Below are 55,878 nucleotides of genomic sequence, written 5' to 3'. Positions count from 1 at the left end.
ACGGCCTCCACGGCCACGGGCTCATTCCGTTTCTTGGCCTCCTCGATCGCGGCACGCAGAGGTGCATCGGGGTCCTCAGGCCGAGGAAGGGTGGTCACCGCTGGGCTGGATATGGTACCGCTGCTGGTGGGCTCGGGCTCGGCCAGTGCTGGGTACGAAGCCTGCGACGAGCAGCGATGCTGCCACCGTGAGCACCGTCGCCATCGCGAGATGTCGGCGAGGCGGCCAATCCCGTCTCGCCGTGCTGACTAAATTGTTCACTAACACCCTCAATCTGCTGTGTTTGGAATGGCAAATTAGGTTTACATTGCGCAAGATTAATCAGCAAGGTGAGAAAAGTCACCACAATCTGCATACTAAAGGCCGTAACACTCGCCTTGCGGGAGCCGATATCTCTTCTCAAACAGGCTTGAAAGTGATAATTGGCATTCTCGAAATTGGCTGGTGGCGCGCCAAACTTGACTTCAGCGTGTGGAAGACCCTCCGGGCTGAACGCGCAAAGATTGTCAACTCCCAAGGCCTGGCATGGCCGTGTTGAGCTGCTGTGACCCCTGATCAGGTCCTAAGGACCTCCGTCGATACCAGACCGGCGGAGTGATCTCTGAAAAAGATGGGTCGGCCGGAGGGCTGCGGCCAGCGCGAGGAATCCTCGCGGCTCGTCTACGCGAGATCAGGGGCATGGCCGGGATAACCGGCCGTGACCTGGCACAACAAGCCGGATGGCACTTCAGCAAGGTCCCGAAGCTGGAGAACAACAAGCAACTTCCGACCGAGACTGATGTCCGGGAGTGGTGCCGGATTTGCGGTGCCGAGTCTCAGACGATGGATCTCGTCGCTAGCGTCCGGAACGTGAACGCCTTCTACACCGAGTGGCGACGGCTCGAAGAGACCGGCATCGGACAGGTACAGCGATCATTTCTACCGCTCTACGAGCGGACCAGCCACTTCCGGATCTTCCAGCACAGCGCGATCCCGGGACTCGTCCAGACCGAGGCGTACGCACGCGGGCAACTATCGAAGATCGTCGGCTTCCGGGTGATCCCGGACGACGTGGACACGGCCGTTGAGGCGCGCATGAAGCAGCATGAGGTCATGACGACGGGAGCGCGCCGGTTCGTTCCTGATCGGTGAGCAGGGGCTGCACACGCCATTCTGCGCGCCAGCCGACATGGCGGCGCAGATGGACAAGCTCACGGACCTGACGCGGCGCGCGAACGCCAGCCTCGGTGTGGTCACCTGGCGGCCGGACACCGGGATCTGGCCACCTGAGAACTTCTGGATCTACGACACCGAACAGGTTCGGGTGGACACCGTCCCCGGGCAGGTCCGGGTGAAGGCTCCCGGCGACGTCGCGCTTTACGAGAAGGCGTTTCAGGCTCTTTCCGAGTCGGCCGTCTATGGCGACGAAGCGCGGGTGCTCTTCGCGTCGGCGCGACAGTCGTGGGCCGGACAGAGCTGATCAAATGTAAACATTCATCAGAGTTCAAGATCATAAGGCGTAGGTGGTTGGTCCCCCATGGGATGATCTTCGTGTGCAGGCCGGGGATGGGCGTCCGTCGTATGACGAGCTTGCCGCCCTCGTTGTGGAGCAGGCGCGGGTTATCGGTGAGTTGCGGGCCGAGAACGACCGGCTGCGTGTGGAGAATGAGCGGCTCTCGGGACGGGTGGCCGAACTGGAGCGGCGACTGGGCCGCAACTCGGGGAACTCCTCGCTGCCGCCGTCGGCCGACACCTTCACCCGGCCAGAGAAGAAGCCGGGGGGACAGAGCGGTCGGCTTCGGGGTGGCCAGCCGGGTTCGGCGGGCGGCGGGCTGGCCATGGTCGATCGGCCCGACACGGTCGACGATCACTTGCCCGAGTCGTGTACGGGGTGCGGGGCCGGACCGGGGCTGGCCGACAGCACCGGATACGAGCGCCGCCAGGTGTGACATTCCCCTGGTCACCGTGACGGTGACCGAGCATCGGGCACACCGGTGCCGCTGCGCATGCGGGACGACGACTCGGCGGCGATGCCCGCCACGGTGGCCGGCTCGCCGACCTCCTATGGGCCGAATCTGCGCGCCCTGGCGGTCTACCTTCTAGTCTTCCAACACATCCCGGTCGAGCGGACCGCCCAACTGATCACGGACTTGACCGGCGCGAATGTCTCAACCGGCTGGGTGTCAGGGGTGCTCGGCCAGGCCGCCGAGGCGGTGGGCGACAGCCTGAAACTGATCCGTGCCCTGTTAACTCTCGGGCATGTGCTGCACGCCGATGAAACCACCACCCGGATCGGCAGCGGGCGGCGGTGGCTGCATGTGGCCTGCACCGAGCGGCTGACCCTGCTCGGGCTGGGGTCGCGTTCGCGTGAGGGCGCCAACGCGCTGGGCGTGCTGCCGGAGTTTCGCGGTGTGGTGGTCCACGACTCCCTCGCCTTGTACGACGGCTACCCCGATGCTCGGCACCAGTTGTGCGGGGCGCACTTGATCAGGGAGTTGACCGCCGCGGCCGAGGACCATCCCGATGAGCGCTGGCCGCTCCAGGTGCGCTGGGCGCTGGCGGAGTTGAACAAGCAGGCCAAGAAGGCCACCGAGCAGGGGCTGGCTGACATTGCGCCGGAACGGGCGCTGGTCTACCTGGAGCCGAGACCGGTGCCGCCGCCTGGCTGGCGGTCCGCTCCTACCTCGACTCGGCCCGCAAGCACGGCCTGAACGCCCTGGACGCGATCCGCCGCGCCTTCACCGGCCACCTCTGGATGCCCCCAATCGTCCGACCGACTGACCAGCGAGCATCACACAACGTCACCGAGTTGATGAATGTTTACCCTGGCGCTAACGTGATCACGATGTTCCGCCTGCCCGCCCCCTGCGCAGCCGTCCTGACTGTTGCGGGCCGCGTCGATGTTGAGCGTGCACACGTTGTTCGACGGCCCCGTGTCGAAGTACGCGAGCGACATCCTCCGCACCGTGCTGGTCTGCACGCTCACGGCACGGATCCTCGCCAGGGTGAGCTCCTGTGTGGCGGCGTGCCAGCGGCCGAGCCGAGCTGGGTGATCGGGTTCGCCCAGCTCGGGGAGATCCCGGCCGCGCTGCGGCCGTTGCCGGGCAGCACGTTCAACCCGCCTCACCCCTTCTGGTACGCGGCGGCCCGGGCCGAGCACCCGCGCTGGTTACGGAGAGTCGGATGACGGCGTGGCGGATCCTGCTGGTCACGGCGGCCGTCGCAGGCCTGGTGTGCCTGGCGACGTCGATCGGCCACCCGTGGGCATACTTCACGGTGCAGAGCAACGTCATGCTCGCGCTCTACTACGGCTGGCGGCTGGTCAACGACCGCAGGAAACCAGCCTCCGCCGACGTCAAAGGCGCGGTGACCTTGTACCTGCTGGTCACATGCCTGGTCAACTACGTCTCGCGGGACCTGGCCAACCCGCTGGCACTGCTGGCCGGCGGCGGGATACGCGGGCTGGGCAACTTCCTGCTGCATTACGTGACGCCCATCATGGCGCTGGTCGACTGGGCCGCTTTCGACCGGTCGCGCCGAGTCCGATGGGCGGCGCCGTTCGCCTGGCTGGGCTACCCGCTTCTGTACGGCGCCTTCGTGCTTCTTGCCAGCCCCAATCTGCCCCGTCGCTACGTCTACCCGTTCCTGAACGTGGAACGACTGGGCTGGCTGGCCGTCGCGTCGGCGTCGCTCGCAGCGCTGGCCGCCTTCGTGGTGCTCGGCTACGCCCTGCTCGGCATCCACCGGCTCACGGCCGAACCCGCGGACCCCTGAGCCCGCGCTGGATCCGTGCACAGCACACGCACCGTGGACGGGCGCACCCAGCCGGACTGCAGCACCGCCGGGGACGGGACGAAGGCAATCCTCACGACCTACTCGATCTTGAGCCCTGTTGAATGCTTACGATCAAATCGAGGTGTTGCGAGGCTCTGCGAGCAACATCACGCAACATCGTGGACCCTCGAAATCCGGCGTCCGCACCTTCCTGACATGGACGCCTTCACACCCTGGCAGCCGGTCGACAAGGTGGTCGTCGAGATCAACGGCATGTTGATCCACGTGCCGAAGAACACGACGAACGTGTATCTTGCCCAGGCGCACGTCAACCCGCCGAACCCTGATGAGGTCTCCGGCCAGATCCTCTCGACAGACCTCATGTTCGCGTGGACGTGGCTGATCGAGGCGCTTGCCGAGGGCGGTTGGGGGGAAGTGGTCGCGTTCGATGTGGCGATCAAGACGAACCCCCGGTGGTCCCGGAGTCTTGGCCTGATCGACGGGCCGACCAAGCATCCGAACAGGCTGCGGCACACGTCGGCCGATACCGTGCCGGAGCGGTCGGCATGACTGCCGTCTCTGACAGGGTCGGCTTGGAGTGGACCCCGTACGACTCCCGAGGGACACGCTCGCGGGTCATGACGCACACCGTGATCGGGGGCGTCGAGTATGAGCTGTGCTCTGAAGGCGGGCAGTGGGTGATCCGGCGGACGGAGTGGAGCGGCCGGAACGTCACGCGTATGGAGACGAGCCGGGGACGGCCGAGTGCGGTAGCGGAAGTATGGACGTGGCTCACTGGCGTAGGGATGTCGGGCCACGGCTGAGGGCCGTGATCGAAATTTCACAGGAGCGATGAGCGCCGTGTGCATGGTGTCGTCCGAGCATCAGCGGGGCTTGCGGGCCACCGCCCCCACGAACGTGTGGTACGTGATCCCGGGCTCGGCCCGGTCGTCGGCCTGCGGCCGCCACTGAGGCAGCGGCACCAGCCCCGGCTCCACCAGCTCCAGCCCGTCGAAGTACGCCAGGATCTCCTCGCGCGTCCGCCACCGCCCCGTCCCCAGCGACTCGTTGAAGATCTTCTCGGCCGAGTACGCCTGCTGGGACACCTCGGGCAGCGCCTCTCCCGGATTGTGGAAGTGGGACACGGCCAGGTAGCTGCCCGGGGCCAGGCGGCCCATGATGCGCGCGGTGAGCCCGCCCGGGTCCTCATGGTCGGCCAGGTGGTGCAGGATGGCGAACATCAGCAGCGCCACCGGCTCGTCGAAGTCGATCAGCCGTGTCACGCCGGGATGGCCGAGGATCGCCTCCGGCTCCCTGAGGTCGGCCTCCACCACCGTGGTGGTGTCGTTCACGGCCAGCAGCGCGCGGCCGTGCACCAGCACGATCGGGTCGTGGTCCACGTAGACGACGCGCGCGCCGGGCGCGACCGACCCGGCGATCTCATGCACGTTGCCCTGTGTCGGCAGGCCGGAGCCGAGGTCCAGGAACTGGCGGATCCCCGCCTCGCCCGCCAGATGGCGGACCACGCGGGCGAGGAACTCCCGGTTGGCCCTGGCCGCCTCGGTCGCGTCCGGGGCCACCTTCAGCGCCCGGCGCGCCACCTGGCGGTCGATCTCGAAGTTGTCCTTGCCGCCGAGTATGAAGTCGTACACGCGGGCCACGCTGGGCTTGGTCGTGTCGATTCCCTGCGGTGCGCGCTCGTGCTCGCGGTCGCCCACGGTCGGCTCCTCATGCGTCAATGTGGATTTGCGTGATCTTACATTGCCATTCCCGAAAAATTGTCGTTTTCAGGAATGCGTCACACGGGCCCCATCAAAGTCAGGCCGATTCTCGGACCACTAGTTCCGTCGGCAGTATCACGGGGTCGACGTGTTTCGCTCCGTCCAGCAGTGCGAACAGCAACCGGATGGTCTCCTGCGCCATTTCCGCCAGCGGTTGCCTGATCGTGGTCAGCGGCGGATGTGTCGAGAGCGCCACCGACGAGTCGTCGAAACCGCCCACCGCCACGTCGTCCGGCACGCGCCGCCCCGCCGCCCGCAGCGTGGCCAGCGCTCCGGCCGCCATCAGGTCCGAGGCCACGAAGACCGCGTCGATGTCGGGCGCCCTGTCCAGGAGCTCCGCCATCGCCCGCTCGCCGCTGGCCTGCGTCCAGTCGCCGTGCGCGATCAGCTTCGTGGTCGCCTTGCGGCCGAGCACCTCGGCGAAGCCCTCGAGACGCTGGATGCCGCCGGGGGTGTCCATCGGGCCGGTGATCATGGCGATGCGTTTGCGGCCCTGGCTGACGAAATACTCCGTCATCTGGCGGGCGCCGAGCCGCTCGTCGGCGGCCGCGTACGGGATGACGTTCTCGTGGCCGATGACGGCGCCACAGGAGACGGCGGGCGGGCCGGACCCGAGCGCCTCCACCAGGGGGTCGCCCGCGTGCGTGGAGACCAGCAGCACGCCGTCGGCGTGGCCGCCGCGCACGTAGCGGACCACCCGCTCACGGTCGCCCTCGTCGCCGGCCAGCATCATCACCAGCGACATGTCGCGCTCGGCCAGCATCCTGATGGCGACGCGGATCAGCGTGCTGTAGTTGGGGTCCTCGAAGAGCTTCTGGTGTGGCTCCGACAACACCATCGCCACCGACCCGGTCCGCTGCGTGACCAGGCTGCGAGCAGCCCGGTTGACGACGTAGCCGGTCTCCGAGATGGCCCGCTCGACGGCCACGCGCGCCGCCGGGCTGACATATTTGTCCCCGTTGAGGAGACGGGACACCGTGCCGCGGGACACGCCCGCAGCGGCGGCGACGTCGTGGATCGTAGGGCGCTTCATCAGATGTCTGGGGCTGGAAATCCTGGGCTTCAGGCCGAGGAGGATGCCCTTCCCTCCTTCTGCTTGGTGTAGGCGTAGCCGTCCGCTCGCTGAAGGAGACGGAAGTGACGATGGTGGACGCCTTGGACAGTTCCGTGGACGGTCATGACGTTGAAGTAGCCGTTGGTGCGGGCGGCGACGCGCCCGATATGGGTCCCTTGCTTCTTGCCGGTGGGCACGATGGCTCGGGCGAAATCTCCGGTCTGGAAGCCGAAGTACAGTTTCCGGCGAGGCATGCGGAGGCGGGGGAAGCCATATTTGTCGGGTCGAGTGCGGGCGCGGGTTCCGCGGCCGGCGCATCCGGCGACCAGCACGATGGACACAGTTTCGGTAATGGTGTCGAGCTTGCCCACGGCTAGGGCGTCCAGCGTGTGGGTTTTCGGCAGGTGGTTGCGGGTGCGGTTCCACTTCGTGCGACCTCCCGAGGCCACGTGTGCGGGAAAGCGGTCGTCGAGTGCGCGCCACAGCGCCCAGCGGGTGGACTGCACGGCTGCCGCGTCACGAAGCGGGGCCTTGGCCTGCGCGAGGATCTTCGCCAGCAGTTCCGGCTTGCAGGCGAGGAAGTCTTCGACCGGCTGATTGCCTTTGTCCTGGTTGCAGGACACACAGGCCAGGGTGAGGTTGGAGAGGCGGTCGGATCCTCCCCTGCTGCGAGGGTGAATGTGGTCGATGTTCAGCGGCACCCCGCTGGCGCCGCAATAGGCGCAGGCCCGCCGCCACTTGGCGAGCAGATATTCGCGGACCTCGGTGCCGTGCAGGGTGCCGAGCTGATACTCGACGCCTTCCAGAGGCTTGCCTGCGGCGAGGGCGTGGGTGTCAAACGCGACCCGCTCCACATGTACCGCCTGCACCGGTGCCCAGCGAGCTATCCGGTCGATCCACGAGACGGTAGTGGCCACTCGATGTAGCAGCGATGGCGGGAGCCATCCTGACGGCCGGGTGCGATTGAAGAAGCGAGGCTTGCGGTAGCGCAGGTTTTGGGTACGGCGGCGGCGCCGGTAGGCGGCCCGCTGCTGCAGCACTTTCCGAATCGTGGCACCGCGGTGGTCGAGCCGGATCGCGAACCTGGCGCGGCGCTCGCCTGCCTGAGCAGTGAACATCGCGATGCCGGTGTGCTGTGAGCCGGGATCGACGCCCACCTCTACTCCATCGACTTCTGAGGTGTCTATGGAACGGTCCTTGAGACGGATGACGAATGGAGTGTGCCGGTGAACAACGGCGCGTCCTTTCGTTAGCAGTTTGCGCGCCCTGGCGGGGGTGCAGGGTTGGAGTGGGTACCCGTGCTTGTCGAGCACGAACACGTAGGGGTGGGACTCACGTCCCTTCTCCCGGACTGGATGGTCCGGGGTGACGCCCTCGGCGGCAGGTGAACTGCCGGAGGTCTCACCTCGCACAGGTCCCGCGCCCGGTGCCATACGGCCTTCGAGCCCCGTTTCGTCCCTGATCCCGGGGTTGTCTGCTGACTCGAATTCGAGAGCGCGCTGCTGGTGAAGCACAGCGCGGTCGGTCTTCTGTCGTACGCGGAACGTAGCCAACGTCGGTCACCTCCTCAATGGTTGTCGGCTGGTGCTGGTAACACATGGGCTTCCAGCCCATTTGAGCTGAAAGCCCCCGCTTTCCAGCGGGGGATCCGGTTACTTCACAGCTCCGGAGGACAGGTCGGTCCTCCAGTATCGCTGCATCGTGAGGAAGAGCGCGATCAAGGGCACCAGCGACAGGAACGCCCCGGTCAGGATGAGGTTGTACAGCGACGGCTGGTTCGCCCCCGACTGCAGCAACGTGAACAGCCCGACCGTGAGTGGGAACTTGCCGTCGTCGCCCAGCATGATGAACGGCAGCAGGAAGTTGTTCCAGATCGCCACGAACTGGAACAGGAAGATCGTCACCATGCCGGGCACCATGAGCGGCATCGCCACCCGCGACATCAGGCGCCACTCGGTGGCCCCGTCGATGCGCCCCGCCTCCAGCAGCGAGTCGGGGATGGCCGCGGCGGCGTAGATGCGGGCCAGGTAGATGCTGTACGGATGCAGGATCTGCGGCAGCAGGACGGCCCAGTAGCTGTCGGCCAGGCCGATCTTGGAGAACAGCAGATACTGCGGGATCGCCAGCACCACGGCCGGCACCAGGATGCCGCCGATGAGCAGGTTGAAGATCAGGTTCCTGCCGGGGAAACGGTACTTGGCCAGGGCATACCCCGAGACCGCCGAGACCGCGGTGGACAGCAGCGCGCCGCCGCCCGCGTAGATCAGCGTGTTGGCCGCCCACAACCAGAACACCCCGTCGCGGTAGGCGAACAGCTGTGTCACGTTGTCGAGGAAGCCGGTGCCGAAGGACAACGTTGAGGTGCTGAACAGCTCGGCCGGCGACTTGGTCGCCGCGATCAGCACCCAGAACACCGGGAACAGGCAGTAGATCGCGCCGAGCAGCAGCAGCGCCGTCGGCGCCAGGCCGCCGAACGCCTCCTTGCCGCGCGGCCTGCGATGCGAGACGACGGTCATCAGCCCTCCCCGAAGGCGCGGTTGCGCACCACGCGCAGGAACCCGAACGACAGGACGAGCGAGATCGCCGCGATCACGATCGACGTGGCGGCGGCCGAGTACAGGTCGCCGGTGACGAACGCGTCGCGGTAGACCTTCATGAGCGGGCTCCACGTGGAGCTGATCGTGTTGGTCAGCGGCCGCAGGGTCGTCGGCTCGGTGAACACCTGGATCGTGGCGATGATCGAGAACACGGTGGTCAGGATGATCGCCGGAGTCAGGATCGGGATCTTGACCCGGAGCGCGATCTGGAACTCGGACGCGCCGTCGAGCCGCGCGGCCTCGTACAGGTCGCGCGGGATCGCCCGGAGCGTGGTGTAGAGCACGAGCATGTTGAAGCCGACCCCGCCCCACACCGCCACGTTCGCCATGGAGTACGTGACGGTGGTGGCGCCCAGGAAGTCGATGTCCAGGATCTCCCTGATCGGGCTGAGCGAGGGCAGGTAGAGGAACCCCCAGAGCAGGGTGGCCGCCACCCCCGGCACGGCGTACGGCAGGAAGATCGCGATCCGGGAGAACCGCGCCAGCCGCACCCGCGCCGAGTCAAGCATCAGCGCGAACAGCAGCGCCAGGCCGAGCATGACGACCAGCACCAGGGAGCCGTAGCCGAGCACCCGCAGCCAGCCGTTCCAGAGCTCCGCGTCGGCCAGGGCGGCGGCGAAGTTGTCGAACCCGACGAACACCTCGCGCCGCGAGCCCTTCCCCAGGCCGAGCCCCGACACCTTGGTCCTGAGCATCGCCAGGTAGACGGTGTAGCCGATGGGCACGGCCAGGAAGAGCGTGAACAGGACGATCGCCGGGGTCAGGAACAGGTAGGGAGCCGAACGCTTCATGACGCGATCTGGAAGCCGGACTTACGCATGTCGGCGACGGTGGTGTCCTGCATGGTCTGAATGGCGTCGGAGAACGGCGACTTGTTCTGCAGCGCCTTGTCGAAGGCGTCCTTGAAGGCGTTGTACGTCACGCCGACGTTCGGCCCGAAGGTGAACCCGCGCGCCCCGGTGGACACGGCGGCGGCCTGCTGCCAGAAGTCGGGCTGGTTGGAGAAGTACTCCGGCGCCTCGCCGAGCGCCGACTGGGCCTTGGTCGAGGCCGGGTAGATCGCGGCCTCCTTGACCAGCAGCTCCAGAGCGGCCGGATCGGTGTTGAGCCACGTGGCGAACTGCGCGGCGGCCGCCTTGTTCGGCGTCTTGGCAGACACGGCCACGGACGAGCCGCCCCAGAAGCCACTGAAGCTCTCGCCGGCGTTCCACTGCGGCAGCGGCGCGACCGCCCACTTGCCCTTGGCCTTGGGCGCGTTGGTCGACAACACGCCCGGCGCCCACACCGCCGACGGCCAGCTCAGCAGCTTGCCGTCGTTGAGCGCCTTGTTCCACTCGGGGGTGAAGAACGGCATGTCGTCGATGGCGCCCTCCTTGACCAGGCCGTCCCAGTAGTCGGCGACCTTCTTGGTGGGCTCGTCGGCGATGTTGACCTTCCACGACTCACCGCTGATCGACCACCACTGCGCGCCGGCCTGCTGGGCGAGCCCTGTGAACGCTCCCGGGTCCTTGCTGGAGAACGTGCCGAGGTACGCCTTGGGGTCCTTCTTGCGCACCGTGCGGGCCGCGTCGGCGTACTCCTGCCAGGTCTTCGGCACCTCGATGCCGTACTTGTCGAACAGGTCCTGGCGGTAGAAGAGCATCATCGGGCCGCTGTCCTGCGGCACGCCGTACACGCCCTCGGTGCCGAGCGTGACCAGGTTCCACAGGCCGTCGGAGAACTCGCCCTTGATCGAGGCGGTCTCGGCCTTGAGGTCGGCCACCGCGTCGGCGGCGATGAACGAAGGAAGGTGCTGGTACTCGGCCTGCACCAGGTCCGGCGGGTTGCCGGCCTTGCTCGCGGTGAGGTACTTGGCGGCCGCGTCGTCGCCGCCGGCCTGCTTGCTGACCGTCACCTGGATGTCGGGGTGGGCGTTGTTCCAGACATCGACGATCTTGTCCATGTTGGGGGCCCAGGTCCAGTAGACGAGCTTGACCGGTCCCTGTGCTGCGGCCGTGGGGCTCTGCGCCGCCTCGGTGCTTTGAGCGGGCTCGCCCGACCCGCAGCTCGCGAGGGTGGCCGTGAGGGCGACGACCAGGGCTGCTCCAAGGCGGTTGGCGCGCATTGCGTACCTCCGTAGGGGGTTCTGTGAACGTGCACAGAGTGGAACAGTCCGGAAATGCCCGTCAAGGGGTCGTTACGGTCTCGTTAACCTGGAGGGCGAGCAGGAAAATTCTGGGTCACTGTTCCCTCAAGGGCAGGTCCGGCATTACTGTGCACGTTCACAGAGCTTCTCGAGGGGGATGGATGTATCCGGAGCGTCCTGCTGGCATCGCCTACGGCGGGGACTACAACCCAGAGCAGTGGCCGCGCGAGGTCCTCGAAGAGGACGTGGCCCTGATGCGCGAGGCCGGGGTCAACCTGGTCAGCCTGGGCATTCACTCGTGGGCGCTGATGGAGCCGATCGAGGGACGCTACGAGTTCGGGTGGCTGGACGAGATCATCGACCGGCTGCACGCCGCCGGGGTCGCGGTCGACCTGGCCACGCCGACGGCCGCCCCGCCCGCCTGGTTCATCGCCGCGCACCCCGACGTGCTGCCGGTGACCAGGGAGGGCACGCGGATCGGGTTCGGCGGACGGCAGAGCGCCTGCTCCAGCGCCCCGGCCTTCCGCGAGGCGACCGCGCGCCTGGTGCGTGCGCTGGGCGAGCACTACCGCGGCCACCCCGCCGTGGTCATGTGGCATGTCCACAACGAGTACGGCGCGCCGCTCGGTGAGTGTTACTGCGAGCACAGCGTGGCGGCCTGGCGCGACTGGCTGCAAGCCACCTACCGCGACGTTTCAGCGTTGAACGACGCCTGGGGCGCCACCTTCTGGGGCCAGACCTACACCGACTGGTCGCAGATCGACGCCCCCCGCTTCAACCACACGGTCGTCAACCCGGCCCAGCGCATCGACTACGCCCGCTTCAGCGACGGCCAGCACCGCGAGCACTACGCGCTCCAGCGCGACATCCTGCGCGAGCTCACCCCCGGCATCCCGGTCACCACCAACTTCGCCGGCACCGTCAACTGCAAGTCCGCCGACCTCTGGCAGTGGGCCCGCGAGCTCGACGTGATCGCCAACGACCATTACCTCGCGGCCGAGCGGCCCGACAACCACATCGACCTGGCCATGTCCGCCGACCTGGCCCGCTCGGTGGCGGGCGGCGAGCCCTGGATGCTGATGGAGCACTCGACGGGTGCGGTCAACTGGCAGCCGCGCAACATCGCCAAGCGGCCGGGGGAGATGCGCCGCAACAGCCTGGCGCACGTGGCCCGCGGCTCGGACAGCGTGCTGTTCTTCCAGTTCAGGGCCTCGCGGTTCGGGGCCGAGAAGTTCCACTCCGGCCTCGTCCCGCACGCCGGCACCGACTCCGAGCAGTGGCGCGAGGTGGTGCGGCTCGGCGGCGACCTGCGCAAGCTCGCCGATCTGCAGGGGAGCCGGGTACGGGCCGACGTGGCGATCGTCTGGGACTGGGAGTCGTACTGGGCGCTGGAGCTGGACTGGCGGCCGTCGGTGGACCTGACGTTCAGGGATCGGGTGGACGCCTTTTACGAGGCGTTGTGGCGGGAGCACGTCACGGTGGACTTCGTCCACCCTTCCGCCGATATTTCGGGATATCGGGCGGTGGTGGCGCCCAGCTCGTACCTGCTCACCGAGGCCTCCGCGAAGAACCTCCACCGGTACGTCGAGGCAGGCGGCAACCTGCTCGTGTCGTACTTCTCCGGCATCGTCGACGAGCACGACACCATCCACCCGGGCGCCCACCCCGGTGCGTTGCGCGAGCTGCTCGGCCTGTTCGTCGAGGAGTTCCACCCGCTGCGCGAGCACGAGACCGTGGCGATCACCGGCGGTGACACCGCCCGCATCTGGTCGGAGCGGGTCCGCCCGGCAGGCGCCGTGTCCGTGCGGGACTTCGCCGCGGGACCCGACGCGGGCCACCCCGCCTTCACCCGCCACGACCTGGGCGCCGGCACCGCCTGGTACCTGGCCACCGCCCCCGTCACCGGCCTGCGCGACCTGCTCGCCCAGGTGCTCGACCACGCGGGCGTCTCCCGCCCGAGCGGCCTGCCCGACACCCTCGAACTGGTCCGCAGGGGCCACCACGTCTTCCTGATCAACCACGGCGACGAGCCCGTGACGGTCGAGGGGGTGACCGGCACGAGCGTGTTCGACGGCGTACGCCACGACGGGCCGGTCACCGTCGCGCCCGGCGCGGTCACGGTCGTCGTGGAATCCCCCTAACCCCAGGGAGAACCCCGATGAAACGCATCCTGACCGCACTGCTGTTAACCGCCGCCCTCGTCGTCGTGGCGCAACCGGCACAGGCCGGGGCCCGCCTGCAGATCCGGGGCGCCGACATCTCCAGCCTCGCCAAGTCCGAGGCCTTCGGCGGCGTCTACCGCGACGCCCGCGGCCGCCAGGGCGACGCCCTGCGCATCCTGTCCCAGGCCGGGCTCAACTTCATCAGGCTCAAGGTCTGGGTGAACCCGGCCGACGGCTACAACACCAAGACCCAGGTCCTCGCGATCGCCAAGCGCGCCAAGGCCCAGGGTATGAAGCTGCTGGTGGACTTCCACTACTCCGACACCTGGGCGGACCCGGGCAAGCAGTTCAAGCCCGCCGCGTGGGAGGCGCTCCCGTTCGACCAGCTCAAGCAGGCCCTGTACGACCACACGTACGACGTGCTCGACGCGCTGCGCCGCCAGGGCACCACGGCCGACATGGTCCAGGTCGGCAACGAGATCAACGGCGGCCTGCTCTGGCCGGACGGCTCCAACTCCAACTGGGCCAACACGGCCGCCCTGCTGAACGCCGGCTACGACGCGGTCAAGGCGGTCTCCAGCTCGACGGAGGTCGTGCTGCACCTGGCCAACGGCGGCGACAACGGGCTGTACCGGTGGTGGTTCGACAACGCCAACGCGAACGGCATCCGGTACGACGTGATCGGGTTGTCGTACTACGCGTACTGGCACGGCACGCTGGAGGCCTTCCAGGCCAACATCAACGACGTCGCCAGCCGGTACGGCAAGCCAGTCGTCGTGGTCGAGACCGCCTACCCGTTCACCACGGCCGACGACGACGGCTGGGAGAACATCATCCTGTCGCCGGAGCCGTACCCCGGCTACCAGGCCACCCCGCAAGGTCAGGCCGCGATGCTGGCGAAGGTCGCCGACATCGTCCGCCAGGTGCCGAACGGCCTGGGCCTCGGCCTGTTCACCTGGGAGGCCACCTGGACCGGCGTCAAGGGCAACGGCTGGGACCCGGCCGACCCGTCGTCCGGCAACGGCTGGGAGAACCAGGCCCTGTTCGACTACGCCGACCGGGCCCTGCCGGCCATGCGGGTCCTCGGCCACAGCTGATCCCCGGTCCTTTGTCCCGTCCCGTCGTCGAGGCTCACGGCGGGACGGGCCCGCCCTCGCAACTGTCCACCTCGGCCTGACGCGTTAACATAATGATTGCGTCATGCTATTATGGCGTCATGCTATTCCCGACTCCCGTGCTCGCCGACTCCGATCGGAGAGTTCTCGAAGAGATCGAGGTGGCTCGCCAGAAACTCCGCCACCAAGTGCAGGCCACGCCGAGCAAGTGGACCGAAGGGCTACGCAAGTTCCTCACGGCCGACGCCGTCGCCGCCTCAAACTCGATCGAGGGCTTCAAGGTGTCCACGATCGATGTGGAAGATCTGCTCGAGGGCGAGCGAGACGTGGACGTCTCCGATGAGAACCGCGAGGAAACCCTCGCCTACCAGCGGATGATGACATACATCCAGACCCTCCATGATGTGGAGGACTTCTGCTACAGCACGGGGTTCCTGAACGCTCTGCATTGGATGCTCCAGGGGCACAGGCACACGCCGCGCAAACCTGCGGGACAGTGGCGCCGAGGGCCTGTCTACGTCACCGACGCGCGTGACCCCAGCATTGCGGCCTACACGGCCCCGGACGCGGAGGCCGTCCCCGCGCTGATGCGGGAATTGTCCGACTGGCTCAATACCAACGACGGCTCCCACTTGCTGATCAGGGCCGCTATGGCCCACCTCCATCTGGTCTCCATCCATCCATGGGCAGACGGCAACGGGCGTATGTCTCGCTCTCTCCAAACACTGGTGATCGCCAGGAACGGAGTGCTCGCACCCGAGTTCTCCTCCATCGAGGCGTGGCTCGGGCGGCCGGGCAACACCTGGGAGTACTACGCCGCGCTCGCCCGGCGCGGCTCCACGTACCGGCCCGACCAAGATGTCTCGGATTGGATCCGCTTCAACCTCACCGCCTACCATCAGCAGGCGCAGACCGTGAAGAACCGTCTTGACCGCTCCACCCGTGTGTGGACGCTGCTCGGCGACATCGCGGAGGGGCGGGGCATGGACGAGCGAATCGTCACCGCTCTGCACGATGTGGCCATGTCTGGCCGCGTCCGCCGCAGCCGATATGAACGAGCCGAGGGGCTCAGCCTCCAGCAAGCTCAGCGGGACTTGCGCGACCTCGTCACAGCCGAGATCCTGACCCCGATCGGTCGCACCCGTGCCCGGTTCTACACGGCTGGACCCAACTTCCCCCAAGCCGCCTTGGATGCTGCCCGCACCCCCTTGCCCCTGACAGACCCCTACAATTCCTGATCGAGTTGTGCAGGCGCACGCCTGGCCCGACCAGCCGGGCGGCGATTCAGCCGACTCGCAATGCGGGGACGCCGTGGGGCTGCTCCTCGGGCGGAGATGCGGACCAAATGGAGAACAGGAACCGAACTGACTGACTGCACCTCGCGTACGAGATTGACTGCTCCCCCGGCTGAAGCTGCAGCTGGGGGATTCCTGGCTCACGCTGCCTGGCGCCCCGGCGGGACGTCGGGTCTTCCGCGATCAACACCAGCCGGGTTCAGACCAGCCCGGACGAGCATGACACGTGCGGAGTTCTTGTCACGGGGGGAGCCGGATCCGCACGCGGTGCAGGTGTAGGTGCGCTCACCCAGCGGCAATGCGTGCTTGGCTCTCGCTCCGCAGTGCGCGCAGTCCATCGTGGTGTGCGCGGGGTGGACCAGGTGCACGGCACGTGCGTGCTTGCGGCCCATCTCGATCAGGGCCGCCTTGGTGGCGCCGATGGCGGCGTCGGCGGCTTTGCGGGCCATGGTGCTCTTGGCGAGGAACTTCGGCTTGAAGTCCTCCACCGCCAGCGCATCGTGGTCGCGGGCAACCTTCTTGGCCCACTTGCGGCCTGTGTCCTGACGTTGCCGGGCGACCTTCTTGTATAGCTTGGCCCGCAGCCTTTTGGCCTCCCGGTAGCCTTTCGAGCCGGCCTGACCCTTCTTCGGCTTGCGCCGGGCCATCATCCGGTCGTACCGGTTCAGCTTCGCGGCCGCCCTCTTCCCGTGCTCGGCATGTGGGAGGTCGTGGGCTTCGCTTGTGGTGGTCGCGGTTTCCTTCACGCCCCAATCGATGCCGATCGCCCGGCCGGTTTTCGGCAGCGGTTCGGCCTGGGCGGGGACGACGAATGAGGCGTACCAGTGGCCGAGGTTGTCCTGGTACACGCGCACGCTGGATGGGTCGGCGGGGAGTGGGCGCGACCACACCACCGTCAGCGTGATTCCGCCCGCGAGGTGCAGGCAGCCGTCCTGCAACCGGAAGCCGCGCTTGGTGTAGTTGAGTGTCGGCAGCGCCTCGCGCTTCGTCTTCCAGCCGGGCATCCCGGCCCGTCGTGCCATGGGCAGCCGGTCCGTGATGTCCTTCAACGCCTTGGCGCGGGACTTGCCGAAGTCACGGATGATCTGCTGTTGCGGAACGCTGCTCCCTTCGCGCAGCCATGGCGTCATCCGGCGGGCTTCGGTCAACATCTTGTCCAGCTGCGCCGGTCCGCAGGTCTGCTTGGGCTCACCGTTGGGCCGGCTCTGGTTGTAGTCGTGGATCTGCTTCGACTTGGCCACGCACTCGTTCCAGATCCAGCGCCAACGATCCCACTCTGCGAGTAGTGCCGTGCGGGCGGTGGACGACAGGCGAAGCCCGAAGGCACCGGGCGCGCCCGGTGCCTTCGGTAATCGCTGATGTCGTCATGACATCATAATAGCATCATGATCCGTTTCGCATTGCGTCTTCCCGAAGATCTCCACGCAAGGGTGGCCGCTCGGGCGGCTGTTGACCGGCGGTCCATCAACTCTGAGATCCTGTACCTACTGGAGGTCGCTCTCAGCACTCTTGCGACAAACACCGAATCGCCCGGCGGCGATTCGGCTTCTCCTGCCCCGCGCCACGGAAATCCGGATTCCTCCCAGCCTTGAAGACCGGGGCATCCTCCGGTTTGTTGGTGAGATCGCCGAGTGCTCGATCGCTGGTGAATGGAGGGCCCGTGAAATCTCTGCCGCTGCTGCCGACGTCGCTGGTCGGAAGCTACGCCCAGCCCGAGTGGCTGATCGACCGCACCAAACTGGCCGGCCGGTTCCCGCCGCGGACGCGGGCCAGGGAGCTGTGGCGCCTCCCGCCCGAGCATCTCGGCCAGGCCCAGGACGACGCCACCGAGCTGGCCGTCAGGGCTCAGGAACGCGCAGGTCTGGACATCATCACCGACGGGGAGATCCGCCGCGAGAGCTACTCCAATCACTTCGCCACCGCCCTGGAGGGCATCGACCTGGACAATCCAGGCACGGCGCTGGACCGCAGCGGCCACCCCAACCCCGTCCCGCGCATCGTCGGGCCCATCCGCCGCCCGCGCCCGGTCGAGGTGGACGACCTGCGGTTCCTGCGCGCCCACACCGCCCACCCGGTCAAGATGACGGTGCCGGGCCCGTTCACGATGAGTCAGCAGGCGCAGAACGACCACTACCCGGACGCCGAGGCGGCCGCGATGGACTACGCGGCGGCGGTCAACGCCGAGATCCGCGACCTGTTCGCGGCCGGGGCCGACATCGTGCAGATCGACGAGCCGTACATGCAGGCCAGGCCGGAGGCGGCGCGGGCGTACGGGCTGGCCGCGCTCAACGCGGCACTGGATGGCGTGGTCGGCACGACGGCGGTGCACATCTGCTTCGGGTACGCGGCGATCATCCACGAGCGCCCGGAGGCGTACTCGTTCCTGCCGGAGCTGGCCGGCTGTCCGGTCCAGCAGGTGTCGATCGAGACCGCGCAGTCCGGGCTGGATCTCGGCGTGCTGTCCGACCTGAAGGACAAGACGATCATCCTTGGGGTGATCGACCTGTCGACACCCGACGTGGAGCCGCTCGAGCTGGTGGCGGATCGGGTGCGCAGGGCGTTCGATCGGGTACCGCCCGAGCGGATCGTCATCGCGACCGACTGCGGGATGAAGTATCTGCCGCGGGCGTCGGCCGCGGGCAAGATGCGCGCCATGTCCGGCGCCGCGCGGCTGCTGCGCGGCGAGCTCGGCGGCTAAGATCATCCGTGTAGCCCCGACACCGTCGCAAGGAGCCGGCAGTGCCCGAGAGCGAGCAGGAAACCGCGCCCCCAGGGATCGACACCACCAAGCCGAGTGTCTCGCGTGTGTACGACTACATGCTCGGTGGCAAGGACAACTACGCGATCGACCGCCGCGTGGCCGAGATGGCGTTGAAGATCGCGCCGGATGCCCCCGAGGCGGCCAAGGCCAACCGGGAGTTCCTCCGGCGCACCGTCCGCCACCTGGCCGGCGAGGCCGGGATCCAGCAGTTCCTGGACATCGGCTCAGGCCTGCCGACGCAGGGCAACGTGCACGAGATCGCCCAGTCCGTCGCCCCCGGCACGCGGGTCGTCTACGTGGACCACGACCCGATCGTGCTCGTCCACGGCCAGGCGCTGCTGGCCGCGGACGCCACCACCACGGTCATCGAGGCAGACGCCCGGGAGCCCGAGAAGATCCTCGGCGACCCGCAGGCGCGCGCCCTGATCGACTTCAGCCGGCCCGTCGGGCTGCTGTTGTTCGCGCTCCTGCACCACCTGTCCGACGACGAGGACCCCGGCGGCATCCTGCGCAGGCTCATGGCCCCGCTCGCCCCGGGCAGCCACCTGGTGATCTCCCACTTCCACAACCCGGGCGAGGCCCACCCCGAGGTGTCGAAGCAGGCCTACGCCGCGGAGAAGGTCTTCAACGAGAACCTCGGCACCGGCCGGTGGCGTACCCGCGACGAGCTGCTCGCCTACTTCGACGGACTCGAGCTGGTGGACCCCGGCCTGGTGCCGCTCCCGGAGTGGCGCCCCGACGACGGAGACACAGCCACTCCGGGCATCACCTACCACACCTTCGTCGGGGCCGTGGCCAGGAAGCCCTAGCCGGGCAGCTTGCCGGCGGAGACTACGTCCCGGTACCAGTGGGCGCTGTCCTTCCAGGTGCGCTTCATCGTGTCGCGATCCACGTGGACGATGCCGAACCGCTTGGCGTAGCCGTGCGCCCACTCGAAGTTGTCCATCAGCGACCACACGAAGTAGCCGCGCACGTCCGCACCGGCCTTGATCGCCTCCGCCACGGCCGTCAGGTGCCGGTGCAGGTAATCGACGCGGTCCGCGTCGTGCACGCGGCCGTCGGCGGCCACCGGGTCGGGGAACGCGGCGCCGTTCTCGGTGATCATCGTGGGCATGGCCGGATAATCGCGGTGCAGGCGCAGCAGCAGCTCGGTCAGGCCGGTCTCGTCGATGTTCCAGCCCATCTCGGTGTACGGGCCGGGCTGCCGCACGAACTCGACGTCCTCGCACGCGATCCACGGGGACGCGGCGCCGTCCTGGTGCCCGTCGGCCGTCTCCCGCGCGCTCGCCCCGTCCCACTGGCGCACCAGCGTGGGGTTGTAGTAGTTGACCCCGAGCACGTCCAGTGGCTGGCAGGCGGCGGCCTCGTCGCCGTCGCGCACGAACGACCAGTCGGTCACCGCGGCGGTGTCGTCGATGAGGTCGCGCGGGTAGGCGCCCTCCAGCATCGGGCCGAGGAAGGCCCGGTTGGCCAGCCCGTCCGCCTTGCGCACCACGTCGGCGTCGGCGTCGGACACACCGCGCACGTGGTGCAGGTTGAGCGTGACCGACATCTGCGCCGACGGCGCCGCCACCGAGCGCAGCGCCTGAACGGCCAGGCCGTGGCCGAGGTTGAGGTGGTGCACGGCGGCCAGCGCCGCGGCCGGCTCGGTCCTGGCCGGGGCGTGCACGCCGGAGGCGTAGCCGAGGTAGGCCGAGCACCACGGCTCGTTCAGCGTGATCCAGGCGTGCACGCGGTCGCCGTACGCCTCGCCCATGAGGCGGGCGTACTCGGCGAAGCGCAGCGCGGTGTCGCGGTGCGGCCAGCCGCCCGCGTCCTCAAGCTCCTGTGGCAGGTCCCAGTGGTAGAGGGTGGCCACGGGGGCGATGCCGCGCGTGAGCAGCCCGTCGATCAGCCGGTTGTAGAAGTCGACGCCGGGCTGGTTGAGCGGCCCCCGCCCGCCCGGCTGCACGCGCGGCCAGGAGAGGGAGAACCTGTACGCGCCGACGCCCAGCTCGGCGAGGATGTCCAGATCCTCCTCCAGCCGGTGGTAGTGGTCGCAGGCCACGTCACCGGTGTCGCCATTGGTGACCAGGCCGGGCGTGTGGGAGAAGGTGTCCCAGATCGACGGGCCGCGCCCGTCCTCGTTCCAAGCGCCCTCCACCTGGTAGGCGGCGGTGGCGGTGCCCCACAGGAAGTTCTCGGGGAAAGTGGTCATGCTGCTCCTCAAAGAATGATCTCGATCTCGTCGGTGCCGGGCTCGGCGGCCACCCGCACGCCGCCGGGCGTCGTCTCCAGCCGGGGGTGCCGGGCCTCGCGTACCCCGGCGAGCAGCAGGCTCCAGCGCGCGGGCGTGCCCTGCAGGCGGCGGGCGCGGATCCGGCCGTCGGTGCGGGTCACCGCGAACACGGCGCCTGCGCCGCCGTCCACGGCCGGTACGGTCACCGTGCGGGAGGAGTCGTCGGCGAGCCGGTACACCTGCAGGGTGACGCCGTCGGCGTAGTCGTAGTCGGGCCGGTCCTCGCGGGCCCCCACGGGCAGCACCGCGCCGGGCCGCACCAGCAGCGGCAGGCTGTCGAAGCCGTGCCGCTCGCGCCGCCACCCGGGGCCGGTGACGGTCTCGCCGTCCAGCAGCCGGGTCCACACGCCTTCAGGGACGTAGTACGAAATGTCGCCCTCTGTCGACAACACCGGCGCCACCAGCAGGTCCGGCCCCAGCATGTACTGGGCGTCCAGGTAGTCGCAGCCCCGGTCCCCGGGGAACTCCAGCTGCATGGCCCGCATCACCGGCAGGCCGTCCGTCGTGGCCTGCACCGCGGCGCCGTACAGGTAGGGCATCAGCCGGGCCTTGAGCCGCGTGAACGATCGCAGCACGTCCACCGACTCCTCGTCGAACAGCCACGGCACCCGGTACGAGCCGCTCCCGTGCAGCCGGCTGTGCGACGACAGCAGCCCGAACGCGACCCACCGCTTGAACACGGCCGGATCGGGCCGCCCCTCGAACCCGCCGATGTCGTGGCTCCAGAACCCGAAACCGGCCATCCCCAGCGACAGCCCGCCGCGCAGCGACTCGGCCATGGCCTCGTAGGTCGACTCGCAGTCGCCGCCCCAGTGCACCGGCAACCGCTGCCCGCCGACCGTGGCCGAGCGGGCGAACAACACGGCCGCGCCCCGCTCGGCCAGCACGTCGTGCACGGTTTGGTTGTAGAGCAGGGTGTAGTAGTTGTGCATGCGCTCAGGATCGGAGCCGTCGGCGTAGCCGACGTCGGTCGGGATGCGCTCGCCGAAGTCGGTCTTGAACGCGTCCACCCCCATGTCGAGCAGGCCGCGCAGCTTGCCCGCGTACCACTCGCGGGCAGCCGGCGAGGTGAAGTCCACCAGCGCTCGCCCGGCCTGCCAGTGGTCATCCTGCCACACGCTCCCGTCCGGGCGGCGCAGCAGGTGACCGAGCGCCATGCCCTCGTCGAACAAGCTCGACGCCTGCCCGATGTACGGGTTGATCCACACGCACACCCGCAGGCCGCGCTCCTTCAGCCGGCGCAGCATGCCCTCCGGGTCGGGGAACACCTCCTGGTCCCATTCGAAGTCGCACCACCGGTACTGCCGCATCCAGAAGCAGTCGAAGTGGAACACGCTCAGCGGCAGGTCCCGCTCGGCCATCCCGTCCACGAACGACGTCACGGTGGCCTCGTCGTAGTCGGTGGTGAACGACGTGGACAACCACAACCCGAACGACCAGGCAGGCGGCAGCGCGGGCCGGCCGGTCAGCGCCGTGTAGCGACGCAGGATGTCGGCCGGCGTCGGCCCGTGGATGATGAGGTACTCCAGGTCGTGGCCCTCGACGCTGAACTGCACCTGCGACACCGTCTCCGAGCCCACCTCGAACGACACCCGCCCCGGGTGGTTCACGAACACCCCGTAGCCGCGGTTGGTGAGGTAGAAGGGGATGTTCTTGTAGGCCAGCTCGCTGGCGGTGCCGCCGTCGTCGTTCCAGATGTCGACCGTCTGGCCGTTGCGCACCAGCGGGCCGAACCGCTCGCCCAGCCCGTACACCAGCTCCCCGGCGCTGAGCCGCAGCTGTTCCACCATGAAGTGCCGGTCGTCGGGGTCGTGCACGATGCCGAGGCTCTTGCCGTCGCTGCGGGTGAGCTCCCGGCCGTCGGCGCTGAACGTCATCTCCCACGGCGTGTCCCTGCGCAGCCGCACGGTGAGCGCGCCGCTGGTCAGGCTCGCCACCTCGCTGTCGAGGGCGATCTTGACCTCCGGAGCGTCGTCGCGTACCTCGAAGGCGGGGGAGTCCGGCACCGACCCGGCGAAGTGCACCGTGCGGACGCGGATCACGTCCGGCATCGGCGACGACACGTCCACCCGCAGCACCGGGCCGTCGAGGGTGTTGCCGCGGCGGGTGATCGGCCGGGTCGGCGCGAGGACCCGCAGCGAGGCGGCGTCCGCGGTCACGTCGTGTGCCGCGGTGGCGTACGCGCCCCGCACACCGGGACGCATCCGCCAGTAGCCGTCTTTGAACTTCATGCCAAGTCCTTCTCGAGGTGGGCTTGATCAATCGTGGGGGCGCAGGGCGACGACCGCGCGGGGCGCCAGCGTGACCATCCCGTCGGCGACGACTCCGGTCAGCAGGTCTTCTGCCGGGTGCGGAATGGGCACAGTCGCCGGCTCGGAGCCGTGGTTGAGCAGGAACAACACCTCGCCGCGGCGGACCGCTTCCACGCCCGGCGGCTGCCGAGCTCCGTCGGACAGGACCCCGAGTACGCCGGCGTCGGCCAGTGCCCGCGCGATGATCTCGCCGAGCGCGGCGGGCTCGGGCATGGTGGCGACGTACCAGGCGACGCCGTCGCCGGGGCGGTGCCGGAGCACCGCGGGCTGTCCGGTTTCGGCGAACACGGCCACCGCATCGGCGCCTTCCGTGGCCATCACCTCGGTCCAGGTGTGCGCGGTGAACTCGGGACCGCCGGTCCATCGGCAGCGCACCTCGCCTGCGACGGGCTGCCACTCCTCGCCGGACGCGCCCAGCACCGCGCGTAGCGGCCCGGGGAATCTCCCGGTACGGATGTGCGCGTTCGGATCCACGACGCCGGAGAACGGCCCGACCACCAGCACCCCGCCGCCGCGCGCGTAGTCGGTCAGCGCGGCGGCGTCCCGGTCGCTCACCAGGAAGAGGTTCGGCACGATGACCAGCGCGTAGCCGCCGAGGTCGGCGGAGGGCGGCACGAGGTCCACGCTCACGCCGCGCTCCCAGAGCGGCACGTAGTAGGCGAGCAGTTGGTCGGCGGCGTTCAGCCGGTCGCTGGGGCGGCCGCGCTCCTCCAGCGCCCACCAGCTCGTCCAGTCGAACACCATCGCCACCCGCGCCGGCACCGGCTGCCCCGCCACGGAGGCGAGCTTGCGCAGCTCCTGGCCGTGCGCGCGGACCTCGGCGTGCAGCCGCGTGTCCGGGCCCGCGTGCGGCACCATCGCGGCGTGGAAACGCTCGGCGCCGAACCGGGAAGCCCGCCACTGGAAGTAGCACAGCCCGTCCGCGCCGCGGGCGAGCGCCTGCAGCGACTCCAGCCGGAGCCGGCCGGGTGGCTTGGGCAGGTTGTGGGGGCGCCAGTTGACGGCGCTGGTGGACTGCTCCATCAGCAGCCACGGCCGCCCCCCGCCGAGGCCGCGCATCAGGTCGTGGCTGAGCGCGGTGCGGGCGGGGGAGAGCGGGTCCTCGGGGTCGGGGTAGCAGTCGTTGGAGACGATGTCTTCCTCGCCGGCCCACGCCCAGGAGTCCACGGGCTTGAACAGGCCCATGAAGTTCGTGGTGATCGGCACGTCCGGAGTGCGCCGGCGGAGGACATCGCGCTCGGCGCGGTAGCAGGCGAGCAACGCGTCGGAGCAGAAGCGCTGCCAGTCGAGCTGCTGCGTCGGATTGATCATGTACGGGGCGCGGCGGGGCGTGACGATCTCGGCCCACTCGCTGTAACGCTGGCTCCAGAACGTGGTGCCCCACGCCTCATTCAGCGTGCCGAGGTCGCCATAGCGCTGCTGGAGCCAGGCACGGAACGCGGCTGCGGACTCGTCGCAGTGGCAGAACTGGCCGTACTCGTTGCCCACGTGCCAGAGCGCCAGGGCGGGATGGCCCGCGTACCGGTCCGCCAGGTCGGTCACGATCGCCAGCGCCCGCTCCCGGTAGACCGGCGACGACGGGCAGAACTGGTTGCGCGAGCCGTACCAGAGCCGGTGCCCGGACTCGTCGACCGGGAGCGTCTGCGGCCAGCGGTGGCCCAGCCACGGCGGCGGCGAGGCGGTCGGCGTGGCCAGGTCCACCGCGATCCCGGCCCCGTCCATCAGGTCCAGCACCCGGTCCAGCCAGCCGAAGTCACGTGCGCCCGGCTCCGGCTCGAGCCGCGCCCAGCTGAACACGCCGACCGTGACCAGGTTGACCCCGGCGGCCTTCATGAGCTCGGCGTCCTCGGCCCACACCTCCTCCGGCCACTGCTCGGGGTTGTAGTCCCCGCCGAACAGCAGCCCGCGATCGCGGGTGAGCGTGTGCATCCCCGGCCGCGCCGTCATGACAGGCTCCGGGGCGGGGCGGAGCTGTCGCCGACCACCAGGCGGCAGGGCACCAGATGCTGCTGGGGCGACCCGTCGACCTGCAGCCGGTCGATCAGCATCTGGGCGCCGAGCCTGCCCAGCTCGGTGCTGGGCGGCTCCAGCGTCGTCAGCCTCGGGTTGAACATCTCGGCCACCCTCGCCGACGACAACACCAGCATCAGCGTCAGGTCCTCGGGGATGCGCCAGCCGCGTGCCGCCACCGCCGCGATCACTCCGACGGCCGCGTGGTCGTCCATCACCGCCAGCGCCGTCACCTCCGGGTGCGTCTCCAGCAGCCGCTCGAACGCCTCCCGGCCCTCCTCGGCCGACCCCGGCCGGTAGCCGTCCACGTAACCGATCCCCGCCGCGCTGGCCGCCGCCGCGAACTCCTCGCCGGCCCGGGTCGCGGGGCCGTAGCCGTCGGCGTACAGGTCGGTCGAGAGGTTGAAGAACGCCAGCGTGCGATGCCCCAGCCCGGCCACGTGCGCCACCGCGCCGCGGGCGGTCACCGCGAAGTCGATGTCGGCGTAGTCGATCGAGCCGGGCTCGCGGGTGCGCCCTATCATGCTGAACGGCACCCCGGCCGCCGACAGGAACTCGGTGCGCTCGTCGTCGAGGCGCACCTCCATCAGCAACACGCCGTCCACCAGCCCCAGGCCGGTGATGTGGCGCAGCTCTTCGATCGGGTCGGCGCTCTCCGGGGACAGCAGCAGGTGGTAGCCCAGCTCGCCGGCCGCCTCGGCGGCGCCGGTCGCGAACTGCATCTCGGTGAGGCCGAAGCCGCTGCGCGGGGCGGGGAAGAGCAGCGCCAGGATCCGGGTGCGCTTGCTCTGCAATCCACGCGCCAGCAGGTTGGGGCGATAGCCGAGCTCGGCGGCGGCCTGCTCGATGCGCAGCTTGGTCGCCGCGGCCACCGGCCGGGTGCCGTTGAGCGCGGCGGAGACGGTGCTGACCGCCACCTGGGCCCGCTCGGCCACGTCACGGAGCGAAGGCATGCCCCTCCCGCGATACAGTAGTCGAAACGTTTCGCATACCGTAGGGTCGGTTTTGCGGAGATGTCAATGGCCTTAAATCGGACGACCGGAAACGCCGCTACGATCAGGCGGGTGCTGAGAGTCTCCGTGCCAGGACCACCAGAGCCGCCGATCACCGGTCATCTCGCCATGGGGGAGGAGCCGGGCCGGCCGGACGCGATCACCGTCGACTCGCGCACCCTGCGGCGCGGCGGGCGCCCGTGGTTCCCGGTCATGGGCGAGTTCCACTTCGCCCGCTACCCGGCCGCCGAGTGGCGGGAAGAGCTGCTCAAGGTGCGGGCCGGCGGGGTGACGGCCGTGGCCACGTACGTCTTCTGGAATCTGCACGAGGAGCGGCGCGGCCGCTACGACTGGAACGGCGACCGTGACCTGCGCCGCTGGGTGACCACCTGCGCCGAGGCCGGGCTCGACGTGGTGGTGCGGGTCGGCCCGTGGGGGCACGGCGAGTCCCGCAACGGCGGCTTCCCTGACTGGCTGCTGGCCGAGGACTGTGTGTCGCGTACCGACGACCCGCGCTACCTGGCCCTGGTGCGGCCGTTCTTCGCGCAGATCGGCCTTCAGCTGCGTGGGCTGACCAGGCGCGACGGCGGGCCCATCGTCGGCGTCCAGCTGGAGAACGAGCTGTACGACCAGCCCGGCCACCTGCTCACACTCAAGCGCCTGGCCAAGGAGTCGGGCATCGACGCGCCGCTGTGGACGGCCACCGGCTGGGGGCACGCTCAGCTGCCGCCCGGCGAGGTGATCCCGCTGTTCGGCGGGTACGCCGAGGCCGCCTGGGACACCCCGCACGACGGGTGGCCGCAGCAGAGCCGCGCGCACTACTTCTTCGGGCCCGGCAGGGACGACGACTCGATCGGCGCCGACCTGCGGACCAGCGGCCCGTCCGGCGCCGACGAGAGCCACCTGGCGCGGTACCCGTTCGCCACCTGCGAGCTGGGCGGCGGCATGTACACCTCCTACCACCGGCGGCCGATCGTCACCGCGGCGGACGTGGCCGCGTTGTCGCTGGTGAAGCTGGGCAGCGGGTCGGTCTGGCAGGGGTACTACATGTACCACGGCGGCTCGCAGAAGATCGGCGAGCTCAGCACGCTGCAGGAGTCGCACGCCACCGGCTACCCCAACGACTGCCCGGTGATCAACTATGACTTCCAGGCGCCGCTGGGGGAGTCGGGGCAGGTCCGGGAGTCCTATTTCCGCCTGCGTCTGCAGCACCTCTGGCTGGCCTCGGACGGGACAGACCTGGCGCCGATGACGCTCACCATGCCGCCGGACGCGCCTGCCGGCACCGCCGACCGCACGAGCTCCGGTGCCCTGCGCTGGTCGGTGCGCTCGGACGGCCGCTCGGGATTCCTGTTCGTCAACAACCACCAGCCCGTCGAGACGCTGCCTGCGCATGAGGGCGTGCAGTTCGCGGTCTCCCTCGGGGGCAGGGACCTGGTGGTGCCGCGCCGTCCCGTCACGGTGTCGTCCGGCGCGTACTTCGTCTGGCCGCTCGCCCGCCCGGTCGGCGCAGCCACCCTCCTGACCGCGTCCGCCCAGCCCGTCTGCACGCTCGACGGCCCCGTGGTGGTGCTCGCGCAGGTCGCGGGCATCCCGGTCGAGCTGGCCTTCGACGCCGCCACCGTCACCGCGATCGACGGCCCCGGGCTCGACGGCCCTGCGATCGATGGCTCCGGGCTCGACGACCACGGTGGCGCGCCGACGGACGGTGGCGAGCCGGTGACCGTGGCGAGGGACGGCGCCGACCTGGTCGTTCGCGGCCTGCGCCCCGGCCCTGGCTGCCTGCTGCGCGTCACCGCCGCCGACGGATCCGTGGCGCACGTGCTGATCCTGGACGAGGAGAGCGCACTCACCGCCACCCGCGCCCGGGTCCGGGGCGCCGACCGGCTGCTCCTCAGCCGTCGCCCCGCCGTCATCGACGGCGACCACCTGGTGCTGTACGGCGATGGCACGCACCCGGCCCCGCGCGACGGCGGGCCTGCGCCTGAAGGCGGTGGCGATGGCGAGCCTGTGCCTGAAGGCGGTGGCGATGGCGGCGGCCACGCCGGCGACCTGCTGCGGGTCTTCCCGGCCCTGACGGCGGCCGATGACTCGCCGCATGCCGCGACCGACGGCGTCTTCAGCGTCATCGACCTGCCCGCTCCAGAAGCGGGGCCGATCGCGGCCGTGATCGAGCGGGTGGCGGCGGCCGGGCCGCCCAGGCGGACGGTCATCGACGCGAAGTCCGGCCGGGCGTCCGCGCCGGCCGACGCGGACTTCGACGCGGCCGCCGTCTACCGCGTCACCGTGCCCGCCGGCCTCCTCGACGGCGACGACGAGGTGCTGCTGCGCCTCGACTGGTCCGGCGACGTGGGCCGCGCCTCCATCGGTGGCCGCCTGGTCGCCGACCAGTACTGGCACGGCCCGCCCTGGGAGATCGGCCTGCGCCGCTTCCGCCGCGAGCTCCTCGACCACGGGGCCGTCGAGCTGCGCCTGCTGCCCTTCCCCGAGGACGCGCCGGTCTATGTCTCCCCGCAGGTCCGCTCCAGAAAGGAACGCCTGGAACTGCGCAAGGCGACGTTCGTCCCCGTGCAGCGCACCACGCTCACGATCTAGACGTCGGCGGCGCGCTGCCCTGCCTCATCGACCCCGAGCCGCTGACCTCAGCCGGCGGGTACGCCGCCGCACCACCCGCCTCGGCCTCGAGATCGACGAGGCCGAGGTGGAGCGGCTCGGGCATCGGTGGCGCAACCCGGTGTGGTGGCACGCCGATGGCTCCTTGGCCTAATGGTGACCCGTCAGCAGGTGGAGTTGGTCTGTGTGAGCAGCGCCAGCTTCCACGGCAACGAGTTGTAATCGCCGCTCGCGTTCGGATCCATCCCCTGGTAGAGGTAGCGCATCTGGCACGGGCTGATCGTCAGCGTCTGGTCGTTGCTGTCGCGGATCATCTCGCCGTGGCTGATGTCCCTCGTCCAGGCCGTGCCGTTGAAGCTGACGTTGTTCGAGCGGGCGAACGAGTTGCTCTCGGTGTCGGCCAGCGGCGTCCACGTGCCGCCGATGCTGGTCGAGGTCCAGGAACGGAAGTACCGCCTGCCGTCGGAGCCGATGGCCTCCACCAGCAGCAGGTACTGGTCCGTGCCCTTGACCTTGTAGATGTTGCTGGCCTCCCACAGCCGGTACTTGTTGGAGTCCTGCAGGACGATCTGCGTGTTGGTGAAGCCGTTGGGGAAGTTCGCCACCGTCGTCTCCGAGCGGTAGAGGTGACCGTTGTCATCGGAGGAGAACAGGTAGCACTTGGCGGTGTCGCAGATCACCCACATGTCGACCCAGTAACCGGAGCCGATGTTCTGCCGGATGATGTCCGGCATGCTCGAGTAGAAGTGTTGCGGCGCGCTCCAGGACCGCGGGTTGGAGATGTCGGTCGTGGTCGAGTACGACGCGTTGCCCGTCTGGTAGACCAGGTACCACCTGTTCTGCGGCGCGAAGTAGAACACCTGCGGCGCGGCCCGATAACCGGTGCCGATCGCGCTCTGGTCCAGGTAGTGGTGCTGCGCGGCGCCGGCCTGGGCCCAGTCGGTGAAGTTCATGTAGACCATGTTGTAGCCGGCGCTGCTGGCGGTGCTGGCGAAGACGTGCCAGCGGCCGTTGTGGTAGACGACCGACGGGTCCTTGACCGCCGCGATGTTGCTGTGGGAGGCGTCGGGCTTGGGGCTGATCAACGGGCCGGTGGAGCTCCAGCGGAAGCTGCTCGGCAGCGTGCCGGTGCCGCCCGTGGGAGTGACCGTCGGGGTCGCGGTCGGCGTGCTGCCGCCGGTGCAGGCGGTGCCGTTGAGTGCGAAGTCCGCCGGCACCGGGTTGGCGGAGCCGTTCCATGTGCCGTTGAAGCCGAACGACGTGCTCGCCCCGGTGGCGAGCGAGCCGTTGTAGTCGACGTTGGTGACGGCGACCTGGGCGCCGGACTGCGAGACGGTGCCGTTCCACAGCTGCGTGATCGTCTGCCCGGCGGTGAACGACCAGGTCAGACGCCAGCTGGTGAGCGGATCACCGAGGTTGGTAACGCTAACATTCGCGCCGAAACCATTCGACCATTGGTTGGTCACCGTGTACTCCACGCGGCAGCCGGGCGCGGCCTGCGCGGTGGGGGCGGTGAGTAACGCAAGGGCGACCATCGCGGCGGCGGCCGCCGCGACGATCCAGGACCGAGGGCGGTTGAGGTGCACTGCGTCCTCCGTGTCGTAGCCGGTGGTGGACGAGCGTCTCAGGAACGATTCAGGCTAATCAATCAGAAACTTTCGGCCCAGATCGCTCCTCCCGTCAGCCTGGGACATCGTGGTAGTCGCACCGCCCGCGAAGTGAAACTTTCAATACCGGGTATGATCCCTTGCCGTCCGCTTGGAAATGTTCGACACTCAGCGGAAATGTTTCGAGGAGCGAGGCGGCCATGAGCAGAGGGTTAAGGCTGATGATCGTCGCGGCTCTCGGGGCCGGGGTGCTGACGGCGTCGCCCGCGATCGGCGACGGAAACGCGCCGAACGGGCACTGGGTGGACACCTGGACCGCCATGCCGCAGCTCACCGAGCCGCACAACATGCCGCCACCACCGTACACGGCAGGCGGCCTCGTCATGGCCGACAGCACCCTGCGGCAGACCGTACGGGTGTCGGCCGGCGGGCAGCGGATACGGTTGCGCTTCTCCAACGCCTTCGGCGGCGTGCCGCTGCCCATCACCCGGGTCACCGTGGCATTCCCGGCAGGCGGCAGGGCGGGCGTCAGCGCGATCCAGCCGGGCACCGCCCTGCCGGTGACGTTCCACGGCCGCCCGTCCACGACCGTCCCCACCGGCGCCCTGGTGGTGTCCGACCCGCTGGACCTCGTGCTCACGGCAGGCTCCGTGCTGGCCGTGACCGTCTACCTCGCCGAGGGACAGGCCTCCAGCGCCATCACCTCGCATCCGGGCTCCCGCACCACCTCCTACCTGGCGAAAGGCAACCAGGCCGACGCCGAGGACCTCGCCGGGGCGACCCCCGTCGACCACTGGTACTTCCTCAGCGCCATCGAGGTCTGGTCCAAGCGCTCCACCGCGGCGCTCGTCCTGCTGGGCGACTCCCTGACCGACGGCAGGGGCTCCACCACGAACCTGAACAACCGCTGGCCCGACCAGCTCTTCGACCGCCTGGGCCGCTCCGCGCCGGCCATCGCCAACCAGGCGGCCGGCGGCAACCGGGTGCTGAACGACGGCCTCGGACCGGCCGCCATGGCCCGGCTGGACCGCGACGTGCTCGCCCGCAGCGGTGCCGCATGGATGATCGTCTTCGAGGGCGTCAACGACATCGGCACCGCCCCCGCCACGCAGGACGCCCAGAAGAAGGTCGCCGACGAGCTGATCGCGGCCTACGACCAGATCATCGTCCGGGCGCAGGCACGGGACCTGGCCGTCTACGGGGCGACGCTCACCCCCTTCGGCGGCCACTCCTACGACGACCCCCAAGGGCTCAGGGAAGCGACCCGGCAGGCGGTCAACGACTGGATCCGCACGAGCGGCCGGTTCGACGCCGTGATCGACTTCGACCGGGCGGTCCGCGATCCCGCCGACCCCCGGCGGTTGGCGGTGTCGTACGACGTGGGCGACGGCCTGCATTTGAGCCCCGCCGGCTACCGGGCACTCGCGGACGCCGTTCCGGCCCGCCTGTTCCACCGGTGACCGGCCGCGCTCACATCGTGAGCTGCTGCCGGTGCTCGCTGCGCCACTCGACCGTCATCACGGTCGCGTCGTCCTGCAGCCGGCCGGTCTGGTGCCGCAGGATGGCCTGGATCAGCCTGCGCAGCGTCTCGGGGGCCGACACGCCGTCGGCCTCCTGGCGGATGACGAAGTCGACGAAGCGTTTCAGCCCGAAGGTCTCCCCGTCCGGGCTCTGCGCCTCGATGATGCCGTCGGTGTAGAACAGCAGCCGATCGCCGCGCTGCAACTGGTAACAGAGCAGACCCGTGGAGATCCCCAGACCGAACCCCATCGGCGGGTCCGGCATGGGCACGCTGTCCAGCGTGGCCACGCACTGGCCGTCGCGGATCACCAGCGGCGGATGGTGGCCGCGATTGACCCAGCTCAGCTGCCCCGTGCGCAGGTCCAGGCAGGCCAGAATGCCGGTGGCGAACCGGCCGGTGAACTGCTCTTTGATCGCCGTGTCCACGGCCTCGCTGATCGCGGGCAGGTCCATTCCCAGGCGACGGTTGTGGCGGCACGACCCCATGGCGACGGTGGCGGTCAACCCGGCCGACGTGTCGTGCCCCATCGCGTCGAACAGCGCCAGGTGCAGGAGGGAGCCGTCGATCGCGTAATCGTAGGCGTCGCCGCCCATCTCGTAGGCGGGCTCGAGCGCGGCGCTGACCACCACGTCGTCGTTGGCGAACGTGCCCGGCGGCAGCAGGTTCCACATCACCTCGGCCGACAGGGTCATCGGCCGGGCGCGGACCAGCCGGGCGAACGAGTCGCTGTGCGGCCGCTTGCTGATCACCAGCACCGCCACCAGGGCCGCCAGCTGCTTGACCCGCCATTCGACCAGCTCGTCGTACGCGGACACGGTCGCTCCCAGCACCCCGACCCGCTCGGTCCCGTCCAGCAGCGGCACCCACAACCGCCGCCCCTCATCCGCAGGCATGGTCTTGGACTGGACGATCTCCACGACGCGGAACGCGCGGCCCGCCATCGTGGTGTCGATCTTGATGGGCTCGAGCGGCGCGCCGGACTTGTCCCGCTGCCCCGGCAGCGGCACCAGGAGCTGCTGCTGCAGATCGGTCACGTAGATCACGGTGTCGGAGCAGCCGATCAGCCGCGCATGCGCGCACACGAGGGCCGGCAGGTCCTCCATCGCCGCCAGGTGCGTGGCCTCGAGCAGACCGCCCAGCGTACGCTCACCGTCACTTTGCACCGGCCCCTCCTTCCCCCGTGCATGGACCCATACCCCTGCCCACCGCCCGTCACCCAGCGCGACCAGGGCGGCAGCGGTGGGGTCAACGCCAGCCGAGCTCGTCGTAGAAGGCGTCACGCGCTCGCGCGAACGCCTCCCGGTCCAGCACGGCGCCCTTGTGCGGTCCTTCGGCGACCGGCTCGTCGTGCATCCGCGCAGGCAGGTCGTCGCGCCCGCCCATGCCCTCGCGGGCGGCGTACGCCCGCATCTCGTCGAGCCGCCGCTGCCCGGCCGCCAGCAGGTCCTCCAGCGTGAAGTCCTGCCCGAGCACGGCGGTGACGAGCGAGGTCAGGCGATCGATGGTCAGCGGCCTGGTGGGGGAGGAGGCGAACACGCACAGGTTGAGCGCGTCCAGCCCGCTCCACAACCGCAGCAGGCGGGCGCTGCGCCGCCCCCGCTCGGCGTCAAGCTCGCCGGCGGGCGCCGGCAGGGCGCCGATCCTGGCGGCCTCGGGGAAGCTGTAGGCGAGGCCCGCGACGGGATCGAAGTCGAGATCGTGCTCCAAGGCGTCGTAGCGGGGCCCGTTGGGCGCGAGGGCGTACCCCAGCCCGATCCCCGGCTGAATGCGCGGATCGAAGCAGGGCAGCTCGGCGCCCTTGACCGTCATCGCGTAGGGCGCGGTCCGCGGCCCGAGCCGCCCGGCCGCCCGCGACGCCCCCTCGGCCAGCAGGTCGCCGAGGTCGCCCGCGCGCCGCGCGACATCGCCGATCAGCACGGGCAGCGCCGCGGCGTCGCCGAACGCGGGCCCGCCCGGCAGCAGCCCGCGCTCGGCGCACTCCATCGCGAAGGACAGCGTCCCGCCCAGGGAGACCTGGTCGAGCCCGAGATCGTTGCAGAGCGCGTTGGCGTCCAGCACGGTGTCGAGATCGTCGATCCCGAGATTCCAGCCCAGCGACAGGAACGCCTCCTGCCCGAGGCCGCCCGACCGGCGCTCGTCCGCGGACGGGGAGGCGTACACCTTGAGGCAGTCGTTAGGGCACCCGGGACAGGCGCCCCTGAGCGCCACCGCCCGGCCGTCGTAGTCGCGCACGCCGGGAACACGCAGTCCCCCCGGTAGCGTGAAGTTCCGGACGGAGGCGTACCCGGAGACCGGCGGCTCCCCGGTCCAGCCGGCGAATCCCGGCTCGCCGGCCTGGAGGGCGGCCAGCGGGTTGCCGGCGATCGCGTCACGGTAGTAGCGGTCGATCGCCGCGACCGCCGCCGGATCGGCGACCTCGGCCGGCGCGTCGCCCACGCACACGATCGCCTTGAGGTTCTTGGCGCCGAACACCGCGCCCACCCCGTACCGGCCGGCGGCGTAGGCGTAGTCGGTGACCACGCTCGCGTACCGGACGAGGTTCTCCCCGGCCGGCCCGATCGCCGCGACGTGCGCGCCCTGCCCGTGCCGCGCCCGGAGCGCGTCGGTGGTGGCGGCGGTGCCCAGCCCGCGCAACTCCTCGGCCTCGTGACACGAGACCTCGCCATCGCGGACCAGCAGGTAGGAAAGCCGCTCGGCACGCCCCATCACCGCCAGCGCCTCGACCCCGGCGCCCCTCATGCCCGCCGCGAACGGCCCCAGCGCATGCGCCTCCCCGGCCACCCCGGTCAACGGCGATTTGGCCAGGAAGACGCCCTTGGCCAGCCCGGGCGCCCGCGTCCCGCCGAGCATCCCCGCCGCCACGTACACCAACGCCCGCGGGTCGTAGGGGTCGAGCCCAGCGGGAGTGCGCTCGGACAACAACCGCAGCCCGAGTATGGACCCGCCGTAATGTCCCGGCTCGCCCGAGCGGTGCTCACGCTCGACGGTCCCGCTGGTCAGATCGACGATCAACGGCACGACACGACCTCCCTTAGACGCTGCGGCGGCACACCATCACACAACAGGCGTGCGTCGCAAGCCCCGCCGTGGGCAGGGGGCACGCATGAAACGTTTCTTCAAGGCCATGCTGCTGCGCCGGCTGGCACGTACGCCGATCGGGGTGGTGTTCCTCGCGGTGGGCTGGGTGCTGGGACGGCGGCGCCGCCGCCGCGCGCAGCGGCGCGGCAGACGGTGACCCGTAGACACGCCGCGGAGAGCCGCGCGACGATGACCGCGGGGCGAACGAGGGAGGGACGTCCAGATGACAGGCACCGTCGCCGTCGTGACCGGGGCCGCGCGTGGCGTGGGCCGCGGCATCGCGCTCGTCCTCGGCGAGACCGGGGCGACCGTCTACGTCACCGACCGCGAGAGCCGTGATCAGCGTCACTCCGATCTGCCGGGCACGGTCGAGGACACCGCCGAGCAGGTGGACGAGCGCGGCGGGCGCGGCGTTCCGGTCCACGTCGACCACGCCGACGACCAGGCCGTCGAGGCGCTCTTCCGGCGCGTACGCGCCGCGCACGGCGGCCTCGACCTGCTGGTCGCGAACGCGTTCGACGGCAACGCCCTGCCGTTCCGCGGCGGGCCGTTCTGGACGCTCACGCTCGACCACTGGCGCAACATGATGCACCTCGGGGTACGCAGCCACCTCGTGTCCGTCTGGCACGCCGCCCCGCTGCTGATCGAGCGGCGCGGCCTGGTCGTGCTCACCGGGTACGCCGACCCGTCCGCCGCGGTGATCGCCGGTCACGTCTTCTACGACCTGGCCATGACGAGCGTCGCCCGCCTGGCCCGCACCCTCGCCCACGACCTGCGCCCGCACGACGTCACCGCCCTCGCCCTGTCACCTGGGCTCACCCGCACGGAGGCCATCGTCGCGGTGCTCGGCGACGACCTGCCGGGCAGCGACTCGGCGGAGTTCCCCGGCCGCGCCGTGCGCGCCCTCCTGGAGGATGCCGGCGTGGCCCGGCACTCGGGCCGCACGCTCACCGTCGCCGATCTCGCGAAGGAGTACGGGTTCACCGACACCTGAGCGTCAGCCTTCACCCAGGCTCCAGACGCGGATGGACCGGTTTTCGCCCGCGCCCACTATGACCGGCCGCCCGGCGAACCGGGCCAGCGCCAGCGTGCGGAGCGCCGCGCCCTCCCCAGGCCCCAGCACGCCGATGGTCTCGCCGTTGTCGAGGTTCCAGACACGGACGATTACCTCGCCGCCCAACGGGGCGTGGGCGACGGCCGCGATGGGCACATCGCCGAGCCGCCCCGCGACGAGCGCCGCCGCGCCCCGGTCGTCAGGGCTCTGGTCGCTGAAGGTCCACTTCTTCCTGCGCTTGCCGGTGGCCAGGTCGTACACGCGCAGGGTCGCGTCCAGGTGGGTCGACACGACCACGGGCCGGCCCTTCAGCTCTCCGCAGGCCAGGAGTTCGATGCCGCCGATCTCGCCGGTCTCGAACGAATGCGTGACCACGCCCGTGGACAGGCGCCGCACCCGGATGCGCTCCCCGCCGTCCCCCGTCACCAGCACGTCGTGCTCGCCGAGCCGGCCGAACGCCAGCCCTCTGATGCCCTGGAAGTGCTCGGTGCTCGAAGGGCCGATCTGCTTGCCGGTGGCGATGTCCCACAGCCGTACGGTGCCGCGCAGGTCCCGCATGCCGTCGTACTTCTGCGACACCGCGATCGCCCGCCCGCCCACGACCGTCACGGCGACGATCGGGTCGGTGGCCCGGTGTGAGGCGAGGCTCTCCCCGGACGGGCTCCACAGCCGCATCCTGCCGTCGGAGTGCCCGGAGGCCACCACGAGGGCGCCGCCACGCTCGCCGTACGCCACGGATACCGCATTGCCCCCGCCGTCGCCGAGCTTGGCGACCGCGGCCGTGCTCAGATCCCAGGCGAGCACCGTGCCGTTCGCCGTGCCGCACGCCACGCCGGTCCCGCTCGCGGCCAGGGCCGCGGGCATGCCGGACCCGGCCGGCAACGACACCGGCTCCTTGACCTGCGTCCCGAACGGCTCGGCGGAGGGGACCGGGGTCTGCTGCGCGGACGGTGAGCCGGCGTGGGTGACGGGCGAGCTCGCATCCGCGGAGGCCGAGGCCGCATCTCCGCCTGCCGACGACGACGGATCACCGTCCGGCCGCACCGACCCGCCTCCCGGCCGGAGCACAACGAAGGCGGAAACGGCCGCCGTGGCGGTGGCCGCCGCGGCTGCACTGATCACCGCCCGCCGGCTGACCCGCTTCCAGCCGCCCGGCGTCGCCTCCACGTCCGCCACCGGACGCGCTTGTTCCGGCGGCGAAGCGGCTGCCCCTGCTTGAGGCCGCGAGGACAACTGATCCGCCGCCCCGGCTCGGGGTCCGGAGGAAAGGCGGCCCGCCGCCCCGGCTGGGGGCGCCGACGGCCGTTGGCCCAGTGCCCCGGAGGGCCAGCCCGCCAACCGCGAACCCGCTGAGGCGGATGGGACGATGGCGGGCGGCAGGCTTCCCGGCCCCGGCTGAGGGCCCGAAGACGGTGTGGCCGGCGGCAGCGGCTGGAGGGCGCGGCCGGTCCGTCTGATGAGGCGCTGCATCATGTCGGCGGACGCCGGCCGGGCAGCGGGGTCCTTGGCCAGGCACTCCCGGATCGGGCCCAGCAGGTGTGGCGGCACGCCCGACAGTTCAGGGGTGCCGGTCAGGATGGCGTTCATGATGGCCGGGACCGTTTCCCCAGCGAAGGGCAGGCGTCCGGTGGCGGCGAACACCATCGTCCCGGCCCAGCTGAACATGTCCGCCGCCGGCCCGATCCGCCTGCCCTCGAACTGCTCAGGCGACATGTACGCCGGCGTCCCCACCGGCTCGGACACGAGCGTGGTGGCGTCCAGCGCCTTGGCGATCCCGAAGTCGATGACGATCGGCCCCTCGGGGCCCATCAGCACGTTCCCCGGCTTGAAGTCCCGATGCACGATCCCGGCCTGATGAATCGCGGCCAGCGCGGTCAACGTCGAGATCGCCAGCCGGTCCAGCGCCCCTCCAGAACGCGGCCCGGCCGACCGGACGAGCTGCTGCAACGTGTCGCCCGCCACGTACTCGCTGACGATGTACGGCCGCACGTCCAGCGTGCCGACGTCCAGCACGGCCGCCGTGCAGAACGCCGCCACTCGCCGTGCCGCCTCCACCTCGCGCAGGAAGCCCTTCGTGATGTCGTCGTCCCCGCTCAGGTGGCTGTGCAGCAGCTTGATGGCGACCTCACGCCCACCGTCGCCGATCGCCTTGTAGACCGTCCCCTGCCCGCCGGAGCCGAGTACGCCGACGAGCCGGTAACCGCCGATCCACTCCGGATCGCCGGACCGGAGCGGGCGGACATCCGGCATCCCGCTCCTTTCCCTGACCTTCCTGGGCGATCCACACGATAAGGCATGGGTTCGCTGCCTTACCATGAAGCCGCAGAAAGCCCTCGGCCTTCAGGGCGAGGTGCAGGTCAAGAAAGCTTCTCGAAGAAGAACTCGTGCTTCAGGAACGACGTGTCGTATTCGCTCCCGGGATACGGCGGGATGAGCTGCGACGCCTGGAACAGCCGCCAGCCGTCCCGCAGGGCGTCCACCCCGGTCTCGTACGGCGGCTCGTCACCGTCCCCCGCGGTCGGATGGGTACGCCCGGTGCCGTCATAGGAGGACCAGCCCACCACGGCGGCGTCGAGCGCGGAGGTGGCCAGGTAGAGAACGAGGACCTGCTGCTTCATGCGACGGCCCTCCCAGGGCGGTTGTTCACACGTGTCGTCCAGTAGTCGACGTCGAAGGTCGGATCGGCGGTCATCGCCCGCCACAGGCGCACCCGGTTGTGGACCTCCAGGCGCCCCGTCGCCGGCTCGTACCAGGGGAAACGCCGGCTCAGCTCGGCGACCACGGCAGGGTCGGCCAGGTCGGAGGTGTCCCAGAGACGCACCTGCGGCACGGTCGGGTTGAAACGGATTTTGAACATGTACCGGCGCTGGTCACTGTCGTTGCGCCGGCCGCCGTGCCAGATGCCGTGGTGCAGCAGCATCACGGTCCCGGCCGGGCAGGTCAGCCGCGTCTGCCCGCGCAGGTTCTGGTAGCGGCCGGTGTCGCTCTCGTTGGTGCGGCGCAGGTGGCTGCCAGGCACCACCAGGGTGCCGCCCATGTCAGCGGTCACCTCACGCGGGTAGTACATCAACTGCACGTCGAAGGCGTCCATGCGGGTGTCGATGATGGCGTCGGCGTGCAGGGGCTGGGCCTCGCCGCCGCGCGGCTCGCGTACGTGCACGGCGTGGTGGTCGACGGTCGGGTCCGGGCCGACGAGGGAGCGCAGGGCTCCGGCGACCGCGGGCACCTCGACCAGCCGGCGGGCGAAGGACCCATCGGGGAAGGCCACGTCGAAGGGGGTCCCGTACGGCACCGGGGCGATGCCCGCCTCCAGCACGTCGATCGCCTGCTCGTTCAGCTCGTCCGGGACGACCCCGTCGAGCCGCAGGTAGCCGGCCGCCACGAACCCGGCCACCTGCGCCGAAGTCAGCAAAGTGGTTCGCATGCCACAAACGTATGATCACGCATATGTCATGTAATGGGTTGTAATCATCGACTAGTGGTCTGTTTTCACCTATATATGCATCTATGCACCGAGTCACCCTCGCCCTGTCCGACCCGCCGGCCGTGGCAGGAGCGGGCGTCGGCGTGCACGGCGTCGTCAGCTCGCACGACGTGTTCAAACTGCCCGACCTGTGGCAACTCCACCTGTACGGCTACACCGCCGAGTTGGTGCTCGAAGGCACCACACACCCGATCAGGCCCGGCCACGTCAGCCTCATCCCGCCGGGCGCCGAGGTGCACTACCACTACCGGGGCAGGTCGGAGCACCTGTACGCCCACTTCCGCCTGCCCGGCGCGGGCGAGCGGCGCGACGTGGCCGTCATGCGCGACGCCGGGGACCAGGCTCCCCTCATCGCGGCCTCGCTGCGGCAGGCCATCGCGGCCGTGCCCGACACCCGGGCGCGCGCTTCGGCCGAGGTGTGGACGGTGCTCTGGCGGGTGGCCGGGCTGCCCGTGGCCGGCAGCGCGGACGCCGTCGTGGCGGCCGCGATCGAGCACATCGAGGCGGACCTGGCCGCGCCGCTGACCGTGCCCGGCGTCGCCCGCGCCGCCGGGGTCTCCCACAACCACCTCACCCGGCTGTTCCGCGCGCACACCGGGCACACCGTCGTCGGCTACATCCGCCACCGGCGCCTGGCCCGGGCGCTGCACCTGCTGCGCGAGTCGACGCTGGCGATCCCCGCGATCGCCGCCGCCGTGGGCATCCCGGACCTGCAGGCGTTCAACAAGGCCTGCCGCCGCGAACTGGGCGCCTCGCCCCGGGCCTTACGGGCCCAGGGCGGCCCGGCCGGCGGCCGGTGAGCCCCCGGGCATCACGCGTACGGCGTCAGGAACTCCCTCGGCCGCAGCGCCCGTGCCACGATCCGCACGTCACCGATCCAGCCGTAATAACCCTGCCCGTACTTGAGCGCGAACTGGGTGCCCCCGATCGCGAACGGCCTGCCCAGCGTGGAGATGCCCGTCGACGGCTGGGTGGGATTCCGGGCGATCTTCGACCCGTCCACGTACATCACGGTCCGCCGCGCGTCGTTGACGACCGCGACATGCGTCCAGCGCCCGACCGGCAGGGAGTGGCTCCACGACGTGGGGTCGGCGTCCCGGTCGGTCGGGTACACGACGTACTGCAGGAACCGCTCGGGCGACAGGTTGAGGCTGCACGTCGGCTCCTCGGGCGACCAGCCGCTGGTCTTGCCCGCGTCGCCGCTGCGGCCTTCCCAGCTCAGGATGCCCATCCACGCGTGGTCGCCGGCGAACGGGTCCGGCAGCTTGATGAACGCCTCGATCGTGTACCCGGACTCGAACTTCATACTGTTGATCGGTGCGGCGGTGGACGACCTGAGCACCGCGCCCCGGTCCGGGCTCTTGCCGCCGTCGAAGCGCAGGCTGGCGTGGGCCGGCTGGCCCTCGTGGTGCTCGGCCGACCACTTCAGCACCTCAGGGGCGCTGGCGTGCAGCAGCTCCGTGGTCAGGTCGTTGCCGCCGCCGGTGAGGTCGCGGACGACCGCGCCCGCGGGGACGGTCGCGCCGTCCGTGCCCGCGCCGCCGAACCCCTCGCCGTCGAACCGCCAGTACGCCACCGTCCCCCTCGGCATCACGGCCTTCGCCGGCCGGGCCGGGGGCAGGGTGCGCGGGGCGAACCCGGCGAACCGCTCGTCGAAGTCGATCTCGATGCTGAAGCGGTCCACGGGCCCGGTCAGCTCAAGGTTCTCCGCCTCCAGGAGCGTGCGGTCCTCCGGGTCGCGATCGAGCAGCCACGGCGACAGGGTCTCCACGTCGATCACGTTCCGCACCAGGTCGAAGGCGTAGAGGCGGACCATGCCCGCGCCGCCGTAGTAGCGGTCCTGGTAGTTGGCGATGTGCACGTGCACGTCGTGTCCCGCGTCGTTCTTGAGCACCGTCCGGCCGGGCGGCCAGTAGTGACCGTTGAGCGTCAGGAAGATCTGGTCGTTGCGCCGGATCAGCCTGTCCCACAGCCGCTGGCCGTACTGCGACAGCGCCGCCTTGCCCGACGCGTCGGCCCAGGCCAGGTCGTGCGTGGTGAGGATGGCGGGCAGCGTGCGGTTGGCGTCGATGACGCCCTGCGCCCACTGCAGGCCCTTGTCCGAGATACGCCAGTCCAGCGCCAGCACCAGCCATTGCCTCCCGATCCCGCCTGCCTCCAGCACGTGGTAGCTGTTGTAGCCGTCGGGCGAGGCGCCGCGGAACGTCGGCATCCCGGCATACCTGGCCGGGCCGAACGCCCGTAGGTACGCGCTGTCGCCGCGCTGGTCGTCGGTAGCGGACCGGATGTCGTGGTTGCCGGCGAGCACGCTGTAGGACAGCTTGCCGTCAATGGCCTTGAACGCGTCGCTGGCCAGGCCGATCTCGTCCTCGGTGCCGTGCTCGGTCACGTCACCCAGGTGCGTCATGAACGCGATGTTCCTGCTCTCGCGCTCGTCTCCGGTGAGGAAGCGGAACGTCTGGCGTACGGGGGCGGGATCGGAGCGGTCCTCGTCGAAGAGGTACTGCGTGTCGGGCAGCACGCCGACGGTGAACCGAGGGTTGTCCCGGTCGTACCTGCCGGCGGTGCCGCCGGTCGCTGCGTGCGCCGGGGCGGCGCTGAGCAGGGCGCCGGCGGGCGCGGCGACGGCCGCCTGGAGTAACGTGCGGCGGCCGAGCGAGGGGTGGGTCATGTGCTTTCTCCGTTTCAGGGTGCCGCGCAGCACCATGATCGGCCCATGTGGCCCGGTGGTTCCCCTCGCGCGAACACCTGCCCTCCGACGGTGAAAATCTTGGCCGCCCAAAATGCGCGGTGATCCGAATGACGCACAGGCGAATGTCGCGAGCGCTCGCCGCCCTCGGCGCCTTCACGCGCGCACTCGGGTAGGTTGGCCGACCATGGAGGAACGCCAACGCCTGAACCGTCCACGACGCCCCGCCCGCGCCGTAGCCGCGGCTGCGGTCCTCACCTGCCTCGCCTCCTGCGGCGACGCGACCCCCGCAGGGTACGCTGGCGCGTCCGGGAGCAGCCGATACGCGGCGTCGTCGCCGGCGACGCCCTCTCCCAGCACGACGGCGAGCCCGTCCGCAGCCGACGACCTCCCCGCCCCCGGCGCGGCCGTCCCCAAGGACGCCGCCCGCCTTGCCGCGGCCCTGCGCAAGACCACCACCGCGCTGCACGCCGCCATCGACCGCTGGTCCAAGAAGGGCGAGCCGCCGCAGGACGTCCAGCTCCTGGCCCTCTACCAGCAGCGCATCTACCGCCACGCCGCCCGCAACCCCGAGGTCGCCTCCCAAGCCTTCGCCCGCCTGCCCGCCGCACTCGCCGCCCAGGCCAAGGACAACACCACCGCCATCCGCGGGCTGCTCGCCCTGGCCCACCCCGTCAAGCCGTCCGCCACGTTCAAGGTCGCCCCGCCCCGCCCCGCTGCCGAGCTGCTCGGCTACTTCAAGAAGGCCGAGCGCCGATTCGGGGTGGAGTGGGAGGTTCTGGCGGCGGTGATGTTCGCCGAGACCAAGTTCGGCCGGGTGAGGTCCGCCAGCCACACCGGCGCCCAGGGACCCATGCAGTTCATGCCCGGGACGTGGAAGGCGTACGGGATGGGCGGCGACGTCCACGATCACCAGGACGCCGTCATGGCGGCGGCCAACTACCTGCGCGTCAGCGGCGCCCCGGGCAACTACCGGCGGGCGCTGTACGCCTACAACCATTCGCAGGCGTACGTGGACGCCATCCTCCGGCACGCCCGCCAGATCAAGCGGGACGCGAAGAACTACTACGTGTACTACAACTGGCAGGTGTTCGTCCTCACCACGGCCGGCGAGCGCCGCCTGACCGGCCCGCGCTGACCCCGGCCGGCGGGTCGGGATCGACCACCGCATGCGGTGGGCCCGAAACCGGCTTGATCGGCTTTGCGGGTTGGTGTCACCATCCTCAGGTGCACGAACAGGAACTGCAGCAGATCGAGGCGAACGTCAGCCTCGCGATCGACCAGCTCGGACCTCTCAGTGACGTGAGCTTCGGTCTCAACCCGGAGTCCGTCGAGTGGGTCGAGGGCTTCATCGAGCGGCAGCGTTCCCGGCCGGACTTCGACCTGGAGCGGATCGGCGGCCTGGTCGGTGTGCTCGGCTCGTTCCTGGGCGCATGCGTCATCGCTGCCACGGGCGGTAGCTGGCACAAATCTGACGATGACGCATGGGGCGTGCTCCTTCCTGATGGCACCACGGCCTTCCCGTTCGCGAAAATACGCAAGCAGTTTCGTGACGGGGTGGAAGCCGGCGAATCGATCGTCAGCTTCTACCGGATCGCGGTGGACTTCATCGCCACGGGGAAGATGCGGGAGGCACGCGAGGGCGGCGCCGGCCCTCGCTGACCTTAGGGCCCTCGCTGACCTTAGGCACCGATCCCGTACACCGCCGTGCCCGCGATCGCGTCGGCGTCGCAGCCGAGCCCGTCGAACAGCTCGTCCGACAACCCCTTGGGAGGTCCCGGTAGGTCCCGGATCCCGTCCCCCGGCTCCGGCAGCCGCTCACGCAGCCGGTCCGGCACGTCCAATGGAGGCTCGGGGGCGGCGCCGTTCGTCAGGGTGTCCGAACCGCCCGCCCAGGTCCGGTAGCTCCGGCAGCCTCATGGTGTCGGGCGTAATACCCACCCGCTCGGCCGTGATCCGGTCGCCTGCCTCCGTTCCCTGGCCGCGTACCAGGACCCGGGTGCCTTCGGCCAGGTCGCCGAGCTCGCCCGTCACCTGATGGGTGATCTTCGTGGCGTCGCCGCAGAACCGTGCCGCTTCACGTACTAGGTAGCGGCGAGCGCCAGGAGGGATCGTCTCCGCAGCCGGATTTCCGTGCCGTAAAGAGGATCTACGCATGGTCCACGCAGCAGGGTGTGGGGTTCGGCACCTCGGCCGGTGCGATGCGCCCGCCGGCGGCGGGCATGGCCAGCAGCGTCATCAAGCCGTCCCGCCACACCGGCCTGACATGATCGGCTGTGACCACCAGCACGTCGTCACTGGGCGGGTCGGGGGAGGCGAGGACCGTCACTCGCTGGATGGCGGACCTGCCGAGCAGCTCGCCCACGCTCACGGTGCCCGTGAGCAGGTCGCGGCCGGGATAGGCGACCACCCGCCCGCCCCGCCGCGTCTCGTGCTCCGCCGCCGCCAGCGCCGCCCCGCCCGCCAGCGGCCCGGCCCGGCGATCGCCGAGCACCCACGACACGTCCGCGATCGACTCCGCGCCGGCCGTCGCGACCGACTCGGCGACCGACCCCGCGATCGACTCGGCGGCCGATTCCGGCACGGCCAGCGAGCACGCGACGTGCGGGTCGCCGCCCGCCGCGTCCGCCGGGACGAAATGGGTGCATCCGATGGCGTCGCCCGGCAGGCCGAGCACCTGCGCCACAGTGTGCAGCAGGTGCTCGGCCTCCTGAAGGGTTCGCGACCCCGCGTCGATACCGAGGATCATCGGCGCGGCAGCACCCAGATCGGGTTGCTGTAGAACCACAGATCGTTCCACGGGTCGGCGTCGCCGTACACGTCGATCGCCGGCCCGTGCGGGTCCACGGCCGCGCCCAGCAGGCCCGGCGCGCTGCGCTTGCCGTCGGTGCCGCGCAGCCGCACGTACACCGGCCGGTCGATGGCGCCCAGCTGGTACGTGAACGTCACGGTCCCGCTGTTCTTGTTCACCTCGTACGACTGCACGACCTTCGTGTTCGGCGTGGTGAAGGCGTCCTTGTCGGCGGCCGGGCCGGTGACATCGCCCTGGACGACGTCCACCCGGGCCAGCGTCGGCACGACCTGCGCCCAGTTCGGCCGCCCGGCGAGGGTGATCTCGATGGCCAGCTCGACCCGCGCCCCCTGCCGCACGTGCAGGGTGGCGCCGAGGGTGACCCCGCGCTGCCCGGTCCCGGCCGCCCGCGCCCGCACCACCAGCCCGCTGATCAGCCCGCCGTGGTCGACCCAGACCCGCCCGGCCCGCAGCCCGTCCATGACGGCCCGATAGGCGAAGCCCTGGCTGCCGACGTGCGTCCGGCTGTAGTAGCCGGGCCAGAAGTCGCCGGACCCGAAGTTCGCCACGCCCTTGTAGACGGGGTCCTCGTACTTGCCGTTGGCGTTGAAATTGCTGCCCGGGCCGCGGTCGCTGGTGTCGGCGTGCACCCAGTGCGCGTCGGAGTTCGCGGTGATCCACCACGGCTTGCCCTCCGCCAGGAGGCTGTCCCACAACCCGCCCACGGTGGCGGTCATCCAGTCGAACCCGCCGAACGTCTTGTAGCTCTCGGCCGGGTAGCCGGGGAAGGAGTCCGCACCCGGGTTGCTGTCGTAGTAGCCGCGCCCGCCGCCCGGCCCGTTCGGCTTGGCGATGCCCGCCGCCTGGTGGCCCGGCGCGCCCTCCATGCCGACCGCGATCGACGGCTGCGCGTCCCGCCACCCGCGGACCTCGTGCGGCGAGTCCAGGCCCTTCCTGGACGGGTGGTTGGCGAGGAACAACGCGTCGGGGACCCGCCGCCGCCGGACGGCCTCGGCCAGGAAGTTCAGCCCGGCGATCGCCAGGGCCTCGTTCTGCGGCGTGTTCGACCCGGCGCCCTTCACCGACCCGTCGAAGGAGTTCTCGAACTCCTTGAGCGTGGAGACCTCGTTCTGGCCAGGGGCGACGAACACCGTGCCGTGCTCGGCGGCCGGGATGTTCCACTCCAGCCCCTGGAAGACCAGCGTGTCCTTGACGGCCTCGCGGGCGGCCACGATGTCCGGGTTGACCTTGTCCACGCCGATCTTCGCGTGCGTCGCGCCGCCGTGGTCGGTGATGACCATCCAGCCCAGCCCGTACGCGTTGCCGTGCCGTACCTGGTCGATGACCCGGTAGATGCCGTCCGAGCTGTACTGGGTGTGGATGTGGTGGTCGCCGGCCAGCCACAGGTAGCCGTCCTTCGGCTCCCGCCCGCGCCCGGCGATCTGCTGGTCACCGTCCGCAGCCGCCGCTGTATCCGGCGTCCCCAGCACGCCGGCGGCTGTGAGCCCGGCCCCGAGCAGCCCCGCCCGCCGGAACATCCGCCGCCGGGACACCTGCCCCGGCGACAGCTCGCTGTCTGGAAGGGCAAGATCCCGCGCGGCCGCGGTGTCCCCTTCGTTCGGGAGCTCGTGATCGTGGTCGTGATCATGATGATGGCCGTGGCCCATGACTTCGTGTTCTCCGTCCCGCCGGAAAGGAGGGTGCTCCGGCTACGGCGGGAGCGTGGCGGAACCGGATGAAGCGGACATGAACGCTGGGAGATCGGCGTCTGCCGGGATGCTGAGAGGTCACTGTGAACGTGAGACCTAGTCGTGCTCATCTCAGCAGACCTCGGAGTGCAACGGCCTGTCTCCGTGAACCGATGACCTTGTGGAGCCACCTGGCGACGGAGGGGAGACGCGTGGGGGCGCATGGTGAGGCGGTCAAGCTGCTGCGAGACGCGCTGACATGGTGGACGATGCCGCCGGCGAACTGGGCGGACGTGGCCGTGGTGATCGACAGGATGGGATCCTCGGGCGACGTGGCGGCCGAACTCGGCCACCTGGAGCTGGCCGGGCCGATGCGGATCAGCACCTGGTACGGCGACCAGCCGGTGGTGCCGATGCCCGAGGAACTGCGGGAGCGGGTCAACGAGCTGATCCACGCCCTGACCCCCGACGCCGAGGACGCCGATGGAGCCGGCTGACCTGGCCAACCCCGCTCTGATCGTCCACGTGTTCGCCACCGCGAGCGGCCCCGAGGCAGGGGAGCACGAACGGCGGTTGCGCGGGATCTGGGACGCGCTCGGCGACCGGCTGGACATGCCCGTGACGCACAGCGGACAGGTCGAGGTGCGCACCGCGGACGGGGACCTCGGGCGGCAGGCGCTGCTGCGCCGGGAACGCGACGTCCGCTGCTTGAGCGTGGCGTTGACGGGCGGGACCTGGCGGGAGCTGAACGGGCTGTGGCGCGAGTGCGCGGGTGACGCCGGCATGTGGGCCATCGGCGAATGCCGGGTGTTCGTCGCCTATCCGCGCACCGCGCCGACCGGGCGGCGGACGAACGCGGTCTTGGCGGCGTTGCCCGAGCCGTACCCGCGGGGCCGGATGACGACGGTCAGAGGCGTGGCGGTGTGGGAGGTCGGCTTCGACGACGACGAGCGCGGCCGGCGGACGTTCGCGATGCTGGCGCCGCGCGAGCTCGAGCCCAAGCTCGACGCGTGGGTCTGGACGCGGGGGGACGACCGGATGCCGCCGTTGGTGCGGCACCTCATGCACGCCGCCAAGCTCCGCTACGAGCTGCGCGTCTACCACCAGGGCCAGGACTTCCGCGCCGCCCGCCACCGCGTGGACGAACAGGTGAAGACCCTGCTGAAGACGCTCGACGGCGGCGATCTGGCGGCCGCCCGGCGCGAGCTGGCGGACCGGCAGACCGCCGAGGCCGGGCTGATCTGGACCCTGACCAGGCTGCGGGAGATGCGGACGACCGTGGAGATAGCCCGGCACAACATGCGGGAGCAGAGCCTGGGCGACGACCTGGACCTGGCCGACTGGTTCCGCATGCGCCTGGACGACGATCTCGCCTACGCCGAGGCGACGCGGGAACGCGCCCGCGAGATCGGCGCCATCGTCGACCAGGTGATGGCGGAGCGGTTACAGCGCAGGGCGGAGCAGACCGAGCGCCGCTGGGAGCGGTTCCGCGTGCTGGAGACGGCCGTGGTCGGGATGCTGCTCATGGTCCTGGCCGCGATTCAGGCACTGGGCTACCGCGTGCCCGTTCCCGAAAACGTCAAGCCGGTCATCGTGGCGACGCTGGGCGTGATGGCTTTCGCACTGACCGCGTTCGGCTTCTTCAGATGGCGGAGGAGACCATGAACCCCGAGGTTCACATCGCCAGGTTCCTGCAGACCCATGACCTGCGGGAGCTGGAGTCCGGTATTGCCGCCTACCACAGGGAGATCGCCCGCGACCCCGATCCGCTGCTGCTCACCGGCCTCGGCAACGCGATGAGCATGCGCTTCGACCTGCTCGGGCAGGAGACGGACCTGACCGAGGCGATCGCCCTGCACCGCCGCGCGGTGGCGGCCCTGGCGGGAAAGCCGGAACTGGCCGAGGCCCAAGCAGGTCTTGCGGCCGTGCTGGGAAATCACCGGCAGGTCGCCGGCCATCGCCTGGAGGAGGTGCTGGAGCTGTACGCGTCGGCGCTGCGCGGCGACCTGGTGGACAAGCCGCTGGTGCTGGCCAACTACGGCATGGCGCTGGTGCTCGGCTACGAGACCGCGGGCGACAGGCGGCACCTGCTCGACGGCATCGACGCGTTACGCGCGTCCGTGCGGGACACGGATCCGGACCACTACGCCTACCTGTGGCGGCTGGCCAAGCTGGCCAGCGCCCTGGTGATGGCCAACGACGATCCGGAGCGCGCCGCGGAGCTGAAGGAAGCGCTCCATGTCATCCGGGAGCGGTACGCGCAGGCTCCCGAACCCGTCAAACAGGAGATTCAGCTGCTCGTCGGGGTGCTTCTGCACGAGGACGAGATTCCCGTCATCCCGCCTGAGCAGTGGGAGCAGGTTCGCCGCGCGATGGCCGATTTCCCCTCCGGCCCGCAAGCCCGCTCCCAATTCCTCGCGGGCCTGGGCGGCAGGCTGATCGAGGACGTGCGCCGATCAGGCCGCCTGGAGCGTGCCGATCAGGCGGTCGAGGTCCTGCGCCAGGCCGTGGCCCAGACACCGCCCGGCCACCCGGCCTCGGCCGAACTGCACCTGACGCTCGGCGGCGTCCTCGGCCTGCGCATGGAGTTCAGCGGCACGTACGAGGACCTCGACGACATGATCGACGCCCTGCGACGCGGGGTCGCGGCGGCCAGGCCGGACGACGACAACGCCGGGATGTATCACTCGGACCTGGGCAACGGGCTAATGCTGAAGTTCCGGCTCGGCGCCGGCCTGACCGTGCTCAACGAGGCCATCGCCAGCTACCGGCAGGCCCTGGCCGCCGCGCCGGACCATCCCGAACGGGCCATGGCTCACACCGGCCTCGGCTCAGCGCTGTTCTTCAGGTATGAGCTGACGGGAAAGCTGCCCGATCTCAACGCCGCGATCGACAGTGATCGCGCGGCCGTCTCCCTGACCGCTCGCGAGCACCCGAACTATGCGCTGTATCTGGCCAACCTGGGCGGCGCGTTGGAGCAACGCTACCGGGCGACCCGCCAGGGTGAGGACTCCGACGAGGCGGCGAAGGCATTGCGCGAGGCGGTGGCCGCCACACCGGAGTCCAGCCCGTACCGGCCTGGCTATCTGGCGAATCTCGCCGAAGTGCTGATCGAGCGCTACAGGTTCACCGGGCAGAGCGCGGCGCGGGAGGAAGCCGACGGGCTGTTGCGTGAGGCCGTGGGAACGGTTCAGCCGGGAAACATCCAAGGGCCCGGCGTTCTCAACAGCCTCGGCACCGTGCTCATGCAGACGGACGAGCACATCGACGAGGCGATCGCCGTGTTGCGCCGCGCCCGCGATGCCGCCCCGGCCCGCACCAGGACGCGGACCCTCGCGACCGTCAACCTGGCCACCACGCTGCTGTTGCGCTCCACGTCGGAGGAGAAGCCCCGGGCTCAGCTGGCGGCCGCGATCAGGCGGCTGCTGGACCCGGCCGCCGAGAAGGGCCCGTGGAGGAAACTGCTGCGCGGGGACCGCCGGGTGGAGCTGACGCCCGACCTGGACGAGGCGGTGACGCTCTTCACGGAGGCGATCAACGCGGACCCGCCGGGCGGTCCCCTCGCCTATAACGGGCTGGGTCTGGCGCTTCGCACACGTTACGCGTTGACCGGCAAGCCCAGGACGCTCCTGCAAGCCGCTCGCGCCGCCCGCACCGCCGTCGAGACGTCGGCGCCGGGCGACGCGACCCGGTCGATCGCGCTGTACTACCTGGCAGAAGTCCTTGTCGAACAGTGGGAGCTGACCCGGGCGGAGATCGCCCGGGACGAGGCGCTGGCCCGCTACCGCGAGGCCACCCAGGTGGAGACGGCCTCGGCCGACTGGCGGGCGACGGTGGGCAAGCGCTGGGGCGAGGTCGCCATGGAGGCGGGCCTGGCCGGCGAGGCCGTCGAGGGGTTCGCGGTCGCGGTGGCCGCGCTGGACGAGGCGGCCTGGCGTGGGCTGGGCCGCGCCGACCAGGAGCGGGTGCTGGGTGAGTACGAGAGCCTGGCCCGCGACGCCGCCGCGGCGGCCATCAGAACCGGCGACGCCGGCAGGGCGCTCGAGCTGCTCGAACAGGGCAGAGGCGTCATGCTCGCCCAGGTCATCGGGGACCGCGCCGCCCACGATCAGCTGCGCGCGGCCGCGCCGAGACTCGCCGACCGGTTCGGAGAGGTGCAGGACGAGCTGGACGCGGCCGAGCGGATGGATCTGCACGACGACCTGACCCTGTCCGGCGGTCACGGCACCCCAGGCCTCCCGGGCATGCCCGGCGACCGCGGTCCCGATCGGCGCCGGCTTCTGGATCACCGGCACACCCTGGCGCGGCGCCGCCGCGAGATCCTGGAGGAGATCAGGACGCTGCCCGGCTTGGCCGGCTTCCTGCGCCCGCCGCGCGCCGCCGACCTGCGGGTCGCCGCCGAGGACGGCCCCGTCGTGGTGGTGAACGTCAGCCGGTACGGCTGCGACGCGCTGCTCGTGACCACGGACGGCGTGCGGATCGCCCCGCTGGCCTGCACCGCCGCCGCGGCCCAGGACCAGGCCGACCGGTTCGTCGACGCCCTGCGCGGCAAGGCCGTCGACGAGGTCGTCTCCTGCCTGGACTGGCTGTGGGCGCACGTCACCGGCCCGGTGCTGGAGGCACTGGGCCCGCAGCACCGGATCTGGTGGTGCCCGACCGGCCCGCTGACCCTGCTGCCGCTGCATGCCGCCGGATCGGCGCTGGACCTGGTCATCTCCAGCTACACGCCCACGCTGCGGGCGCTGATCCACGCCCGCGGGCAGTCCGGGCCGCGGGCCGAGCGACGCGTCCTGCTGGTCGGCGTCCCGGTGGTGCCCGGCGATGCCGCGCTGCAGGGCGTGGTCCGCGAGCTGGAGGCGGCCAGGCGGTGGCTTCCCGGCGCGCGGGAGCTGACGGAGAACGACGCGACCTGCGAGCAGGTGCTCGCGGCGCTGGACGACAGCGCCTGGGTGCACTTCGCCTGCCACGCCGCCCAGCGGCTGCACGACCCCTCTCACGCCAGGCTGATCCTGCACGACCGGCCGCTGACCGTGCGCGAGCTGGCCGCTCGCCGCCTCGGCCAGGCGGAGCTGGCGTTCCTGAGCGGGTGCGAGACCTCGCGGGGCGGGGCCGTGCTGACCGATGAGGCGGTGAGCATCGCCTCCGCCGTCCAGCTCGCCGGGTTCCCGCATGTGATCGGCACGCTCTGGCCGATCAGCGACGTGCACGCCCCGGCCGTGGTGGACCAGGTGTACGCGATGCTCACGGCCGGCGGCACCCGAGAGCCGCATCCGCACGGCGCGGCCGCCGCACTGCACGCCGCCGTCCGCTCCCTGCGCGACCGCCGCCCCGGCTTCCCGATCTTCTGGGCGCCCTACGTGCACATCGGACCTTGACCGGCAGCCCGTCCTCACGGGAGACGCCGGCGGCTGGGCAGGGTACGGGCGCCTGGAGTTCCTCCAGGTCTGAATCGTCAACGGAAGAGACAGAAAGGATGCCCGTCGGGATCCAGGAGCACGCGGACGTCGTCCTGCGGCTGAAACTCGGCCAGAACCGCACCGCATCCCACGGCCCACTCCACTGCCGCATCCAGATCGTCGACTGCGATGTCGAGATGCTGCGAGGCGGTCTGCTCCCCGCGCACGCTCGGCCACATCGGGCGGGCATAACAGCGCTCGTACTCGAAGTTGAGCGTGAGTGCGGCCGCGCCCGTCGGTTGACGGATCTGCGCCCAGCCGGCCTCGTCAGGCTCGTCTGGTGCCGGGCCTTCCTCTGTGGTGACGGGCAGCCCCAGCAATTGGGCATAGAAACGCGCAAGCTCGCGCGGTTGTGATGTTCCGATCGTCACGGAGGTCACTTGCAGACGCGGTCGCATGGTTCGAGGGTATGAACTGCTCCTCGTATTCGCTATGAAACGGCGCGGCGGCTAGAGGTCGTGCCATGGCCGGACCGCGTCCAGGTGTTCCTGGCGGCCGATGGCCACGAGATTGGAGCGGTAGAGGCCGATCATGCCGGGGGTGTCCAGGTCGGCTCGCGTGCACGGCCGCAGGACGTTGTTCAGCTCGTCCACCAGGAGAATCCAGCGGTAGTGGGCGAAAACGAGGTCGAGCAGTTCGCCCGCGTCGCCGCCGCAGTTCGCCTGGAGCTCGGGATGCAGCTCGAACAGCAGCGTCGGCGCCGAAGTCAAGGTCTGAGCCGCACCCTGGAGTACGAAGCCCTCGTACCCCTCGACGTCGATCTTGATGACGTCGGGCGGCCCGAGGCCGCTGCCTTCGAGGTAGGCGTCGATCGACGTCATGGGTACGGTGACGGCACCGGCAGGCGTCCCCACATTCGCCGAGGCGGCCGAGTGTTTGCCGGACTGCTCGCCTGACAGGTAGACGGTCAACTCGCCGGGTCCGGCCCCGATGGCCATCTGTTCCACGGTCACGCGGCCGGCGAGTTGGTTGCCCTCGACGTTGCGCCGCAGGTAGGCGATGTTCTCCGGCACCGGCTCGAAAGCGATCAACCTGCCGTCCCGCGGCAACCGCGCAGCGCCCGTGCAGGCATAGGCGCCGATGTTCGCTCCGACGTCGACTATCGAACGGCTCACCGAGGCCAGCCGCTCGAAGACGTTGACCTCGAACTCCTCGTAATATCCCGCCGAGATCGACGGCATGATCGTCGCGTCCCATGCTGGACCGGTCAGGACGACACCTCGGTACCGCGCCTCCACATCTCGATCGCCGGCCGCGACGCCCAGCCGGAACACCGTGTGGTAAAGCCGGTTGACCAGCGGGAACCGCCGGACGCTACGGCCCCCTAAGAGAGTGCGGATTAATCGACTCCTGTTCGCCGCCCTTGCCGCGCGCATCATCCCGATGGCGAGGGTTTGCCGCAGTCGCTTCATAGGAGTGGGCATGCTGAAGAAATCTATCAAGCCGATGAACGATATGTCGGTGTATGCGCCATCGGCCAACACCAAAGCCCCACCCGAACTCGCTGCCGTGACGACCTCGCCGATCAACCGTGCGCGGACCGGCCCCAGCGCGGTACGTCTTCGACATCGCGAATCCGGCGGAGAGCCCAGGTGACGGGCAATGGGGACAGGACGATGATCGTGGCGGCCAGCCAGAGCGTCGGCCGCAGCCCGCTCGTCTCTCCGAGCGTGCCTCCCAGTAGGGCGCCCAGGGGGAACGGCCCCATCAGGAGGACGCGCATGGTGGCGTTGACCCTGCCGAGCATCCGCTCGGGCACAGTCGCTGACGCAGGCTGACGTTGGTGACCGCGTAGATGATTTGTCCCAAGATTGGCGCCTGTCGAGCAGATGCCGGAATCCACGATCGCGTGGGGTGCTTCGTGGCTTGTTCTCCCAGGACGGGAGTGGGAACACTTGGTATGGTCCCGGTGTGATGATGACTCAGAAGTTCTCGATCAGCCTGCCTGACGAGGTGTACGAGGAGGTCAAGGCCCTGGCGGAGCAGGCGGGCACCAGCGTGTCCGGATACCTCGCCAGGCTCGCCAAGCAGCGCATCGACGCCGACCGCGAGTCCCGCGAGCGCCTCGCCCGCCTCACCGCGAAGGACCGCGCCGCCGACCCGGAAGGCTATGACCAACTCAGGGCAGACATGCGCGCCCGCATGCACGCGGCTCAGAGGGCCGCCGCGGAGAAGAAGGCTCGCCTCGCGTGATCGCCGGCTACGTCGCCGACCTCACCGCCCTCCTCCGCCTTCTGGCCGACGATGACAACGGCGCCCAGGCCAGGACCGCGCTCGACGTGCTCACCGAGGACGGCCACACACTGCTGCTGCCCATCACCGCCCTGGCACAGGCGGCGATAGCCGGAGACCCGGAACCCGCACAGGTCATGTGGCTGTTCGGATTCCGCTCCTGCGTCGTGGCGGACCTGACCAGTCAAGAGATCTTCCGCGTCACCCGCCAGTCCCGCCACGCCTCCCGCCCACTGGACGTGCCGCTGCACCAGGCGCACACCGCGTATCTTGCGATGGATAGGGGCTGGCCCGTCTTGACGGGCGACAACGGCGGCTGGTCCGGGTACGGTCACCTGGAGTTCTTCCAGGTCTGAGCCGCCCGTGCCTACCTAGGTATTGGTCCCGGCGTCGTAGTGATATCGAGAGAAGGGTTTGCGGCTCTGCCCGCGGACGCCTCAGTTCGGTCAGGCCCGGTCCCCGATCGCGACCATCACCGCCCGCAGGCAGTTGTCCTGGCCGTCTATAGAACTATCGATGTTCTAGAGGATATTTTGGTCGGCCATTACAAGGGCAGTCTACGGGGCGACAGGAGCGCACGTGGTGAGATGGCCATCGACGTTCTCACCTTGAAGAGAGGGTGTCGTTAGAGGGGCGATTCGCTGCTGCAACTCACATCGCTGGCGACGCTGCTACAGCGGCAGAATCGACCGCGGAGATCATCACTAGTCTCCCTGGAAGGCTGGCGTCCAGTATGGCGTCGAGTTCGCCCTGATCTACAGGTCGGGGGCGTCCATACCCACTCAGGGGGAACGCCGTACGCCAGTTCTAAACCACCAGGATACTGGAGTCGACACGATACCTTCGAGCCATGAAATTGAGTGATCTGCGATATATATGGGAATCCCCCATTGATCGATATAAGCTAGTTCAGGTCGGCGATATGCAAAACGAAGGCGATCTGGTCATCTATAAAGTCCTGGACAGCTCTGTCGAACTCGTAGATGACGAGGAGCTTCACCGGCAAGTGGTCAGGAAGATGATCGAGGCGGGGTTTCCGATTACCCGAAGCGTCGAATAAAAGCGCCGCGACAGGATAAGCAAGTAAGCTGCCGAGAATCTAGTGGGTCCCAGATGGGCATCCGGGACCCAATACAGTGGTCGGCTGGCCGACTGCGCAGGCGGAGCGCGCCGTCAGGCGCGCCCCAGGAAGGGCGCCCGAGCGCAGCGAGGACCTTTCGGGGCGGGCTCCCGTCAGGCAACCACGTAGCCGGGCAACGGGTGGGTGCGGGAGGGCAACCTACTACGCCCTATGACAGGGCGCGGGCGGCGTGGATCAAAGGCACGTGACTGAAGGCCTGCGGGAAATTGCCCACCAAGCGGCCGTATCGGGGGTCGTACTCTTCTGCCAGCAACCCCACATCGTTCCGCAGCCCCAGCAGCCGCTCGA

General features: G+C 69.9%; 54 protein-coding genes (2 of these 54 cut by a window edge). 26 read left to right on the top strand and 28 right to left on the bottom strand.

What is annotated here, in order from left to right; translation table 11 throughout:
• A protein-coding gene (locus ACTWPT_RS17815) for a hypothetical protein (protein ID WP_443178499.1) crosses the window boundary here: on the bottom strand, window positions 1-98 show its 5' portion. 31 nt of this gene lie to the left of the window's left edge; 98 of the gene's 129 nt are visible here — the first part of the coding sequence; its start codon is at window positions 96-98; its stop codon lies beyond the left edge, outside the window.
• Between the two features lie 89 nt (window positions 99-187).
• Between ACTWPT_RS17815 and ACTWPT_RS17810 the strand changes: the two genes are divergently transcribed.
• From ACTWPT_RS17810 to ACTWPT_RS17790, 5 genes are all read left to right on the top strand, one after another.
• Complete coding sequence (locus ACTWPT_RS17810) at window positions 188-538, top strand: hypothetical protein (RefSeq protein WP_443178498.1); 351 nt, start codon at window positions 188-190, stop codon at window positions 536-538.
• 56 nt (window positions 539-594) lie between these two features.
• The gene (locus tag ACTWPT_RS17805) at window positions 595-1,131 is read left to right on the top strand and encodes a Scr1 family TA system antitoxin-like transcriptional regulator (RefSeq protein WP_443178497.1); all 537 of its coding nucleotides are present in this window, start codon (window positions 595-597) and stop codon (window positions 1,129-1,131) included.
• Window positions 1,132-1,168: 37 nt separating this feature from the next.
• Window positions 1,169-1,459, top strand: a complete 291-nt coding sequence (locus ACTWPT_RS17800) for a Scr1 family TA system antitoxin-like transcriptional regulator (RefSeq protein ID WP_443178496.1) — start codon at window positions 1,169-1,171, stop codon at window positions 1,457-1,459.
• Between the two features lie 73 nt (window positions 1,460-1,532).
• Window positions 1,533-1,928: a DUF6444 domain-containing protein gene (locus tag ACTWPT_RS17795; protein WP_443178495.1), complete on the top strand. Its 396-nt coding sequence runs from the start codon at window positions 1,533-1,535 to the stop codon at window positions 1,926-1,928.
• 57 nt (window positions 1,929-1,985) lie between these two features.
• The gene (locus ACTWPT_RS17790) at window positions 1,986-2,690 is read left to right on the top strand and encodes an IS66 family transposase (protein WP_443178494.1); all 705 of its coding nucleotides are present in this window, start codon (window positions 1,986-1,988) and stop codon (window positions 2,688-2,690) included.
• 80 nt (window positions 2,691-2,770) lie between these two features.
• Here ACTWPT_RS17790 and ACTWPT_RS17785 read toward each other — a convergent pair whose 3' ends face one another.
• Window positions 2,771-2,965, bottom strand: a complete 195-nt coding sequence (locus ACTWPT_RS17785) for a hypothetical protein (protein ID WP_443178493.1) — start codon at window positions 2,963-2,965, stop codon at window positions 2,771-2,773.
• A 39-nt stretch (window positions 2,966-3,004) separates the two neighbouring features.
• Between ACTWPT_RS17785 and ACTWPT_RS17780 the strand changes: the two genes are divergently transcribed.
• Genes ACTWPT_RS17780 through ACTWPT_RS17770 form a run of 3 tightly spaced genes read left to right on the top strand, consistent with a single transcriptional unit; the run spans window position 3,005 to window position 4,323 of the window.
• The gene (locus tag ACTWPT_RS17780) at window positions 3,005-3,166 is read left to right on the top strand and encodes a hypothetical protein (RefSeq protein WP_327588544.1); all 162 of its coding nucleotides are present in this window, start codon (window positions 3,005-3,007) and stop codon (window positions 3,164-3,166) included.
• Window positions 3,163-3,753: a Pr6Pr family membrane protein gene (locus ACTWPT_RS17775; protein ID WP_443178492.1), complete on the top strand. Its 591-nt coding sequence runs from the start codon at window positions 3,163-3,165 to the stop codon at window positions 3,751-3,753. The genes ACTWPT_RS17780 and ACTWPT_RS17775 overlap by 4 nt, the downstream gene beginning before the upstream one ends.
• 33 nt (window positions 3,754-3,786) lie before the next feature.
• The gene (locus ACTWPT_RS17770; protein WP_443178491.1) at window positions 3,787-4,323 is read left to right on the top strand and encodes a hypothetical protein; all 537 of its coding nucleotides are present in this window, start codon (window positions 3,787-3,789) and stop codon (window positions 4,321-4,323) included.
• A gap of 314 nt (window positions 4,324-4,637) precedes the next feature.
• Here ACTWPT_RS17770 and ACTWPT_RS17765 read toward each other — a convergent pair whose 3' ends face one another.
• The 6 genes from ACTWPT_RS17765 to ACTWPT_RS17740 all read right to left on the bottom strand — a co-directional run bounded on the left by ACTWPT_RS17765 (window position 4,638) and on the right by ACTWPT_RS17740 (window position 11,289).
• On the bottom strand, window positions 4,638-5,471 hold the full coding sequence (locus tag ACTWPT_RS17765) for an SAM-dependent methyltransferase (RefSeq protein WP_443178490.1): 834 nt from the start codon (window positions 5,469-5,471) through the stop codon (window positions 4,638-4,640).
• Between the two features lie 100 nt (window positions 5,472-5,571).
• Window positions 5,572-6,567, bottom strand: coding sequence for a LacI family DNA-binding transcriptional regulator (locus tag ACTWPT_RS17760; RefSeq protein WP_443178489.1), 996 nt, complete (start codon window positions 6,565-6,567; stop codon window positions 5,572-5,574).
• A 29-nt stretch (window positions 6,568-6,596) separates the two neighbouring features.
• A complete protein-coding gene (gene iscB / locus ACTWPT_RS17755) occupies window positions 6,597-7,901 on the bottom strand; it encodes an RNA-guided endonuclease IscB (protein ID WP_443178542.1) in 1,305 nt (434 codons plus the stop codon).
• 339 nt (window positions 7,902-8,240) lie between these two features.
• Window positions 8,241-9,104 (bottom strand): carbohydrate ABC transporter permease, encoded by an 864-nt coding sequence (locus ACTWPT_RS17750; RefSeq protein ID WP_443178488.1) that lies wholly within the window; start codon window positions 9,102-9,104, stop codon window positions 8,241-8,243.
• Complete coding sequence (locus ACTWPT_RS17745; protein WP_443178487.1) at window positions 9,104-9,976, bottom strand: carbohydrate ABC transporter permease; 873 nt, start codon at window positions 9,974-9,976, stop codon at window positions 9,104-9,106. Before ACTWPT_RS17745 ends, ACTWPT_RS17750 begins: the two co-directional genes overlap by 1 nt.
• On the bottom strand, window positions 9,973-11,289 hold the full coding sequence (locus ACTWPT_RS17740; RefSeq protein WP_443178486.1) for an ABC transporter substrate-binding protein: 1,317 nt from the start codon (window positions 11,287-11,289) through the stop codon (window positions 9,973-9,975). The genes ACTWPT_RS17745 and ACTWPT_RS17740 overlap by 4 nt, the downstream gene beginning before the upstream one ends.
• A 182-nt stretch (window positions 11,290-11,471) precedes the next feature.
• Between ACTWPT_RS17740 and ACTWPT_RS17735 the strand changes: the two genes are divergently transcribed.
• From ACTWPT_RS17735 to ACTWPT_RS17725, 3 genes are all read left to right on the top strand, one after another.
• Complete coding sequence (locus ACTWPT_RS17735; protein ID WP_443178485.1) at window positions 11,472-13,451, top strand: beta-galactosidase; 1,980 nt, start codon at window positions 11,472-11,474, stop codon at window positions 13,449-13,451.
• Between the two features lie 17 nt (window positions 13,452-13,468).
• The gene (locus tag ACTWPT_RS17730) at window positions 13,469-14,569 is read left to right on the top strand and encodes a glycoside hydrolase family 53 protein (protein ID WP_443178484.1); all 1,101 of its coding nucleotides are present in this window, start codon (window positions 13,469-13,471) and stop codon (window positions 14,567-14,569) included.
• A 119-nt stretch (window positions 14,570-14,688) separates the two neighbouring features.
• Entirely contained in the window at window positions 14,689-15,825 is a 1,137-nt protein-coding gene (locus ACTWPT_RS17725) for a Fic family protein (protein WP_443178483.1), read from the top strand.
• A 197-nt stretch (window positions 15,826-16,022) separates the two neighbouring features.
• On the opposite strand, the gene ACTWPT_RS17720 is transcribed toward ACTWPT_RS17725, so the two are convergent.
• A complete protein-coding gene (locus ACTWPT_RS17720) occupies window positions 16,023-17,138 on the bottom strand; it encodes an RNA-guided endonuclease InsQ/TnpB family protein (protein ID WP_443178541.1) in 1,116 nt (371 codons plus the stop codon).
• Between the two features lie 129 nt (window positions 17,139-17,267).
• Here ACTWPT_RS17720 and ACTWPT_RS17715 point away from each other — a divergent pair, with 129 nt between their 5' ends.
• The 3 genes from ACTWPT_RS17715 (at window position 17,268) to ACTWPT_RS17705 (ending at window position 19,452) form a co-directional block, all read left to right on the top strand.
• Window positions 17,268-17,474, top strand: coding sequence for an Arc family DNA-binding protein (locus ACTWPT_RS17715; RefSeq protein WP_443178482.1), 207 nt, complete (start codon window positions 17,268-17,270; stop codon window positions 17,472-17,474).
• 68 nt (window positions 17,475-17,542) lie between these two features.
• Window positions 17,543-18,580: a uroporphyrinogen decarboxylase family protein gene (locus tag ACTWPT_RS17710; protein WP_443178481.1), complete on the top strand. Its 1,038-nt coding sequence runs from the start codon at window positions 17,543-17,545 to the stop codon at window positions 18,578-18,580.
• Window positions 18,581-18,621: 41 nt separating this feature from the next.
• Window positions 18,622-19,452 carry an SAM-dependent methyltransferase gene (locus ACTWPT_RS17705; protein WP_443178480.1) on the top strand — a complete coding sequence of 277 codons (831 nt, stop codon included), beginning with the start codon at window positions 18,622-18,624 and terminating at the stop codon, window positions 19,450-19,452.
• On the opposite strand, the gene ACTWPT_RS17700 is transcribed toward ACTWPT_RS17705, so the two are convergent.
• The 4 genes from ACTWPT_RS17700 to ACTWPT_RS17685 are packed head-to-tail and all read right to left on the bottom strand — an operon-like array spanning window position 19,449 to window position 26,196.
• On the bottom strand, window positions 19,449-20,840 hold the full coding sequence (locus ACTWPT_RS17700; protein WP_443178479.1) for a GH1 family beta-glucosidase: 1,392 nt from the start codon (window positions 20,838-20,840) through the stop codon (window positions 19,449-19,451). The genes ACTWPT_RS17705 and ACTWPT_RS17700 overlap by 4 nt on opposite strands.
• A gap of 8 nt (window positions 20,841-20,848) precedes the next feature.
• Entirely contained in the window at window positions 20,849-23,152 is a 2,304-nt protein-coding gene (gene yicI / locus ACTWPT_RS17695) for an alpha-xylosidase (protein ID WP_443178478.1), read from the bottom strand.
• A 27-nt stretch (window positions 23,153-23,179) separates the two neighbouring features.
• A complete protein-coding gene (locus tag ACTWPT_RS17690) occupies window positions 23,180-25,180 on the bottom strand; it encodes a beta-galactosidase (protein WP_443178477.1) in 2,001 nt (666 codons plus the stop codon).
• Window positions 25,177-26,196: a LacI family DNA-binding transcriptional regulator gene (locus tag ACTWPT_RS17685; protein ID WP_443178476.1), complete on the bottom strand. Its 1,020-nt coding sequence runs from the start codon at window positions 26,194-26,196 to the stop codon at window positions 25,177-25,179. Before ACTWPT_RS17685 ends, ACTWPT_RS17690 begins: the two co-directional genes overlap by 4 nt.
• Window positions 26,197-26,307: 111 nt before the next feature.
• Here ACTWPT_RS17685 and ACTWPT_RS17680 point away from each other — a divergent pair, with 111 nt between their 5' ends.
• Window positions 26,308-28,830 carry a beta-galactosidase gene (locus tag ACTWPT_RS17680; protein WP_443178475.1) on the top strand — a complete coding sequence of 841 codons (2,523 nt, stop codon included), beginning with the start codon at window positions 26,308-26,310 and terminating at the stop codon, window positions 28,828-28,830.
• A gap of 182 nt (window positions 28,831-29,012) precedes the next feature.
• Here the strand turns inward: ACTWPT_RS17680 and ACTWPT_RS17675 are convergent, their stop codons facing one another.
• The gene (locus ACTWPT_RS17675) at window positions 29,013-30,434 is read right to left on the bottom strand and encodes a non-reducing end alpha-L-arabinofuranosidase family hydrolase (protein ID WP_443178474.1); all 1,422 of its coding nucleotides are present in this window, start codon (window positions 30,432-30,434) and stop codon (window positions 29,013-29,015) included.
• Window positions 30,435-30,655: 221 nt separating this feature from the next.
• Here ACTWPT_RS17675 and ACTWPT_RS17670 point away from each other — a divergent pair, with 221 nt between their 5' ends.
• Window positions 30,656-31,915, top strand: coding sequence for an SGNH/GDSL hydrolase family protein (locus ACTWPT_RS17670; RefSeq protein WP_443178473.1), 1,260 nt, complete (start codon window positions 30,656-30,658; stop codon window positions 31,913-31,915).
• A 10-nt stretch (window positions 31,916-31,925) separates the two neighbouring features.
• Here ACTWPT_RS17670 and ACTWPT_RS17665 read toward each other — a convergent pair whose 3' ends face one another.
• Window positions 31,926-33,140, bottom strand: a complete 1,215-nt coding sequence (locus tag ACTWPT_RS17665) for a PP2C family protein-serine/threonine phosphatase (RefSeq protein ID WP_443178472.1) — start codon at window positions 33,138-33,140, stop codon at window positions 31,926-31,928.
• 82 nt (window positions 33,141-33,222) lie between these two features.
• Window positions 33,223-34,995: an aldehyde ferredoxin oxidoreductase C-terminal domain-containing protein gene (locus tag ACTWPT_RS17660; protein ID WP_443178471.1), complete on the bottom strand. Its 1,773-nt coding sequence runs from the start codon at window positions 34,993-34,995 to the stop codon at window positions 33,223-33,225.
• Between the two features lie 85 nt (window positions 34,996-35,080).
• On the opposite strand from ACTWPT_RS17660, the gene ACTWPT_RS17655 reads away from it, so the two are divergent.
• Window positions 35,081-35,212 (top strand): DUF6203 family protein, encoded by a 132-nt coding sequence (locus ACTWPT_RS17655; protein ID WP_443178470.1) that lies wholly within the window; start codon window positions 35,081-35,083, stop codon window positions 35,210-35,212.
• Window positions 35,213-35,278: 66 nt separating this feature from the next.
• The gene (locus ACTWPT_RS17650) at window positions 35,279-36,049 is read left to right on the top strand and encodes an SDR family oxidoreductase (RefSeq protein WP_443178469.1); all 771 of its coding nucleotides are present in this window, start codon (window positions 35,279-35,281) and stop codon (window positions 36,047-36,049) included.
• 3 nt (window positions 36,050-36,052) lie between these two features.
• Here the strand turns inward: ACTWPT_RS17650 and ACTWPT_RS17645 are convergent, their stop codons facing one another.
• The 3 genes from ACTWPT_RS17645 to ACTWPT_RS17635 all read right to left on the bottom strand — a co-directional run bounded on the left by ACTWPT_RS17645 (window position 36,053) and on the right by ACTWPT_RS17635 (window position 39,533).
• Window positions 36,053-38,359, bottom strand: coding sequence for a protein kinase domain-containing protein (locus ACTWPT_RS17645; RefSeq protein WP_443178468.1), 2,307 nt, complete (start codon window positions 38,357-38,359; stop codon window positions 36,053-36,055).
• Window positions 38,360-38,466: 107 nt separating this feature from the next.
• The gene (locus tag ACTWPT_RS17640; RefSeq protein WP_443178467.1) at window positions 38,467-38,727 is read right to left on the bottom strand and encodes a hypothetical protein; all 261 of its coding nucleotides are present in this window, start codon (window positions 38,725-38,727) and stop codon (window positions 38,467-38,469) included.
• Window positions 38,724-39,533, bottom strand: a complete 810-nt coding sequence (locus tag ACTWPT_RS17635) for a phytanoyl-CoA dioxygenase family protein (protein WP_443178466.1) — start codon at window positions 39,531-39,533, stop codon at window positions 38,724-38,726. The genes ACTWPT_RS17640 and ACTWPT_RS17635 overlap by 4 nt, the downstream gene beginning before the upstream one ends.
• Before the next feature lie 83 nt (window positions 39,534-39,616).
• On the opposite strand from ACTWPT_RS17635, the gene ACTWPT_RS17630 reads away from it, so the two are divergent.
• On the top strand, window positions 39,617-40,393 hold the full coding sequence (locus tag ACTWPT_RS17630; RefSeq protein WP_443178465.1) for a helix-turn-helix domain-containing protein: 777 nt from the start codon (window positions 39,617-39,619) through the stop codon (window positions 40,391-40,393).
• Window positions 40,394-40,404: 11 nt separating this feature from the next.
• Here the strand turns inward: ACTWPT_RS17630 and ACTWPT_RS17625 are convergent, their stop codons facing one another.
• Window positions 40,405-42,264, bottom strand: a complete 1,860-nt coding sequence (locus ACTWPT_RS17625; RefSeq protein WP_443178464.1) for a LamG-like jellyroll fold domain-containing protein — start codon at window positions 42,262-42,264, stop codon at window positions 40,405-40,407.
• A gap of 205 nt (window positions 42,265-42,469) precedes the next feature.
• Between ACTWPT_RS17625 and ACTWPT_RS17620 the strand changes: the two genes are divergently transcribed.
• The gene (locus ACTWPT_RS17620; protein WP_443178463.1) at window positions 42,470-43,420 is read left to right on the top strand and encodes a transglycosylase SLT domain-containing protein; all 951 of its coding nucleotides are present in this window, start codon (window positions 42,470-42,472) and stop codon (window positions 43,418-43,420) included.
• A 53-nt stretch (window positions 43,421-43,473) separates the two neighbouring features.
• A complete protein-coding gene (locus ACTWPT_RS17615) occupies window positions 43,474-43,944 on the top strand; it encodes a hypothetical protein (RefSeq protein ID WP_443178462.1) in 471 nt (156 codons plus the stop codon).
• 20 nt (window positions 43,945-43,964) lie between these two features.
• Here the strand turns inward: ACTWPT_RS17615 and ACTWPT_RS17610 are convergent, their stop codons facing one another.
• The 4 genes from ACTWPT_RS17610 to ACTWPT_RS17595 all read right to left on the bottom strand — a co-directional run bounded on the left by ACTWPT_RS17610 (window position 43,965) and on the right by ACTWPT_RS17595 (window position 46,740).
• A complete protein-coding gene (locus ACTWPT_RS17610; RefSeq protein ID WP_443178461.1) occupies window positions 43,965-44,120 on the bottom strand; it encodes a hypothetical protein in 156 nt (51 codons plus the stop codon).
• Window positions 44,101-44,316 (bottom strand): hypothetical protein, encoded by a 216-nt coding sequence (locus ACTWPT_RS17605; RefSeq protein ID WP_443178460.1) that lies wholly within the window; start codon window positions 44,314-44,316, stop codon window positions 44,101-44,103. Before ACTWPT_RS17605 ends, ACTWPT_RS17610 begins: the two co-directional genes overlap by 20 nt.
• 115 nt (window positions 44,317-44,431) lie before the next feature.
• Complete coding sequence (locus ACTWPT_RS17600) at window positions 44,432-45,031, bottom strand: hypothetical protein (protein ID WP_443178459.1); 600 nt, start codon at window positions 45,029-45,031, stop codon at window positions 44,432-44,434.
• Complete coding sequence (locus tag ACTWPT_RS17595) at window positions 45,028-46,740, bottom strand: hypothetical protein (RefSeq protein WP_443178458.1); 1,713 nt, start codon at window positions 46,738-46,740, stop codon at window positions 45,028-45,030. The genes ACTWPT_RS17600 and ACTWPT_RS17595 overlap by 4 nt, the downstream gene beginning before the upstream one ends.
• 233 nt (window positions 46,741-46,973) lie before the next feature.
• On the opposite strand from ACTWPT_RS17595, the gene ACTWPT_RS17590 reads away from it, so the two are divergent.
• The 3 genes from ACTWPT_RS17590 to ACTWPT_RS17580 are packed head-to-tail and all read left to right on the top strand — an operon-like array spanning window position 46,974 to window position 52,136.
• Window positions 46,974-47,258, top strand: coding sequence for a CATRA system-associated protein (locus ACTWPT_RS17590; protein WP_443178457.1), 285 nt, complete (start codon window positions 46,974-46,976; stop codon window positions 47,256-47,258).
• The gene (locus ACTWPT_RS17585) at window positions 47,245-48,426 is read left to right on the top strand and encodes a CATRA conflict system CASPASE/TPR repeat-associated protein (RefSeq protein WP_443178456.1); all 1,182 of its coding nucleotides are present in this window, start codon (window positions 47,245-47,247) and stop codon (window positions 48,424-48,426) included. The genes ACTWPT_RS17590 and ACTWPT_RS17585 overlap by 14 nt, the downstream gene beginning before the upstream one ends.
• A complete protein-coding gene (locus tag ACTWPT_RS17580; protein ID WP_443178455.1) occupies window positions 48,423-52,136 on the top strand; it encodes a CHAT domain-containing protein in 3,714 nt (1,237 codons plus the stop codon). Before ACTWPT_RS17585 ends, ACTWPT_RS17580 begins: the two co-directional genes overlap by 4 nt.
• A gap of 77 nt (window positions 52,137-52,213) precedes the next feature.
• Here the strand turns inward: ACTWPT_RS17580 and ACTWPT_RS17575 are convergent, their stop codons facing one another.
• The 3 genes from ACTWPT_RS17575 to ACTWPT_RS17565 form a co-directional block, all read right to left on the bottom strand.
• Window positions 52,214-52,615 carry a VOC family protein gene (locus ACTWPT_RS17575; RefSeq protein ID WP_443178454.1) on the bottom strand — a complete coding sequence of 134 codons (402 nt, stop codon included), beginning with the start codon at window positions 52,613-52,615 and terminating at the stop codon, window positions 52,214-52,216.
• A gap of 51 nt (window positions 52,616-52,666) precedes the next feature.
• Entirely contained in the window at window positions 52,667-53,641 is a 975-nt protein-coding gene (locus ACTWPT_RS17570) for an FkbM family methyltransferase (protein ID WP_443178453.1), read from the bottom strand.
• A 101-nt stretch (window positions 53,642-53,742) separates the two neighbouring features.
• Window positions 53,743-53,976 (bottom strand): hypothetical protein, encoded by a 234-nt coding sequence (locus ACTWPT_RS17565; RefSeq protein ID WP_443178452.1) that lies wholly within the window; start codon window positions 53,974-53,976, stop codon window positions 53,743-53,745.
• A 155-nt stretch (window positions 53,977-54,131) separates the two neighbouring features.
• On the opposite strand from ACTWPT_RS17565, the gene ACTWPT_RS17560 reads away from it, so the two are divergent.
• On the top strand, window positions 54,132-54,410 hold the full coding sequence (locus tag ACTWPT_RS17560; protein ID WP_443178540.1) for a ribbon-helix-helix domain-containing protein: 279 nt from the start codon (window positions 54,132-54,134) through the stop codon (window positions 54,408-54,410).
• Complete coding sequence (locus ACTWPT_RS17555) at window positions 54,407-54,805, top strand: hypothetical protein (RefSeq protein ID WP_443178451.1); 399 nt, start codon at window positions 54,407-54,409, stop codon at window positions 54,803-54,805. Before ACTWPT_RS17560 ends, ACTWPT_RS17555 begins: the two co-directional genes overlap by 4 nt.
• 933 nt (window positions 54,806-55,738) lie before the next feature.
• Here ACTWPT_RS17555 and ACTWPT_RS17550 read toward each other — a convergent pair.
• Window positions 55,739-55,878, bottom strand: partial view of a glycoside hydrolase family 15 protein gene (locus tag ACTWPT_RS17550; protein ID WP_443178450.1) — the 3' portion only. Its footprint extends 1,615 nt past the window's final position; only the last 140 of its 1,755 coding nucleotides appear in the window; its start codon lies off the right edge, out of view; its stop codon occupies window positions 55,739-55,741.

This window comes from Nonomuraea sp. 3N208 (genome assembly GCF_052245935.1).
Taxonomy (GTDB): Bacteria; Actinomycetota; Actinomycetes; order Streptosporangiales; family Streptosporangiaceae; genus Nonomuraea.
The sequence above is the reverse complement of the archived record's forward strand: the minus strand, read 5'-3'. Positions and strand labels throughout refer to the sequence as shown.

Excerpts from the sequence above, each read along its gene's own strand:
- ACTWPT_RS17630 (WP_443178465.1), top strand. The coding sequence starts at position 39,617 with ATGCACCGAGTCACCCTCGCCCTGTCCGACCCGCCGGCCGTGGCAGGA.
- ACTWPT_RS17570 (WP_443178453.1), bottom strand. The coding sequence starts at position 53,641 with ATGCCCACTCCTATGAAGCGACTGCGGCAAACCCTCGCCATCGGGATG.
- ACTWPT_RS17750 (WP_443178488.1), bottom strand. The coding sequence starts at position 9,104 with ATGACCGTCGTCTCGCATCGCAGGCCGCGCGGCAAGGAGGCGTTCGGC.
- ACTWPT_RS17585 (WP_443178456.1), top strand. The coding sequence starts at position 47,245 with ATGGAGCCGGCTGACCTGGCCAACCCCGCTCTGATCGTCCACGTGTTC.
- ACTWPT_RS17650 (WP_443178469.1), top strand. The coding sequence starts at position 35,279 with ATGACAGGCACCGTCGCCGTCGTGACCGGGGCCGCGCGTGGCGTGGGC.
- ACTWPT_RS17575 (WP_443178454.1), bottom strand. The coding sequence starts at position 52,615 with ATGCGACCGCGTCTGCAAGTGACCTCCGTGACGATCGGAACATCACAA.
- ACTWPT_RS17640 (WP_443178467.1), bottom strand. The coding sequence starts at position 38,727 with ATGAAGCAGCAGGTCCTCGTTCTCTACCTGGCCACCTCCGCGCTCGAC.
- ACTWPT_RS17595 (WP_443178458.1), bottom strand. The coding sequence starts at position 46,740 with ATGGGCCACGGCCATCATCATGATCACGACCACGATCACGAGCTCCCG.
- ACTWPT_RS17645 (WP_443178468.1), bottom strand. The coding sequence starts at position 38,359 with ATGCCGGATGTCCGCCCGCTCCGGTCCGGCGATCCGGAGTGGATCGGC.
- ACTWPT_RS17670 (WP_443178473.1), top strand. The coding sequence starts at position 30,656 with ATGAGCAGAGGGTTAAGGCTGATGATCGTCGCGGCTCTCGGGGCCGGG.
- ACTWPT_RS17620 (WP_443178463.1), top strand. The coding sequence starts at position 42,470 with ATGGAGGAACGCCAACGCCTGAACCGTCCACGACGCCCCGCCCGCGCC.
- ACTWPT_RS17600 (WP_443178459.1), bottom strand. The coding sequence starts at position 45,031 with ATGATCCTCGGTATCGACGCGGGGTCGCGAACCCTTCAGGAGGCCGAG.
- ACTWPT_RS17735 (WP_443178485.1), top strand. The coding sequence starts at position 11,472 with ATGTATCCGGAGCGTCCTGCTGGCATCGCCTACGGCGGGGACTACAAC.
- ACTWPT_RS17730 (WP_443178484.1), top strand. The coding sequence starts at position 13,469 with ATGAAACGCATCCTGACCGCACTGCTGTTAACCGCCGCCCTCGTCGTC.
- ACTWPT_RS17760 (WP_443178489.1), bottom strand. The coding sequence starts at position 6,567 with ATGAAGCGCCCTACGATCCACGACGTCGCCGCCGCTGCGGGCGTGTCC.
- ACTWPT_RS17580 (WP_443178455.1), top strand. The coding sequence starts at position 48,423 with ATGAACCCCGAGGTTCACATCGCCAGGTTCCTGCAGACCCATGACCTG.
- ACTWPT_RS17685 (WP_443178476.1), bottom strand. The coding sequence starts at position 26,196 with ATGCCTTCGCTCCGTGACGTGGCCGAGCGGGCCCAGGTGGCGGTCAGC.
- ACTWPT_RS17635 (WP_443178466.1), bottom strand. The coding sequence starts at position 39,533 with ATGCGAACCACTTTGCTGACTTCGGCGCAGGTGGCCGGGTTCGTGGCG.
- ACTWPT_RS17700 (WP_443178479.1), bottom strand. The coding sequence starts at position 20,840 with ATGACCACTTTCCCCGAGAACTTCCTGTGGGGCACCGCCACCGCCGCC.
- ACTWPT_RS17655 (WP_443178470.1), top strand. The coding sequence starts at position 35,081 with ATGAAACGTTTCTTCAAGGCCATGCTGCTGCGCCGGCTGGCACGTACG.
- ACTWPT_RS17690 (WP_443178477.1), bottom strand. The coding sequence starts at position 25,180 with ATGACGGCGCGGCCGGGGATGCACACGCTCACCCGCGATCGCGGGCTG.
- yicI (WP_443178478.1), bottom strand. The coding sequence starts at position 23,152 with ATGAAGTTCAAAGACGGCTACTGGCGGATGCGTCCCGGTGTGCGGGGC.
- ACTWPT_RS17775 (WP_443178492.1), top strand. The coding sequence starts at position 3,163 with ATGACGGCGTGGCGGATCCTGCTGGTCACGGCGGCCGTCGCAGGCCTG.
- ACTWPT_RS17725 (WP_443178483.1), top strand. The coding sequence starts at position 14,689 with ATGCTATTCCCGACTCCCGTGCTCGCCGACTCCGATCGGAGAGTTCTC.
- ACTWPT_RS17800 (WP_443178496.1), top strand. The coding sequence starts at position 1,169 with ATGGCGGCGCAGATGGACAAGCTCACGGACCTGACGCGGCGCGCGAAC.
- ACTWPT_RS17560 (WP_443178540.1), top strand. The coding sequence starts at position 54,132 with ATGATGACTCAGAAGTTCTCGATCAGCCTGCCTGACGAGGTGTACGAG.
- ACTWPT_RS17715 (WP_443178482.1), top strand. The coding sequence starts at position 17,268 with ATGATCCGTTTCGCATTGCGTCTTCCCGAAGATCTCCACGCAAGGGTG.
- ACTWPT_RS17625 (WP_443178464.1), bottom strand. The coding sequence starts at position 42,264 with ATGACCCACCCCTCGCTCGGCCGCCGCACGTTACTCCAGGCGGCCGTC.
- ACTWPT_RS17745 (WP_443178487.1), bottom strand. The coding sequence starts at position 9,976 with ATGAAGCGTTCGGCTCCCTACCTGTTCCTGACCCCGGCGATCGTCCTG.
- ACTWPT_RS17740 (WP_443178486.1), bottom strand. The coding sequence starts at position 11,289 with ATGCGCGCCAACCGCCTTGGAGCAGCCCTGGTCGTCGCCCTCACGGCC.
- ACTWPT_RS17790 (WP_443178494.1), top strand. The coding sequence starts at position 1,986 with ATGCGGGACGACGACTCGGCGGCGATGCCCGCCACGGTGGCCGGCTCG.